The sequence below is a fragment of the Cryobacterium sp. TMT1-2-2 genome (assembly GCF_004403505.1).
GTDB lineage: Bacteria > Actinomycetota > Actinomycetes > Actinomycetales > Microbacteriaceae > Cryobacterium > Cryobacterium flavum.
Window position 1 is genome coordinate 1 of sequence record NZ_SOGS01000012.1, and the last position, 47,850, is coordinate 47,850.

41 protein-coding genes, 1 tRNA gene and 1 riboswitch are annotated in these 47,850 nt (G+C 65.5%); of the genes, 28 read left to right on the forward strand and 14 right to left on the reverse strand.

Going from position 1 to position 47,850, the window contains the following annotated elements; translation table 11 throughout:
* Window positions 1–184 precede the first annotated feature (184 nt).
* The 3 genes from E3T35_RS07955 to E3T35_RS07965 are packed head-to-tail and all read right to left on the reverse strand — an operon-like array spanning window position 185 to window position 2,606.
* Window positions 185–784 carry a TetR/AcrR family transcriptional regulator gene (locus E3T35_RS07955; RefSeq protein ID WP_134345648.1) on the reverse strand — a complete coding sequence of 200 codons (600 nt, stop codon included), beginning with the start codon at window positions 782–784 and terminating at the stop codon, window positions 185–187.
* A gap of 41 nt (window positions 785–825) precedes the next feature.
* Window positions 826–2,145 carry a phenylacetate--CoA ligase PaaK gene (gene paaK, locus E3T35_RS07960; RefSeq protein WP_134378377.1) on the reverse strand — a complete coding sequence of 440 codons (1,320 nt, stop codon included), beginning with the start codon at window positions 2,143–2,145 and terminating at the stop codon, window positions 826–828.
* Between the two features lie 17 nt (window positions 2,146–2,162).
* Entirely contained in the window at window positions 2,163–2,606 is a 444-nt protein-coding gene (locus tag E3T35_RS07965) for a hotdog fold thioesterase (protein WP_134378379.1), read from the reverse strand.
* 199 nt (window positions 2,607–2,805) lie between these two features.
* Between E3T35_RS07965 and paaA the strand changes: the two genes are divergently transcribed.
* The 16 genes from paaA (at window position 2,806) to E3T35_RS08045 (ending at window position 19,418) form a co-directional block, all read left to right on the forward strand.
* The gene (gene paaA / locus E3T35_RS07970; RefSeq protein ID WP_134378381.1) at window positions 2,806–3,795 is read left to right on the forward strand and encodes a 1,2-phenylacetyl-CoA epoxidase subunit PaaA; all 990 of its coding nucleotides are present in this window, start codon (window positions 2,806–2,808) and stop codon (window positions 3,793–3,795) included.
* Entirely contained in the window at window positions 3,792–4,097 is a 306-nt protein-coding gene (paaB, locus tag E3T35_RS07975; protein WP_092106867.1) for a 1,2-phenylacetyl-CoA epoxidase subunit PaaB, read from the forward strand. Before paaA ends, paaB begins: the two co-directional genes overlap by 4 nt.
* A 5-nt stretch (window positions 4,098–4,102) precedes the next feature.
* Complete coding sequence (paaC, locus tag E3T35_RS07980) at window positions 4,103–4,945, forward strand: 1,2-phenylacetyl-CoA epoxidase subunit PaaC (RefSeq protein WP_134378433.1); 843 nt, start codon at window positions 4,103–4,105, stop codon at window positions 4,943–4,945.
* Window positions 4,946–4,962: 17 nt separating this feature from the next.
* Entirely contained in the window at window positions 4,963–5,484 is a 522-nt protein-coding gene (gene paaD / locus E3T35_RS07985; RefSeq protein ID WP_233197191.1) for a 1,2-phenylacetyl-CoA epoxidase subunit PaaD, read from the forward strand.
* On the forward strand, window positions 5,484–6,635 hold the full coding sequence (paaE, locus tag E3T35_RS07990; RefSeq protein WP_134378383.1) for a 1,2-phenylacetyl-CoA epoxidase subunit PaaE: 1,152 nt from the start codon (window positions 5,484–5,486) through the stop codon (window positions 6,633–6,635). The genes paaD and paaE overlap by 1 nt, the downstream gene beginning before the upstream one ends.
* Window positions 6,636–6,662: 27 nt before the next feature.
* Window positions 6,663–7,436, forward strand: a complete 774-nt coding sequence (locus E3T35_RS07995; protein WP_134378435.1) for an enoyl-CoA hydratase/isomerase family protein — start codon at window positions 6,663–6,665, stop codon at window positions 7,434–7,436.
* A gap of 170 nt (window positions 7,437–7,606) precedes the next feature.
* Window positions 7,607–8,233, forward strand: a complete 627-nt coding sequence (locus E3T35_RS08000) for a hypothetical protein (protein WP_134378385.1) — start codon at window positions 7,607–7,609, stop codon at window positions 8,231–8,233.
* A gap of 99 nt (window positions 8,234–8,332) precedes the next feature.
* Complete coding sequence (locus E3T35_RS19740; protein WP_134378387.1) at window positions 8,333–8,974, forward strand: copper resistance CopC family protein; 642 nt, start codon at window positions 8,333–8,335, stop codon at window positions 8,972–8,974.
* 73 nt (window positions 8,975–9,047) lie between these two features.
* Window positions 9,048–11,132, forward strand: coding sequence for a DNA helicase RecQ (gene recQ, locus E3T35_RS08010; protein WP_370449312.1), 2,085 nt, complete (start codon window positions 9,048–9,050; stop codon window positions 11,130–11,132).
* Between the two features lie 277 nt (window positions 11,133–11,409).
* Window positions 11,410–13,518 carry an acyl-CoA dehydrogenase gene (locus E3T35_RS08015; protein ID WP_134378397.1) on the forward strand — a complete coding sequence of 703 codons (2,109 nt, stop codon included), beginning with the start codon at window positions 11,410–11,412 and terminating at the stop codon, window positions 13,516–13,518.
* Window positions 13,519–13,667: 149 nt separating this feature from the next.
* Entirely contained in the window at window positions 13,668–14,606 is a 939-nt protein-coding gene (locus E3T35_RS08020; RefSeq protein WP_134378399.1) for an ABC transporter ATP-binding protein, read from the forward strand.
* Window positions 14,603–15,451, forward strand: a complete 849-nt coding sequence (locus tag E3T35_RS08025; RefSeq protein ID WP_134345638.1) for an ABC transporter permease subunit — start codon at window positions 14,603–14,605, stop codon at window positions 15,449–15,451. Before E3T35_RS08020 ends, E3T35_RS08025 begins: the two co-directional genes overlap by 4 nt.
* A 16-nt stretch (window positions 15,452–15,467) precedes the next feature.
* Entirely contained in the window at window positions 15,468–16,709 is a 1,242-nt protein-coding gene (locus E3T35_RS08030) for a sensor histidine kinase (protein ID WP_134378401.1), read from the forward strand.
* Complete coding sequence (locus E3T35_RS08035; protein ID WP_241988770.1) at window positions 16,706–17,398, forward strand: response regulator transcription factor; 693 nt, start codon at window positions 16,706–16,708, stop codon at window positions 17,396–17,398. Before E3T35_RS08030 ends, E3T35_RS08035 begins: the two co-directional genes overlap by 4 nt.
* Before the next feature lie 31 nt (window positions 17,399–17,429).
* The gene (pip, locus tag E3T35_RS08040) at window positions 17,430–18,386 is read left to right on the forward strand and encodes a prolyl aminopeptidase (protein WP_134345636.1); all 957 of its coding nucleotides are present in this window, start codon (window positions 17,430–17,432) and stop codon (window positions 18,384–18,386) included.
* Between the two features lie 69 nt (window positions 18,387–18,455).
* Window positions 18,456–19,418, forward strand: coding sequence for a glycosyltransferase family 2 protein (locus tag E3T35_RS08045; RefSeq protein ID WP_134345635.1), 963 nt, complete (start codon window positions 18,456–18,458; stop codon window positions 19,416–19,418).
* Here the strand turns inward: E3T35_RS08045 and E3T35_RS08050 are convergent.
* Both E3T35_RS08050 and E3T35_RS08055 read right to left on the reverse strand, forming a co-directional pair.
* Window positions 19,415–20,692: an oligosaccharide flippase family protein gene (locus tag E3T35_RS08050; protein WP_166789881.1), complete on the reverse strand. Its 1,278-nt coding sequence runs from the start codon at window positions 20,690–20,692 to the stop codon at window positions 19,415–19,417. The two genes, E3T35_RS08045 and E3T35_RS08050, sit on opposite strands and share 4 nt — an antisense overlap.
* 94 nt (window positions 20,693–20,786) lie before the next feature.
* Window positions 20,787–21,728: a hypothetical protein gene (locus tag E3T35_RS08055; RefSeq protein WP_134378405.1), complete on the reverse strand. Its 942-nt coding sequence runs from the start codon at window positions 21,726–21,728 to the stop codon at window positions 20,787–20,789.
* A 223-nt stretch (window positions 21,729–21,951) separates the two neighbouring features.
* Here E3T35_RS08055 and E3T35_RS08060 point away from each other — a divergent pair, with 223 nt between their 5' ends.
* The 5 genes from E3T35_RS08060 (at window position 21,952) to E3T35_RS19235 (ending at window position 27,981) form a co-directional block, all read left to right on the forward strand.
* Entirely contained in the window at window positions 21,952–23,283 is a 1,332-nt protein-coding gene (locus E3T35_RS08060; protein ID WP_166789882.1) for an O-antigen ligase family protein, read from the forward strand.
* On the forward strand, window positions 23,280–24,350 hold the full coding sequence (locus E3T35_RS08065) for an acyltransferase family protein (protein ID WP_134378409.1): 1,071 nt from the start codon (window positions 23,280–23,282) through the stop codon (window positions 24,348–24,350). The genes E3T35_RS08060 and E3T35_RS08065 overlap by 4 nt, the downstream gene beginning before the upstream one ends.
* Window positions 24,347–25,414 carry an acyltransferase family protein gene (locus tag E3T35_RS08070; RefSeq protein ID WP_134378411.1) on the forward strand — a complete coding sequence of 356 codons (1,068 nt, stop codon included), beginning with the start codon at window positions 24,347–24,349 and terminating at the stop codon, window positions 25,412–25,414. The genes E3T35_RS08065 and E3T35_RS08070 overlap by 4 nt, the downstream gene beginning before the upstream one ends.
* Window positions 25,415–25,707: 293 nt before the next feature.
* Window positions 25,708–26,568: a hypothetical protein gene (locus E3T35_RS08075; RefSeq protein ID WP_134378413.1), complete on the forward strand. Its 861-nt coding sequence runs from the start codon at window positions 25,708–25,710 to the stop codon at window positions 26,566–26,568.
* A gap of 177 nt (window positions 26,569–26,745) precedes the next feature.
* A complete protein-coding gene (locus tag E3T35_RS19235; protein WP_166789883.1) occupies window positions 26,746–27,981 on the forward strand; it encodes a right-handed parallel beta-helix repeat-containing protein in 1,236 nt (411 codons plus the stop codon).
* 106 nt (window positions 27,982–28,087) lie between these two features.
* Here the strand turns inward: E3T35_RS19235 and E3T35_RS08090 are convergent, their stop codons facing one another.
* Window positions 28,088–28,606, reverse strand: coding sequence for an adenylyltransferase/cytidyltransferase family protein (locus E3T35_RS08090; protein WP_134345626.1), 519 nt, complete (start codon window positions 28,604–28,606; stop codon window positions 28,088–28,090).
* A gap of 255 nt (window positions 28,607–28,861) precedes the next feature.
* On the opposite strand from E3T35_RS08090, the gene E3T35_RS08095 reads away from it, so the two are divergent.
* Window positions 28,862–30,736 (forward strand): hypothetical protein, encoded by a 1,875-nt coding sequence (locus E3T35_RS08095; protein ID WP_134378417.1) that lies wholly within the window; start codon window positions 28,862–28,864, stop codon window positions 30,734–30,736.
* 84 nt (window positions 30,737–30,820) lie between these two features.
* Here the strand turns inward: E3T35_RS08095 and E3T35_RS08100 are convergent, their stop codons facing one another.
* On the reverse strand, window positions 30,821–31,894 hold the full coding sequence (locus tag E3T35_RS08100) for a glycosyltransferase family 4 protein (RefSeq protein ID WP_134345624.1): 1,074 nt from the start codon (window positions 31,892–31,894) through the stop codon (window positions 30,821–30,823).
* A gap of 211 nt (window positions 31,895–32,105) precedes the next feature.
* Between E3T35_RS08100 and E3T35_RS08105 the strand changes: the two genes are divergently transcribed.
* From E3T35_RS08105 to E3T35_RS08120, 4 genes are all read left to right on the forward strand, one after another.
* On the forward strand, window positions 32,106–32,831 hold the full coding sequence (locus E3T35_RS08105; RefSeq protein WP_134378419.1) for a hypothetical protein: 726 nt from the start codon (window positions 32,106–32,108) through the stop codon (window positions 32,829–32,831).
* A gap of 143 nt (window positions 32,832–32,974) precedes the next feature.
* On the forward strand, window positions 32,975–36,553 hold the full coding sequence (locus E3T35_RS08110) for a PKD domain-containing protein (protein WP_134378421.1): 3,579 nt from the start codon (window positions 32,975–32,977) through the stop codon (window positions 36,551–36,553).
* A gap of 78 nt (window positions 36,554–36,631) precedes the next feature.
* Complete coding sequence (locus E3T35_RS08115; RefSeq protein WP_134345621.1) at window positions 36,632–37,603, forward strand: glycosyltransferase family 2 protein; 972 nt, start codon at window positions 36,632–36,634, stop codon at window positions 37,601–37,603.
* Window positions 37,596–38,669 carry a glycosyltransferase family 4 protein gene (locus tag E3T35_RS08120; protein ID WP_241988771.1) on the forward strand — a complete coding sequence of 358 codons (1,074 nt, stop codon included), beginning with the start codon at window positions 37,596–37,598 and terminating at the stop codon, window positions 38,667–38,669. The genes E3T35_RS08115 and E3T35_RS08120 overlap by 8 nt, the downstream gene beginning before the upstream one ends.
* A gap of 41 nt (window positions 38,670–38,710) precedes the next feature.
* Here the strand turns inward: E3T35_RS08120 and E3T35_RS08125 are convergent, their stop codons facing one another.
* The 5 genes from E3T35_RS08125 to E3T35_RS08145 form a co-directional block, all read right to left on the reverse strand.
* A complete protein-coding gene (locus tag E3T35_RS08125; protein ID WP_134378423.1) occupies window positions 38,711–39,715 on the reverse strand; it encodes a glycosyltransferase in 1,005 nt (334 codons plus the stop codon).
* Entirely contained in the window at window positions 39,715–41,181 is a 1,467-nt protein-coding gene (locus E3T35_RS08130; RefSeq protein WP_134345619.1) for a polysaccharide biosynthesis tyrosine autokinase, read from the reverse strand. The genes E3T35_RS08125 and E3T35_RS08130 overlap by 1 nt, the downstream gene beginning before the upstream one ends.
* Before the next feature lie 128 nt (window positions 41,182–41,309).
* Window positions 41,310–42,083 carry a CDP-alcohol phosphatidyltransferase family protein gene (locus E3T35_RS08135; RefSeq protein WP_134378425.1) on the reverse strand — a complete coding sequence of 258 codons (774 nt, stop codon included), beginning with the start codon at window positions 42,081–42,083 and terminating at the stop codon, window positions 41,310–41,312.
* Window positions 42,080–43,333 (reverse strand): DUF1972 domain-containing protein, encoded by a 1,254-nt coding sequence (locus E3T35_RS08140; protein WP_134378427.1) that lies wholly within the window; start codon window positions 43,331–43,333, stop codon window positions 42,080–42,082. The genes E3T35_RS08135 and E3T35_RS08140 overlap by 4 nt, the downstream gene beginning before the upstream one ends.
* 1 nt (window position 43,334) lies before the next feature.
* Complete coding sequence (locus E3T35_RS08145) at window positions 43,335–44,882, reverse strand: sugar transferase (RefSeq protein WP_134378429.1); 1,548 nt, start codon at window positions 44,880–44,882, stop codon at window positions 43,335–43,337.
* Between the two features lie 477 nt (window positions 44,883–45,359).
* Here E3T35_RS08145 and E3T35_RS08150 point away from each other — a divergent pair, with 477 nt between their 5' ends.
* On the forward strand, window positions 45,360–46,409 hold the full coding sequence (locus tag E3T35_RS08150; protein ID WP_134378431.1) for a dipeptidase: 1,050 nt from the start codon (window positions 45,360–45,362) through the stop codon (window positions 46,407–46,409).
* Window positions 46,410–46,607: 198 nt separating this feature from the next.
* Window positions 46,608–46,671, forward strand: a riboswitch (guanidine-III (ykkC-III) riboswitch).
* Window positions 46,672–46,682: 11 nt separating this feature from the next.
* On the forward strand, window positions 46,683–47,006 hold the full coding sequence (locus E3T35_RS08155) for a multidrug efflux SMR transporter (protein WP_092341947.1): 324 nt from the start codon (window positions 46,683–46,685) through the stop codon (window positions 47,004–47,006).
* 4 nt (window positions 47,007–47,010) lie between these two features.
* On the opposite strand, the gene E3T35_RS08160 is transcribed toward E3T35_RS08155, so the two are convergent.
* On the reverse strand, window positions 47,011–47,487 hold the full coding sequence (locus tag E3T35_RS08160; protein ID WP_134345614.1) for an HAD domain-containing protein: 477 nt from the start codon (window positions 47,485–47,487) through the stop codon (window positions 47,011–47,013).
* A gap of 145 nt (window positions 47,488–47,632) precedes the next feature.
* Window positions 47,633–47,706: transfer RNA gene (locus tag E3T35_RS19240), tRNA-Phe, on the reverse strand.
* Window positions 47,707–47,850 lie beyond the last annotated feature (144 nt).

Genomic DNA, 47,850 nt, shown 5'->3' on the forward strand with positions numbered 1-47,850 from the left:
ATGGTACTGCAGGGGGGACCCTGTGGGAGAGTAGGACACCGCCGGACTTAACTTAGAAACACCAGAAAAGCCATCCCTCCGGGGATGGCTTTCCTGCGTTAACAGGCCACCCACGCGGGGCCTTTTTGCGTTTGGCAAGACGAGAGGCCACGCACAGTGTGCGTGGCCTCTCGATATTCAACAGCTAGCGGCGGCGGAGGCCGTCCAGGGCCACGGCGAGCACGTCGTCGGCGAGGTGCGCGGCATCCTCGGGGCCTTCTGCGCGGTACCACTCGGCAATGGAGTTGACCATGCCGAAGAGCAGACGCGTGACGACTCGCGGGTCGATGTCGCTGCGAAGCGAGCCCTCGTCGCGGGCCTCGACGACGAGCGTTGAGACGGCACGGTCAAAAGCGCGGCGGCGGGTCAGCGCATCGCGCTCGACCTCGGTGTTGCCGCGCACCCGCAGGAGCAGCGTCACGTAGGGCAGCCGATCGGCGAGCACGAGCACGGCGCCGCGGAGCACGTAGGCCAGGCGGTCGATGGCGCTGCCGGTCACGGCGCCGGACTCGCGCAGAACGCCCTCGAGACCGTTGAGGGCCTCGTCGAGGGCGAGCTGCAGAACTTCATCTTTGGAGGAGAAGTGGTGGTAGATGGCCGCCTTCGAGAGGGACAAGCGGGTTGCGAGCACCCCCATTGAGGTGGCGTCGTAGCCGAATTCATTGAATGCGGTGACGGCGATCGCCAGGATGGCGCGTTGGTCGTAGCCGGGGCGCCCGCGTTTGGGGGTGTGTACTTCAGACATAGGTCTTGAGTCTCTCACGCAGGCGTGCCGGCTGCGACCGATTAGCGCAGGTCGTAGACGCGCTTGTGCTTTCCGGTGCTGCGCTCCAGGGTGCCCGGTTCGACGATGAGCACGTTGACGCTCGAGCCGATCCTGTCCTTGATGAGGGCGATCAGCAGGGCGCGAGCAACAGCCGAGGCGGCATCGTCGGCGTGCTCGTGCCGCTCGATGCGCACGGTGAGCTCGTCCATGCGCGACGGCCGGGTCAGCTCGAGCACAAAATGCGGGGAGAGGTGCTCGATGCCGAGCACGATCTCTTCGATCTGGGTCGGGAACAGGTTGACCCCGCGCAGAATGATCATGTCGTCGTTGCGGCCGGTGATTTTCTCCATGCGGCGCATGCCGGGCCGAGCGGTGCCGGGAAGCAGGCGGGTCAGGTCGCGGGTGCGGTAGCGGATGACCGGAAAGGCCTCCTTGGTGAGCGACGTAAAGACGAGCTCACCGGTTTCGCCGTCCGGGAGCGCAACGCCGGTGTCGCCGTTGATGATCTCCGGCAGAAAGTGGTCTTCCCAGAGGTGCGGGCCATCCTTCGACTCGATGCATTCGTTGCCGACGCCCGGCCCCATGACCTCGCTGAGGCCATAGATGTCGAGTGCGTCAAAATCGAGACGGTCCTCGAGCTCGAGACGCATCTGGTTGGTCCACGGCTCCGCACCGAGCACCCCGGCCTTGAGGCTCGAGCGTCGGGGGTCGAGGCCGGCTGCGACCATGGCATCGGTGATGGTCAGCAGGTAACTCGGCGTTGACAAAATCACGTCGGGCTCGAAGTCGGTGATCATCTGCACCTGCTTGTTGGTTTGGCCACCCGACATGGGGATGGCACAGGCACCGAGTGCTTCAATGCCGGCGTGGGCGCCGAGCCCGCCGGTGAACAGCCCGTAGCCATAGGCGTTGTGCACCTTCATGCCGGGCCGCACTCCGGATGCGCGCAGGCTGCGGGCCACCAGACCAGACCACATGGCGAGGTCGTTCTTGGTGTAGCCGACCACAGTGGGCAACCCGGTGGTACCCGACGACGTGTGAATGCGCGCAACCTGATCCATCGGCACCGCGAACATGCCGAACGGATACGAGACGCGCAGGTCTTCCTTGGTCGTGAACGGCAGCAACGCCACGTCTTCGAGGGTACGAATGTCGTCGGGGTGCACGCCGGCAGCATCAAATTTGCGCGTGTAGAGAGGTACGTTCGCGTAGGCGTGCCGTACGGTGTGCTGCAGGCGGGTGAGCTGCAGCGCGCGAATCTCGTCGCGGTCCAGGCGCTCGGCCGCGTCGAGTTCTGCGAGAGCCGGTGCGTGCAGACGGGTCTTGGTCAGCGTTGACATGATGCCTTCCGGAAGGGTTATAGGTGGTTGCGGGCAGGGACGGGCAGGTTGGTGGTGCGGCTGCGGCCGCGAAATTCGGCCACGGTGACGTCGTCGCCGATCGCGTCTCCGTTGACAGCCACGCGCACGTCGTAGATGCCGCTCCGACCGCTCTTCACGCGCAGCAGCGCGGTCGCGATGAGATTCTGGCCGCTCGTGGTGGGCTTCAAGAAGGTGATGTCGGCGCCGGCGGCGAGCGTGACGTGGTGCGAATCGTTGCAGGCGATGGCGAAGGCCGTGTCGGCGAGGGCGAACACGAAACCGCCGTGGGTCACATCGAAACCGTTGAGCATGTCGTCGCGTACGACCATCGAGACGACGGAATGACCCGGCTCATTGCGGTGCACGATCATGCCGAGAGAAGCGGATGCCCGGTCGCGCTGCATCATGGCCTCACTACCTACGGGCAGTGCTTCCGTCATTCGGTTCTCCTCGTTGAGTTGCCGTGCAGGTCAGGGGTTGCCCGACCGATAATGTGACTATATACTAACTGAACGATCGGTTGGTAATAGATTGCCGATTCGTGCGCAAAATTCCCGACGTGCATCACCTTATCGTCGCCAGCTTGTGCACGATTACGATCCGACCACGACCACCGCAGTCAACGCAGACCAGGAGCCGATGATGACAAGCACCATCACGCCCGATACGAGCGCACCCGTCGCTATCAGCGTCGAAGAACAGCAGTTCAACGATCTGATCGAAGCCGATTCGCGCATTGAGCCGCGCGACTGGATGCCCGAGGGCTACCGCAAGTCGCTCGTACGCCAGATCTCGCAGCACGCGCACTCCGAGATCATCGGTATGCAGCCCGAGTCGAACTGGATCACGCGCGCCCCGAGCCTCAAGCGCAAGGCCATCCTCATGGCCAAGGTGCAGGACGAAGCCGGTCACGGCCTCTACCTCTATTCCGCCGCGCAAACCCTGGGCGCTACCCGCGACGACATGACGGATGCCCTCATCGCCGGCAAGGCTCGCTACTCGAGCATCTTCAACTACCCGACCCCGAGCTGGGCCGACATGGGCTCGATCGGCTGGCTCGTCGACGGCGCAGCCATCTGCAACCAGGTGCCGCTCTGCCGCGCCTCCTACGGCCCGTACGGCCGCGCGATGGTGCGCATCTGCAAGGAAGAATCCTTTCACCAGCGCCAGGGTTTTGAGATTCTGCTCGAGCTCATGCAGGGCACCGAGGAGCAGCGCCAGATGGCGCAGGACTCGGTCAACCGCTGGTACTGGCCCGCACTCATGATGTTCGGACCGCCCGACGACGACTCTCCCAACTCGGCGCAGTCGATGGCCTGGAAGATCAAGCGCCACTCCAACGACGAGCTGCGTCAGCGTTTCGTGAATATGCTCGTTCCGCAGGCAGCGGTGCTCGGCGTCACCCTGCCCGACCCCGACCTGCACTTCAACGAAGAAACCCAGCAGTGGGACCTCGGCGAGATTGACTGGACCGAGTTCCACGAGGTGCTCGCCGGTCGCGGTCCCAACAATGCCCAGCGCTTGCAGCGTCGCCGTGACGCCCACGACGAGGGTGCCTGGGTGCGCGAAGCAGCCGCTGCGTATGCACGTAAACGGTCCGCACGAACTGAAGAAATGGCAGCCAAATGACGACTCCCGGCGATTCCGCAGCAGAAATCTGGCCCCTCTGGGAGGTCTTCGTGCGTTCCAACCGTGGCCTGAGCCACGTTCACGTCGGTTCCCTGCACGCCCCAGACGAGACCCTCGCCGTGCGCAATGCCCGCGACCTGTACACCCGACGCAGTGAGGGCGTCTCGGTCTGGGTCGTTCCCGCCGCAGCCATCACCACGAGTGACCCCGACGCCAAGGGCGCCTTCTTCGAATCGCCCGCTGGCAAGAACTACCGCCACGCGAGCTACTACTCCAAGAGTGAGGGAGTGAAGCACCTGTGAGCGAAATTAAAGCGGATTCCCCCGCCAACGACCACGAAGATGCGCACGGCCACGTCGCGGTCGACGTCACCACGCTCGACGCCGAGCTTATCGAGGGTCCGTCTCAGGCGACGGCCGACATCGCCGAATATGCGCTCTGGCTCGGGGACGACTCGCTCGTTCTGGCCCAGCAGCTCGGCGCCTGGATCTCCCGTGCCCCAGAGCTCGAAGAAGACGTAGCCCTCGGCAACGTGGCCCTCGACCTGATCGGCCACGCCCGGTCGCTGCTGCACTATGCCGGAACCGCCACGGACCGCAGCGAAGACGACCTCGCCTACTGGCGCACCGAGCCAGATTTTCGCTCGCTGCACATCGTCGAACAGCCCAACGGCGACTTCGCGCACACCATCGCGCGCCAGTTCATCGTGTCCCACTACCTGTTCGAGTTGTACAGCCGGCTGCGGGCATCCGCTGATGCGACCCTCGCCGCGATCGCCGCGAAAGCGGTGAAAGAGGTCGACTACCACCGTGACCACTCGACCCAGTGGGTGCTGCGTCTCGCGCAGGGTACCGACGAGTCGCGTCGCCGTATGATCACCGCGCTAAGTGACCTGTGGCCCTACGTCGAGGAGATTTTTCGCGACGACCCGCTCATCGACCGTCTCGAAGGCATCGCGGTGCGCCCGTCGAGCCTGCGCCCGGCGTTCGACGCGGCCATCGCGCCGGTGCTCGCCGAGGCCGAACTCGAAATTCCGCGCGGTTTCGTTGCGTCCGGCGGCGGCCGCACGGGCAACCACTCCGAACACCTCGCCTTTCTGCTCGCCGAAATGCAGGTGCTCACTCGCGCCCACCCCGGAGCGTCCTGGTGACCACGCAGGTGCACGAGATCGTCGCCCGTCCGCGCCCCGCCGACGCGGCATCCCTCGCGGCCTGGACGATCGCCGCCCAGGTCGTCGACCCCGAGATTCCGGTGCTCACCATCGAAGATCTCGGTGTGCTGCGCTCCGTGAACGTGACCAGCGATGCCGTCGCCGTCACCCTGACGCCGACCTATAGCGGATGCCCCGCCATGGACGCCATGCGCGACGACGTTCTCGGGGTACTCACCGCCGCCGGCTACCAGAACGTGTCGGTGCGGCTCGTGCTGAGCCCGGCGTGGACCACCGACTGGATGAGCGAGATCGGCAAGGCCAAACTGCGCGAATACGGTATCGCCGCCCCCACCGGGCATGCGACCGTGCGCGGTTCAGGGCCGGCCGGCCCGATCAGTCTGAAAATGGCTGTGAAATGCCCGCGCTGCTCCTCGCTCAACACCCGCGAGCTCGCGCACTTCGGTTCCACCTCCTGCAAGTCCCTCTACGAATGCCGAGACTGCCTCGAGCCGTTCGACTACTTCAAGGTGCTCTAATGGCTGCAACACGTCTCGAATCCACCAACCAGGGCGCCACGACCCTGGCGCCGGTCAAGCACCGCGCGCGCTTCCATACCCTGACGGTGGCCGAAGTACGCTCGCTCACCGCCGACAGCGTCGAGGTCACCTTCACCGTTCCGCCCAAACTGCAGGGCGCGTTCGACTACCTGCCCGGCCAGCACCTCGCCCTGCGCGCCACGATCGAAGGCCAGGAACTGCGCCGCAGCTACTCGATCTGCCGGCCCGCGGCGAGCCACGGGGGCCAGATCAGCGTCGCCATCAAGCGCGACCTCGGCGGTGCCTTCTCCACCTGGGCCAACAGCGAACTGCACCCCGGCGACGAGATCGACGTGATGAGCCCGCAGGGCAGCTTCACCTCGACCCTGCACAACCTTGATCACAAGCACGTGGTTGGCGTAGCTGCCGGCTCGGGTATCACCCCGCTCATGGCGCTCGCGCACACCGTGCTCGCCGCGTCCGAGACGTCGACGTTCACCCTCGTCTATACCAACCGCACCGCCCTCGACGTGATGTTCCTCGACGAACTGGCCGAGCTCAAGGACCGCTACCCGGCCCGTCTCGCGCTGTACCACGTGCTCTCGCGCGAGCAGCGCTCATCGTCGCTGCTCTCCGGCCGCATCGACGAGGAAAAGTTTCGGCGCATGCTCGACACCATTCTGCGTCCGGCGACGGTCGACGAGTGGTTCCTGTGCGGTCCGTTCGAACTCGTGCAGCTCTGCCGTGACACCCTCGAGAGCACCGGCGTCGAGCGCTCGCACGTGCGGTTCGAACTGTTCACCACCGGCGAGCCCTCGGCCGCGAGCGGCGACCGCGGCCGGGCCGTCATCATCGGCCAGGGCGACAAGACCTTCCAGATCGAATTCACCCTCGACGGCCAGAGCAACACGGTGACCACTCCGGTCAACGCGAACGAGAGCATCCTGAACGCTGCCCTGCGGGTACGCCCCGATGTTCCGTTCGCTTGCGCCGGCGGCGTCTGCGGAACCTGCCGCGCCAAGCTGGTCAGCGGCGATGTCACGATGACCGAGAACTACGCGCTCGAACCCGAAGAGCTCGCCCGCGGTTACGTGCTGACCTGCCAGTCACACCCGACCACCGACACCGTCGTCGTCGACTACGACGTCTAGCTTCAACCCCTCAGAAAGCGGATGTACGTGATTGAGCTCTCGATAGACAACGATGTCGCCCACGTGGTGCTGAACGCGCCCGACAAACTCAACGCCCTCGATGAGGCCGCGATCGTCGAACTCGACGCGGCCTACCAGGAAGCCGAGCGCGTCGGCGTGCGTGCGCTGGTGCTGAGTGGCGAGGGTCGGGCCTTCTGCGCCGGCCGCGACATTTCGGCCGTCGATCCGCGCACCGATGACGTGCTCGGGTATCTCGGCGACCTCGTCACCCCGCTGCTTCAGCGCATGAGCCGGTTTCCGGCTCCCACCTTCGCGGCGGCGCACGGCGCCTGCCTCGGTGTGGGACTCGGCCTGCTCATCGCCACCGACGTTGTCTACGTCGCCGACACCGCCAAGATCGGCTCGCCGTTCGCGAACCTCGGCGCCACCCTCGACTCCGGCGGACACGCCCTGTTCGTGGAACGTCTCGGTGCGCACCGTACCCTCGATCTGATCTACAGCGGCCGCCTCATGTCGGGGGCCGAGGCTGTCGCCGGGGGGCTGTTCAGCCAGGTTTTTGCGGCCGCGGAACTGACCGAGACGACGGTGCAGGCGGCGACGCGCGCGGCATCCGGTGCCACCCAGGCTTTTCTCGCGAGCAAAGCGCTCGTGCAGTCGTTGCGTGACGAACGCCTCGGGCTGTGGCAGAGCATGAGCGCCGAGACCGCAGCCCAGGCCGCGCTGTGCGCTACCGGCGACTACCGCGAGGGTTTCGCCTCCTTCCAGGAGAAGCGCAAGCCCGTTTTCACCGGTCGCGCCTGACCTGTCCCGGAGTTGATCGCGGTCCCCGAAAGAGTGCGGTCGAATTGGGGCTGGCACCCGAATCTCCTGAATAAGCCACCACTGTGGGACTGTGGAATGCATCGCCGTGCAGTTGATAAAACACACCCAGGTCGACCGGCTACTCTGGAGGAGACCGGAGAGGGGCCTTAATGCACACACGCTGGGCCCGCTTCGCGCGCGGCTGGATCGTCGCCGTGTTCTCGACCTTTGTCGCTGCCCTCTCGCACACGTTGGGTGGTGGCTCGGCGCCCGGCCTTCTGGCCGTCGTCGTGTCGCTCGCCTTTGCCGGCATGGTCTGCGTCGCTCTCTCGGGCCGCACCCTGTCCTTCTGGCGAGGCGCAGCATCCGTTTTGATCAGCCAGGTCATCTTTCACGGGCTATTCTCGCTCGGAGCGCCGGGTGGCGCGCTCGGGGCCGAGGCGGTTGCCGCATCGGGCACCCACCAGCACGCGGCGCTGCCCGGGCTGATCGACCCGATGGTTCTCGGCTCGACCCCGCCCATGGCCCACGATTCCACGGCCATGTGGGGCGCTCACTTCTGTGCCGCGATCGTGACGATTCTGGCCCTGCGGTACGCGGAACGCGCGTTCTGGGGCCTGGCCGAGAACGTGCGTCTGGGCATCCGCACGCTGTTCGTTCCGGCCCACCTGGTGGTGCCGGTCGCGGCCCCGCAGCGCATTCGTCACGATGCGCCGGTATTCGCGCCGCGCGATCTGGTTCTGGTGCTGTCGGCCATGCGGCATCGTGGGCCGCCGGTTTTCGCGCTCGCAGCCTGAACCGCAATCCGACCAGTTCGCCCATCGCACCGAACGAGTAGCAGAGGCTTCGCCCTGCACCATTCGAGTAGCGCCGGGCACCCACGTTTAAGGACAATCATGACGTTCACCACCCCCAAATCTACCGCCGCGGCCGCTCGCACTCTCTTCGCGGCCGCCGTTATTGCTCTGGCTCTCGGCTGGGGCGCGGCCCCGGCGTCGGCCCACAACGACGAGATTGGTTCCTCACCCGAGGCCGGCTCGGTCGTGACCGAGCAGCCCGGTGAACTCTCCGTCACCACGAGCGATCTGCTCCTGGATCTCGGCGGAACCGGAGCGGGAAGCGCCATGGTCGTAACCGGCCCGGCCGACGCGCCGCTTTTCTATGGCGACGGGTGCACCATAGTCTCTGGCGCCACAGTCGAGACCGCCGCGCAGCTCGGCGCTGCCGGGCAATACACGGTGATTTGGCAGACGGTTTCCATCGACGGCCACCCCATCTCCGATGAGTTCACCTTCGACTGGCAGCCCGCCGCCGATCAGGTACTCGCCGACGGGGTCGCCACGGCTCCAACCTGCGGCACGACAGCGGATGCCGCCACACCGGATTCCGCCACCTCGCCTCCCTCAGACCTCGGCGCGACTAGTTCCGGCTCCGAAAGCTCGGTCTCGACGTTCGTCTGGATCGGCGGAACCCTGGCGGCTGTGCTCCTGGCCGCCGCCGCGACCCTGCTGCTCCTGCGCCGCAAGCGCCGCCCCTGACCGCCCCCACCCAACTCGGAGGGGGAGAGGCGCGCGGGGGAACGTGTCAGGGGGCCCGGGTAAAGTTGGGCAGGTGAGTTGGAATGCTGAGCTGCCCTGGAACCCTGACGACGTCGAACCACCTCGCGACTTTGACGCACCCGACGACTTCGACGCACCGAGTGATTTCGACGCCCCCGACGACTTCGATGCGCCGCCGCCCGAAGCTGACCGCCAGTTCGGCGAGCGGCAGCCTGCGTACTCGGGCGGCGCATCCGCTTCGATCCAGGGCGCCCAGCGCAGCGCCAACCAGCCGGCCGCTCGCGCCACCGCACCGATTCACGCCGCAACCCGCAAGTTCGCCACCGCCGCCGAGGCCCTGCACACCGTGTTCGGCTATGACTCGTTCCGTGGTGATCAGGCCGAGATCATCGCTCAGGTCGTCGACGGCAAAGACGCCGTCGTGCTCATGCCCACCGGCGGCGGCAAGAGCCTGTGCTACCAGATTCCAGCGCTGGTTCGGCCAGGCACCGGCATCGTCGTGTCGCCGCTGATTGCCCTCATGCAAGACCAAGTGGATGCGCTCACCGCTGTGGGCGTGCGCGCTGAGTTCCTCAACTCCAGTCAGGACTCGCAGACCCGCGGCCAGGTGGAGCGCGACTACCTGAACGGCGACCTCGACCTGCTCTACGTCGCCCCCGAGCGGCTCTCCAATGAGGGCACCAAGCGGCTGCTCGAGCGTGGAACCATCGCCCTGTTCGCCATCGACGAAGCCCACTGTGTGTCGCAGTGGGGTCATGACTTTCGTCCGGACTACCTGGCCCTGGGCGAGCTGGCCGACCGCTGGCCCGACGTGCCGCGCATCGCGCTCACCGCCACCGCAACGGATGCCACCCACCAGGAGATCACCACCCGCCTGCAGATGGGCGACGCCAAACATTTCGTGGCGAGCTTCGACCGGCCCAATATTCAGTACCGCATCGTCGGCAAAGCTGAGGTGCGCAAGCAGCTGCTCTCTTTCCTGAAAACCGAGCATCCGGGCGACGCCGGGATCGTCTACGCGCTCAGCCGCAAGACCGTCGATGCGACCGCCGAGTTTTTGCGTCAGAACGGGGTCAACGCTCTGCCGTACCACGCCGGCCTCGACGCGGGACTGCGCGCCCGAACCCAGTCCCGGTTCCTGCGCGAGGAGGGCGTTGTCATTGTCGCGACCATCGCCTTCGGCATGGGAATTGACAAGCCCGACGTGCGCTTCGTCGCCCATATCGACCTGCCCAAATCGGTCGAGGGTTACTATCAGGAGACCGGTCGGGCTGGCCGCGACGGTGCCCCGGCCACCGCCTGGCTCGCCTACGGCCTGCAAGACGTGGTGCAGCAGCGCCGCATGATCGACGAGTCGCCGGGCGACCTCGGCCATCGGCGAAAGTTGTCCGCCCACCTCGACGCCATGCTCGCCCTGTGCGAGACGGTGCACTGTCGCCGGGTCAACCTGCTGCGCTATTTCGGCCAGACCAGCGAACCCTGCGGCAACTGTGACACGTGCCTAGAGCCACCCGAGGCCTGGGACGGCACGATCCCGGCCCAAAAGCTGCTCTCCACCATCGTGCGGCTGCACCGCGAACGCAACCAGAAGTTCGGCGCCGGCCACCTTATCGACATCCTCCGCGGCAAGGAAACCCCGCGCGCCACCCAGTACCGGCACACCGAACTGAGCACCTGGGGACTGGGAGCCGACCTCAGCGACCAGGCCTGGCGCGGCGTCGTGCGCCAGATGCTGGCCCAGGGCCTGCTCGCCACGTCCGGCGAATACGGCACCCTCATACTGACGGATGCCGCGGCCCAGGTTCTCGGCGGAGGTCGCACGGTGCAGTTGCGCCGCGAACCAGACCGGCCGGCGCGCTCGAGTGCCGCCCGCCGGCCGAGCGCGGCAAAGGTTGCTGCCGCCGACCTCAGTACCGCGCAGGAGAGCCTGTTCGAGGCTCTGCGGGCCTGGCGCTCGGCGGAGTCGAAGGAGCAGGGCGTTCCCGCCTACATCGTCTTCGGCGACGCGACCCTTATCGCCGTGGCCGCGGCCGGCCCTACGTCCCTCGCCGCGCTCGACGGCATCACCGGCATCGGGGCCAAGAAGCTCGAGGCCTACGGCGAAGCCCTGCTCGAGGTCGTCGCCGCCTCCGCCTGATCCCCGCCTCGCCGACGCGTGAGTTTCGACCCCAAAAAGACGGGCAAACGCCTTAATACTCATGGGTCGGCGGCGACTCCAGCCGTGACGGGGCGTCAGTGGGCCGAGGTCTTGTGGGGGAACGCTGGTTCAAACGGCCCTGAGTTGTAGTGAACCTACAAAACGGATGCCGCGCGCGACATATATCGTTGTCGCCCCCGTACCGCGCATTTCGCGACTGCACCCACGCGGCCCTAGCGTTGCGACCACCACTTCGCGCGAACAGTTAGGACCACCCATGGTTGACACAGCCCAGCGCTCCAGCACCCGATCGACGACGATCGACCCCAGCCGCGATGTCAGCGTCGACACCGGCCCCATCAAGTCCATCGGCGACCCAACAGGGCCCTCGGTCAATGTCGAACAGCTCGGACGCCAGCTGCTCGGCACCTGGGCCGACGTGCGCCTCGCGGCCCGTGAAGTCACCGCGCGCCCCGATATGCAGCGCATAGAAGGACTCTCCATGGCGGACCACCGCCTGCGCGTACTCGAGCAGCTCAAGGTTCTCGCCGCCAATGGTCACGTGCTGCGAGCGTTCCCCAAGCACCTCGGCGGGCAGGACGACCACGGCGGAAACATCGCCGGCTTCGAAGAGCTCGTCATCGCTGACCCGAGCCTGCAGATCAAGGGCGGCGTGCAGTGGGGCCTGTTCGGCGCGGCCGTGCTGCACCTCGGCACCAAGCCGCACCACGACAAGTACCTGCCCGGCATCATGGACCTCTCCGTGCCCGGCGCGTTCGCCATGACCGAGATCGGCCACGGTTCCGACGTCGCGAGCATCGCGACCACCGCAACTTTCGACGAGGCAACCAACGAATTCGTCGTCAACACCCCGTTTCGCGCCGCCTGGAAGGATTACCTCGGCAACGCCGCGAAAGACGGCATCGCCGCCGTGCTGTTCGCGCAGCTCATCACCCAGGGCGTCAACCATGGCGTGCATGCCTTCTACCTGCCCATTCGCGATGAGAACGGCGACTTCCTCCCCGGCGTCGGCGGCGAAGACGACGGCCTCAAGGGTGGCCTCAACGGCATCGACAACGGCCGGCTGCACTTCGATAACGTGCGCATTCCGCGGGGAAACCTGCTCAACCGCTACGGTGATGTCGCCGAGGACGGCACCTACTCGAGCCCGATCAGCAGTCCCGGCCGCCGTTTCTTCACCATGCTCGGCACGCTCGTGCAGGGTCGAGTGTCGCTCGACGGCGCCGCCACCGCGGCATCCGCTCTGGCGCTGACCATCGCGATCACCTACGGGAGTCAGCGCCGCCAGTTCACCGCCGGCAGCGACACCGACGAGGAGGTCATCCTCGACTACCAGCGGCACCAGCGCCGCCTGTTTCCGCGACTCGCCACGACCTACGCGCAGACTTTCGCTCACGATGAATTCCTGGTGAAGTTCGACGACGTGTTCAGCGGCAAGGCCGACACCGACGACGACCGCCAAGACCTGGAAACCCTCGCCGCCGCGCTCAAGCCGCTCTCAACCTGGCACGCGCTCGACACCCTGCAGGAAGCCCGCGAGGCCTGCGGCGGTGCCGGCTTCATGGCCGAGAACCGCCTCGTCGGCCTGCGCGCCGACCTCGACATCTTCGCAACCTTCGAGGGCGACAACAACGTGCTGCTGCAGCTCGTCGCCAAGCGTCTGCTCACCGATTACAGTCGCAAATTCGCCACAGCGGATGCCGGTGCCCTGGCCCGCTACGTCGTGCAGCACGCGGCTGGTCGCGCCTACCACGGCACGGGCCTCCGCACCCTGGGCCAGACTGTGTTCGACCGTGGGTCAACGGCCCGCTCTGTCGGTGCACTGCGTGATGCCGACGTGCAGCGCGAGCTGCTCACCGACCGGGTCGAGAGCATGATCGGCGAGGTCGCGGGCAAACTGCGCGCCGCCACCAAGCTGCCCAAAAAACAGGCCGCCGCCCTGTTCAACGCGCACCAGAACGAGCTCATCGAGGCGGCCCGTGCCCACGGCGAGCTGCTGCAGTGGGAGTCGTTCACCCGCGCGCTCGAGTCAACTACAGACGAAGGCACCAAGCAGGTGCTCACCTGGCTGCGCGACCTGTTCGGTCTCGGCCTGGTGGAGAAGAACCTGGCCTGGTACCTCATCCATGGCCGTCTCTCCGCCCAGCGGGCCCAGGCCGTCACGGCCTACATCGACCGCCTGATCGCACGCATCCGCCCGCACGCGCTCGACCTCGTGGACGCGTTCGGTTACTCGCAAGATCACCTGCGGGCCACGATCGCGAGCGGCATCGAACGTGAACGTCAGGTCGAAGCCCGAGATTACTACGCCAACCAGCGCGCCGACGGAACAGCGCCTACACCCGAGAAGCCGGTCAGGAAGTAGTCGTCCCCCCGTCGTACTCAGGTACGACGGGGGTGGCGCACAACCATCCCCACGGTTGATGCGCCACAGTGGGGATAAACCATACCGTTTGGTATGGGGGCTTCATTGCACGAAAACGGGGCCTCACCCACTAACGGAATGAGGCAGTCGTGATCCAGGCACAGTCCCTGACCAAGCACTACGGAAGCAAGACCGCGGTCGACTCGGTCGACTTCACGGTGCAGCCCGGCAAGGTCACCGGTTTTCTCGGGCCGAACGGCGCGGGCAAGTCCACCACCATGCGCATGATCGTGGGCCTTGACCGACCCAGCCTCGGTTCGGTCATCGTCAACGGCAAGCCGTACCACGAGCACAAGGCGCCGCTTCGTGAAGTTGGCGTGCTGCTCGACGCCAAGGCCGTGCACACCGGTCGCAGCGCCTACAACCACCTGCGCGCCATGGCCGCCACCCACAACATCCCGACCAGCAGGGTGCACGAGGTCATCAACCTCACCGGTCTCGAGTCCGTCGCCCGCAAGCGTGTGGGCGGATTCTCGCTCGGCATGGGCCAGCGCCTCGGCATCGCCGCAGCGCTGCTCGGCGACCCGGCCACGCTCATCCTCGACGAGCCGGTCAACGGCCTCGACCCAGAGGGCGTGCAGTGGGTGCGCAAGCTCACCAAGCAGCTCGCCGCCGAGGGCCGCACCGTGCTGCTCTCCTCCCACCTCATGAGCGAGATGGCCCTCACCGCCGACCACATCATCGTTCTCGGTCGTGGCCGGGTGATAGCGGATGCCTCGGTCGCCGACATCATCGCCTCAGCAGCGGGCGAATCCGTTCGCGTGCGCACTCCGCACACCGCGGCGCTGGCCACCCTGCTGGCTCAGGAGAATGTGACCATCACCAACGTTGAACAGGACGTGCTCGAGATCACGGGACTTTCTGTGAACGAGATCGGCGACCGCGCCGCCGCCGCCCAGATCTCCCTGCACGAACTCTCGGCGGTGAGCGCCTCGCTCGAGGACGCGTACATGAAACTCACCCAGAACGAAGTGGAGTATCGCACAGGCGACTCCTCCTCCCACACTGAAACGGAGGCGGCTCGATGAGCACCGTAACCCCCACCCAGCCATCCACTTCGCGTGCCTCGTTCGTGCCGACCGGCTCCGGGCTCAGCTTCACCGGCCTGCTCCGCTCCGAAACGATCAAGCTGTGGAGCCTGCGCTCCACCTACTGGACCTACTCCCTCGTCATCGTGGCCGCGCTCGGCTTCGGAGTGCTGATGTCGTTTGCGCTGTCAGCCACGGCCGGACTCGACCCGGCCACCGGCGCCCCCATGCCGATGGAGAGCGCTCAAATCTTCGTGATCGCCTCCACCTCCGGCTTGGCGCTCGGCCAACTCATCGTCGCCGTTCTCGGCGTTCTCTCGATCAGCGGTGAGTATTCGAGCGGCATGATCAAGTCCACCCTCACAGCGGTTCCCAACCGCCTGCCGGCCCTCTGGGCCAAGGTCATCGTGTTGTTCGTTTTCACCTTCCTGATCGGCCTGGTCAGCGTTGTGGGGGCCTTCCTGGCGGCCGTTCCCAGACTGAGCGTCGAGAACATCACCGCGAGCCTGTTCGACGTCGACGTGCTGCTGCCGCTGCTCGGTAACGTGCTCTTCCTCGCGCTGATCGCGGTGTTCGCTGTCGGAATCGGCACGATCGTGCGCAGCAGTGCCGGTGGTATCGCCACGGTGCTGGGAATCCTGCTGCTCCTGCCCACGGTGGTGGCGCTGTTCTCCATGCTCGTCGAGTGGGTCAACGACATTGTGCCGTTCCTGTTCACAGTGGCGGGCTCGGAAATGGTCTATCCGAACACGATGGAATCCTGGCAGGCATTCCTGGTTGTCATCGCCTGGGTCGCCGTCAGCCTCGGTACGGCTGCGCTGCTGCTCAAGCGCCGCGACGCCTAACCCGTACCATCGAAGAATGAGTACCACCACGTCTCCCCCCGGGCGCGCCCTCGCGCCGGGGGGAGACGTGCGTCTGCCCACTCCGCCCGGAGTGGTGCGGCGGTTCTGGAGCCGGCATCCGCACCTGGCCGATGCGCTCATCGTCTTGATCTATGTCGTGCCCATGGTGCTCGTTCTGGTGCTCAACCTGTTCGACAACGACCCCGCACCGGTCGGCGATGTCCTCCTCAATGTTGCCATCATGCTCGTTCTGGCAGTCGCACTGTTCTTTCGGCGGCGGATGCCACGGCTCGTCCTGGCCCTCACCTGGATCGGCCTGCTCACTTTCGCTGACTATGGCGAGGTGCACCTCATCGCCCAGCTGCTCGCGCTCTACGCGGTCGCGGTATATTCCGACATTCGCAGCGCGTGGGTCGGGTTCGGCGCAGCCGTGGGGCTGGCGAGTCTGGCCGCGTGGCTCACGGAAGACCTCGACGAGATCGCCTGGATTCCGGTGGCCATCCAGATCGCTATCATGATGCTCGCCGCCACCCTGGTCGGCGTCAATATGGGCAACAGCAAACGCTACGTGACCGCACTGCTCGACCTGGCCGCGCAGCTGACCCGCGAACGCGACCAGCAGGCGCAGCTCTCGCGCATCTCCGAGCGCACCCGTATCGCCGGTGAAATGCACGATGTGGTTGCCCACAGTCTCTCGGTCATGGTCGCGCTTGCCGACGGTGCCCATGCGATCGCGCCCAAGGACCTCGAGCGTTCCCGCGCGGCCATGCTCGACGTCGCTGCCACCGGTCGCCGGTCGATGACGGAGATGCGCCGCCTCCTCGGGGTGCTCGATGTCGGTTCCGACCCGGCGCCCCGGGCTCCGCAGCCGGGGATCGACCAACTCGCCGACCTCGTCGAATCCTTTCGGTCGACGGGGTTGCCGGTCGTATTGGAGCGCAGTGGCCGCGAGCCCGCCAATCCCAGTGTGCAGCTGACCATTTTCAGATTGGTGCAGGAGTCGCTCACCAACGTGCTGCGATACGCCGATACGCCGACGCGGGTCGTCGTGCGGCTGGGCTCTGTGCCTGGCGCCGCCGAGGTCACGGTCAGTGACAACGGTCGGCATCGCAGCCAGCCGAGCCCGCGTGGATTCGGGCGCGGACTGATCGGCATGCAGGAACGCGTCGCCATCTATGACGGAACCTTCGAAGCGGGAGCAGGCCTCCACGACGGCTGGCGTGTGCACGCCTCGATGACGTTTGAGGATGAGACATGACAGCTCCCGAGGCGCAGCCCGCCGACATGATTCGAATCATGCTCGTCGACGACCAGGCGCTGCTCCGTGTGGGCTTTCGCATGGTGCTCGAGGCCGAAGACGACTTCAGCGTCATCGCCGAAGCGACCGACGGCGCCCAGGCGATCGCGCTCGCGGAAACGCTGCGCCCGCAGGTCATCCTGATGGACGTGCGCATGCCCGGGCTCGACGGTATCGAGGCCACCCGGCAGATCATGGTGGCTCAGCCCGACATCCGCATCATCATCCTCACCACCTTCGACCTCGACGAGTACGCCTTTGGTGGGTTGCGCGCTGGCGCGAGCGGCTTCCTGCTCAAGAACGCCGAGCCGGGGGAACTGATCACCGCCATCCGCACGGTCGTCTCGGGGGAGGCATCCGTTTCACCACGCGTGACGCGGAGGCTGCTTGACCTCTTCGGCACCCAGCTGCCACGCGTCGACGCCGAAAACGGATGCGCCGCCCAGGCCCTCGCGGCCCTCACCGAGCGGGAGGCCGAGGTCTTCCTCGCCATCGCCGAGGGGCTCTCCAACCCCGAACTGGGCGAGCGGTTCTTTCTCTCCGAGTCGACCGTGAAGACCCACGTCGGCCGAATCCTGCACAAACTCGGCCTGCGTGACCGGGTGCAGGCCGTCATTCTGGCCTACGAACAGGGCCTGGTCGGCCGCTGAACCCGGCAGGCGCGTGGCATAGGCTCGACGCATGCGTACTTTTTACCCCGAGCTTGAACCCTACGAAACCGGCATGCTCGATGTCGGCGACAACCAGACCATCTACTGGGAAGCCTCTGGCAATCCAGACGGCAAGCCGGCGGTCTACCTGCACGGCGGGCCTGGCGGCGCGTCCGGCCCTGATCAACGTCGCGTGTTCGACCCGGCGAAGTACCGCATCATCCTGTTCGACCAGCGCGGCTGCGGCCTGAGCACGCCGCACGCGAGCGAGCCCGACGTTGACCTCAGCGTCAATACCACCTGGACCCTCGTGGCCGATCTGGAGAGATTGCGCGAGTATCTCGGAATTGACCGTTGGCTGGTCTGCGGCGGATCCTGGGGCAGCACCCTCGCCCTCGCCTACGCCGAGACCTACCCCGAGAAGGTCACCGAACTCGTCGTGCGCGGCATCTTCACCCTGCGCCCGGTCGAACTCGACTGGTTTTATGAGGGCGGCGCCGCGGCCATCTACCCCGACCTGTGGGAATCCTTCCTCGCGCCCGTTCCCGAGAATGAACGCGGTCACCTGATCGAGGCGTACGGCCGGATGCTGCACGACCCCGACCAGTTCGTGCGCGAACGTGCCGGCGTCGCCTGGGCCACCTGGGAATCGTCGACGATCACCCTGCTGCAGGAGCCCGACAAGATCGCGCACTTCTCGGACCCGGCGTTCGCGGTGGCCTTCGCCCGCATCGAGAACCATTTCTTCGCCAACAAGGGCTGGTTCACGCCGAACCAGCTCATTGACAATGCTTCCCGCCTCGCCGATATCCCCGGCGTCATCGTGCAGGGCCGCTATGACATGTGTACTCCAGCCTTCACCGCGTGGGACCTGCACAAGAATTGGCCGGAGGCCGACTTCCGCCTGATTCCCGACGCCGGTCACGCCTTTGACCAGCCCGGAATTCTCGACGCCATCATCGAGGCGACGGACCGCTTCGCAGCGTAAGTGTCTGAGAACAGCGCAGCGTCCTGAGAATTTGTCAGGCAGTCCCCTCGGATCTGCAATACTGACCGCATGACCGACTCGATCTTCGCCTCCCTCGCCGTCGTGGTGGTGAACTTCGGGTCGTGCGCGCTGCTCGAAGAGAACCTGCAACCGCTGTCCCGCTCGGCACCGGGCCTCGCGGTCGTGGTCGTCGACAATTTCACCGACACGGCCGAGCAGGCCAAGGTGGCGGAGCTCGCCGAGCGGGAGGGCTGGCAGTACCTGTTGTCGCCGACCAACCTCGGTTTCGGCGGCGGCATGAACGTCGGCGTTGCACGGGCACAGCAGAACGGGCGCACACATTTTCTCCTGTTGAATCCGGATGCCGCCATCGCCGCCGACCAGGTCGCCCGCCTGCTCGAGGTGGTCTGCAAGCATCCGCTCACCCTGGTCTCGCCGCGCATCCTGCGGCCGGACGGCTCAGTGTGGTTCGACGGCAGCGACCTGTACCTCGACGACGGACGCGTGCGCGCGACCCGCAAGCGCGGGGAATTCCTGGGCGCACGCACCACGCCATGGCTGAGCGGAGCCTGCCTGCTGATCAGCGACGAACTCTGGCGCCGGGTCGGTGGGTTCAGTGACGACTACTTTTTGTACTGGGAAGACGTCGAGCTCTCGCACCGGGTGCTGCAGGCCGGGGGAGCGGTCGCGGTCTGCGCTGAGGCTGAGGCGACCCACGCGCAGGGCGGCACCCAGGGCACCGGCCAGCACAGTGCCGGCCAAGCCAAGTCGTACTCCTACTATTACTACAACGTGCGCAACCGCCTGGTCTATGCGGCCCGCAATCTCGAAGGCGAAGACCGCCGGCGCTGGCGGCGGCACAGCGTCGTTGCCGCCTGGGAAGTCATCTCCCGCGGGGGCCGGCGCCAGTTGCTGACGTCGCTGCGGCCGCTTCTGGCCGCGACCCGCGGGCTGCGCGACGGCTTCGCCTACCGGCTGACCCCCGAAGCTACGACCGTGACGATCCCGGCCGGAACGACTAGAACAGGCTAGCGCTTGCGTCGCCGGGTGAACCGTTTCGCGTACTCGAGCAGGGTCACGAAGTCGGTACGCCGCACGCCGTAGAACTGCAGCGGGTTGATCCCGAATTTGCGGTACATGAACGCGAGGTTCAGGTTGCTCGAGATCAGGTTGCCGGCCAGGGTCGCCAGCGCGGCCCCCATCGCGCCGAGCATCGGTGCCAGCACGATCAGCATCCCAATGTTCACGAGGCAGGCGATCAGCAACGACATGCTACGGAGGCCTGGGCGTCCTCGCGCGCTCAATCCGGAACCGCCGATCGACCCCGGCGTGCCGAGCACCACTGCGGCGAGCAGCACGCCGGCCACGGGAAGCGCGGGCCGAAAACCTTCGCCGAAGAGAAACGGCAGCCACCACAGCATACTCACGCCGAGGAACAGGGCTGCGCCGGCGCACAGCATGGTGGAAATGCGCGCCGAGGAGGCGAGGCGCGCGTCGACCGAATCGGCGGCATCCGTTACGAAGGTGACGTCGCGCACCGCCTGGTTGATGATCAGCGGCAGTTCGCTCACGCTTACCGCGACCACGTAGAGGCCGAGCTGGTAGGTGCCGGCGAATGGCGTCATGAGCACCTGGTCGAGCCTCGAGAGCAGAATGCCCGAGAGCGATCCGACCCAGATGCGCAGGCCGTAGCTGAGCAGGCCGGCCGTGCGCGCTTCCCGCGGCACGTCGAACGCGCGCGGATCGAGGCTGCGCATGCGCCCGATGTAGACGAACAGGCCGGTCACCGGCATTGCAGCCACGGCGATCGTCGCCACGAGTGGGGTGAGGGTGCCGGTGATCCAGAACGGAATCAGCACGGCGAGCCGCAGCGACGACGTGATGATGCGTTCCAGCGCCACCAGCCGCCAACTTTGGGTAGCGGATGCCACCCCCCGGAACACGCCGACCAGCAGGTTGGGCACGATGGCCAGGCAGGCCACCAGAATGAGTTGCTGCACGGTGGGGTCGCCGCCGCTCAGCCAAGTCGCCGACAGAGCGACCGCACCCATGGCGAGCAGCCCGGCGACGACGAGAATGAGCATGCCCCGGTTCGACGCGTTGCGGGCCAGGGTGGGGTTGCGGGCGATCGCCCAGGTCACGGCTTCGGGAACACCGAAGGTGGCGACGGTGACCACGAGAGCCAGCGGTGCGGTCGCGGCGGCCACGGCGCCACGACCGTCGACCCCGAGGGCCTGGGCCAGGATCGGTCCGGAGAACAGCGCGACGAGCGGGGGGAAAGCGTTTCCGATCAGCGCAATCGTCATGTTGCGCGAGACCGAATTCGGGGCTGCGCTGCGCGTTGCCGAGCCGGCTGATGACTGGACCAGTCGCCGGTCCGCTGTCGTGCCGCGGGGTCGCCTAGGCACCATCAGTGGTCACCGCCCGCAGCACCGAGGCGGTGGGCAACGGGCCCGACTCAAGAGGGTCATCGCGCAGCACCCGCTCGCGTTCGAGCGCGCCCACGCACGCCGCGAACTGTGCGTCGTTGCCCCCCTCGGTCACATTTTGTCGATAGAGCGTGCCGCGCTGCGAACCCGGAATAGCCGGGTACTCGGCCTGCCGCTCACCGACCTGACGGGCGCGAATGCCGTGCCGCACGGCGACCGAATAGACCCAGAGGTCGTCGGCTCGCGGGGCGACCCGGAGAAAATCATCACCCTCGGCGCGCAGAGCCGCGAGCAGTCCGAGCGGGTAGTAGATGCCGGAGACGCCGGTGCAGAGTGTTCGAAAACTGGCGGCGGTGCCGCGGGCGGCGACCCACCGGGAATAGGGCGCCACGTCGTCGCCGTCGAAGGTGATCGTGTGGGCGCGCTGCCCGGTGATGTCCAGCGGATGCCGCGCGGCCGCCCCGAGCAGCTCGGCCAGCCACCGGCGCGGGTACAGCACGTCGTCGTCGGCGGCAACCAAGGGGAGGGTTGGCCCGGTCAGGGCATACGGATACTGCTTCTTGTGCGGTCCAAAGTCGGGGCAGGAACGAATCTCCAGGCCCCGCCGCGCCAGGCGACGAAGCGTGGCCGGCGGGTGAGCCACGGTGGCCGTGTCATCAAGCCAGAGGATGAGTCGCGCGGGCCGGTTCCGCCCGGCTGCGATGGTCTCGAGGGCGTAGAACACCAGATGGATCCGGTGACCGAATGAGGTCAGGTTCACGACGACCGCGCCAGACCCCGTGACGGATCGGCGACTCAGTCGGTTGGTCAGGCGCAGGCGGGCGAGGCGCAGCTTGATGGCGGCGCGCTGCGCCAGGGCCGCCGGGTCCCGGCGCAGGTCGGCGACGAGCCGAGCAAATCTCTTGATGACCACAGCCAGCTTCCGGTTGCGCGATGAATATCTCTCACGAAACCGCCACTATACAGGCCCAGCCACCCGACCCCGCGCCCCCCTCTCGGGGGGTGATAATCCCTCAGTTTGCTGGCCGTCACCCTTGTTGCTTCGCCGCGGAGCCGTCTATTGTTGTGCACGATGCGGCTGCGCAACAGGGGACGGTGCCCGAATCGTCCCTGGGTGGCCCGGGTGGTGGTGGCTATTGTCCTTTCAGGTGCGCTCCAATAACACCGCGACGCGTCCCGCTGTGGTGCCGCCCCCGCGCACCCGCGCCGGCCGGTTCGCGTACCAGGCTCCGCCCGTCGTCAATAAACTCATCGCCGTCGTCGTTCTGGTCCTCGTCGCCTTGCGCCTCGATATCGACCAGGGCGTGACGGTGGGGGCGGTGGCCTGCGTGGCCCTGTTCCCCGTGTGGTTCCCCGTGCTGCGCCAGTATTCGGGCGCTCGACTGTTCCTGCTCGGCGGAGTGGTCGCCATCGCCTCCGGCATCTGGCTCACCGCCCTGTCGGCTCCCACGCACGATGCCAGTCTTGGCCAGGCCTTCGGTACGATCGCCGGCCTGGTCGGGTTGCTGGCCGGCGTCGGATTCGTGCTCTGGGCGCGCACCGTTCTGCCTGACGCCCAGATCGCCATCTGGTACGGCGCCGGAATCCTGCTCGGGGTCTCGCCGTCGAGCGAGCTGTACGCGGCGAACCCCTGGCGCTTCGGGTACTCGGTGGCCCTGACCATTCTGCTGCTCGGGATCACGCTGCAACTGCGCCGCCGCTGGCTGGAGCTGGCCGTTGCCCTGCTGCTCACCGTCGTCGCCACCCTGACGGATGCCCGCTCCACGTTCGCGTTCATGCTGCTGACGGTGCTGTTGGTCGCCTGGCAGATGCGCCCTACCCGGTCAACGCGCGGCAAGTCGGCGCTGCGAGCGCTGCTCGGACTCGGCGTGCTCGGCCTGGTCGTCTTCAACGTGATCCAGGCCCTCATTCTTGACGGCGCGCTCGGTGAGGCCACCCAGCAGCGCACCCTCGCCCAGCTCGAGGAGACCGGTTCGCTCATTCTCGGGGGCCGCCCCGAACTTACCGCCACGATCGCGCTCATGCAGCATCAGCCGTGGGGGTTCGGCGTGGGTACCGCGCCCAATCCGCAGGACATTCTGGCGGCCAAGACCGGCATGGCGTCTATCAACTACGACCCGAACAACGGCTACGTCGACAACTACATGTTCGGCGGCCACATCGAACTGCACTCCATCATCGGGGATTTCTGGGCGGCCTTCGGCATCCCCGGGCTGCTGTTCGCCCTCATTATTCTCGTGCTCATCGTGCGCAGCATCGGCGTCCACGTGGCCGCCAAAAGCGCCAGCGCCGTGCTGCTGTACCTCGGAATCAAAGCCGTCTGGTTCATGTTCTTCGGCCCATTCTTCAGCTCGTCGGTGCTGCTCGTTCTCGTTCTCGGGCTGCTCATCACCCGCAAAGTGCCCCCCGAAATGGATGCCGGGCTGCTCATCACCCCGGCCCTGCCAGCGGTTCGGCGCGGCAGATGAGCGCCACGAAACCGGCTGCCGAACGCATCGTCTGGGTCGACACCGGCCGAGGAATCGCCATTCTGCTCGTCGCGCTGTTCCACTCGGCGAATTGGCTGCTCGGCGCCGGTTTCGACATACCGTATTGGCGGGAGATCAACGACGCGCTGTCATCGATGCGCATGCCGTTGTTCTTTGTCCTGTCGGGCCTGTTCGCCCCCAAATGGCTCCTGAAGCCGTGGCGCGACCTGTGGACGGTCAAGGTGCGCCTCTACCTCTGGGTCTTCCTGCTCTGGGAAGTGGTCGGCTCGATCGTGTTCCTGCTCGGCCAGACCATGAAGGGCGAAGGCTTCGGCCTGCGCCAGGCCGTTCTGGGGCTGATCGTGTCCCCGGTGCTGCCGCGGTTCGAACTCTGGTTCATCTGGGCTCTGTCGATCTTCTTCGTTGTGGCCAAACTCAGCCGGAGAGTGGATCCCCGACTGCAGCTCGTCATTGCCGGTGCCGTGTCGCTGGTCGCGTTGAGCGGGTTCGAGACCGCCAACGTGGGCTGGTCCGGATCGCTCAAGTATTACTTCTTCTTTCTGGCCGGTATCTACCTGCGCGGCTGGATCATCCGCATCGGTACCGTCGACAACCGGCTGCTCATCGGCGCGGCCATGGCGCTCTGGGTGGCCGTCACCGCCACAGTGGCGTTGCTCGGCCTGCGCGATGTCTTCGGCCTGTATTTTCTGAACTGTCTGGTCGGTGTCGTCGGTGGCATTGCGTTCAGCCGAACCCTGCGCGGCGCACGCTGGTTTGGAGCGATCGGGCGCATCACCCTGCCCATCTACCTGGCGCACACGCCCATCGTCATCCTGATTTCCTTCGTGCTGTCCCTGCCGATCGTCTTTCCCGCCGTCGCCGCCATCGCGCCGATCCTGCCTCCCATCCTCGCGGTCACGGCGGTCGTGCTCGCTCTTGCCCTGAACCGGTTCGCCTCGCGCAGCGCTCTGCGCTACGCCTACGAGCCGCCTCCATTTGTCACCGAATTCGACCAGCGTCTCTTTCGGTCGATCCGCCCCGCCCGATCGACCGAGGAGCCGACATGACCCAGGTTCCCGTGCCACCGCCAGTGGCGGGCCGGGAGGCCTGGATCGACGTCGCGAAGGGGATCGCGATCACCCTGGTCGTGCTCTACCACGCGATCATGTATCTCGACGAGGTGGGGCTGGCCGGCGCCCTGGCCCCGCTCAACCCGCTGTTCGACACTTTTCGCATGCCGCTGTTCTTCTTCATGTCCGGAATTCTGGCCGCGTCGGCCATCCGCTTGCCCTACTGGCAGTTATTTCGCAAGCGGATGTCGCTGCTCCTTTACCTCTACCTGGCCTGGGTCACCCTGCAGACGCTGTTCCTGCTCGCCCTGCCGCCGATCAGCCCGTCGGGAGCGCCGAACACCACCTGGGCCAGCCTGGTCACCCTGTTTATTCGGCCCAGCTCGAACCTGTGGTTCGTCTACGCCCTGCCGTTGTTTTTCACACTGGCCTGGCTGATGCGACGCTGGTCTCCACTCCTGCAAGTCGCCCTCACCACTGTCATCGCGGTGCTGTTCGGTGCGCAGCTGCTGCACACCGGCTCACCGTGGGACAAGATGGGCAAGTATCTGCTGTTCTTCATCGCCGCGATTTATCTGGGTCCGCTGGTTCGACGCCTCGTTCCCCGCGTGCGGTGGTGGCACGTTGTGCTGCTCTGCCTCGGCTACGCTGCCCTGGTCGTGGTCACCACGAAATTGAACGTCACCAAGGTTCCCTTCGTGATGCTGGTCGTGAGCACGCTCGCCGTTGTCGTCGGCATCAGCGTCGCGGTGCTGCTCGCCAAAATACCCGCCTTCGATTTCGTTCGGTCCCTCGGCTCCCGTACCTTGCCGATCTACCTGGTGCACACTTTTCCAATGACGGCGCTCGCGGCCATCCTGGTGGCCTTCGACGTACAGGCTCCGGTCGCGGTCGCGACGTTGTTGCCACCGCTGCTCTGCACCGGTGCGATCCTGCTCGCCCTGGCCCTGCACCGGCGGTTTCAAGCGGTTCCGGGTGTTTTCTCGGTTCCCGTCGCATCCTGGGTCATCGCTCCGAAGCGAACCGCGATCCCGAGGAGCCGCAAAGTTAATTTGACGTAATTTCATTTTTGGGTAACACTCTAGTAACTATCGGTGACTCCCTGCGGTTGCCTCACCCGCATACCCGAACGTGCACCACCCGAAATGACTTCATGATCGACCATATCTCACGTTCCCACCGCCGACCCCTTACCCTGACCCCGCTGCATTCGCGCGGTGCGCACCAGCACCACCCGGCCGTCCATCGTTTTGATCCACCTCGTCCCGCCCTCACCCGCCCCGATCTGCCGCATGCCGTTCGTCTGGAACGCACGCGGACGCGGCGCAGCTCGAGCACACGAACGCCGACCCGCGTGGCCGCCGCAACCCTCGCCATTCTCCTTCCACTGGCCGGCCTGGCGGCTCCCGCCCAGGCCGCAACCGGTGGCGTTGTTCGGATCGCCACGGCGAGTGCAGGCAGTACCGGAGTTCCGTCCGGAACTACCCTGAAGGTGCACAGCGGGGATCTCAATATCACCAAGGCTGGCACGGTCATCAGCGGCCTGGACATTCGCGGCCTGGTCAAGATCAATGCGATCAACGTCACGATCAAGAACTCGATCATTCGTGGTCGCAGCCTCAGCGCCCCCGCCGCCCTGATCAACAATCTGGGCGGGCGCTCCGGCTTGAAGATCATCGACTCGGAACTGTACCCGTCCAAACCGTCCCCTGACATCAACGGAATCTACCGCTACAACTTCACCGCGACGCGCCTGGATATCCACGGCGTCATCGACGCCGTCCACATCACCGGAAGCAACGTCACCATCGCCGATTCCTGGCTGCACGGCAACCTGCACTACGCCAGTGACCCGAATCAGGGCGGTAAGCCGAGCCACGATGACTCCATCCAGATTCAAAAGGGCAGCAATATCACGGTGTACGGAAGCACCCTGAGCGGCTCCCACAACGCGGGCGTGCAGATCACCCAGGACACCGGCGATGTCTCCAACTTCTCCTTCAAGAACAACTTTGCTGACGGCGGAGCCTGCACCATCAACGTGGCCCAGAAATCCTACGGTCCCATCTACGGCACGGTCATCACGGACAACAAGTTCGGCCGCAATACCAAGGTGGTCAACAGCGCCATCATCTCGCCCAGCACGACCAAGATCAGCACGGCGCGCAACTACTACACGCCCGACAGCACGACAGTCTCGGTGCACGCCGGCTAGCTGCCCGCCAGAGCCCTCACGCCGGGGCAGGGTGCACTGCGCCTGCCTCAAGGTATTCACAACTTCTCGTTTGACCCATCCGCATCGATACGGAATGCTGTACCAACGACCGGCGGCTCCCTTCAGCTGCCCCGCCCAACACGACCCGAAGCGTGTGCAGGACACGAAAACACATTTATGAAACTCAACCCGAAACTGATCCACGGCTTACCCGCCCCCCAGAAAGCACGTTCCCCATTTCGTCGCGCGCGCACGACGGCAGTCGCCGCTGTGGCGCTCGGATTGACCGGCGCCTTTGTGGGAATCGCTCCCGCCCAGGCAGTCGACGAGGTGCAACCGAGCTACACAATCACCCCATGGGGTACCGAGCCCGCAACTCCACCCGTCGACACCACGCCGGCGACAGGACTGACCCCGGCGCAGCTACGTTGGCTGCTGGCTCAGCTGTTTCCACCCGTGACGCCCGCTCCCGAGCCGATTGTGGCCCCCGCGCCTGGGCCGGTACCCGCGCCGGCTCCGGCCCCGGTGCCGGCTCCCGCTCCCGCCCCGGTTCCCGTTCCAGTACCGATACCCGTCCCGGTTCCGGTGCCGGCCCCGGTGCCTGCTCCCATTCCGATTCCGACGCCTCCGTCGCAGGGAGGCACGCCGAACGAAAGCAACACCGGTGTGCCGGCGGGCACCAGGCTGACGGTACATAACGGCGACCTGACGATCACCCAGGCGGGAACCGTCATTGACGGTCTGGATATTCGTGGCATGGTCAAGATCGAAGCTCCCAACGTCACGATCAGAAATTCGATCGTGCGCGGGCGAGACCTGAATGGACCGATGGCCCTCATCGGCAACCTCGGCGGCTACGAAAATCTGCGCATCATCGACACCGAGCTGTTCCCCTCCACGCCGTCACCCGACGTTCAGGGAATCTACGGCTACAACTTTGAAGCCACCCGGCTCAATATTCACGGTGTGATCGACGGTATCCATCTGACCGGCGGAAACGTCGCGATCTCGGACTCCTGGGTTCATGACAACCTGCACTACGACCGGGACCCCAATCAGGGCGGCACGCCGAGCCACGATGATTCCATTCAGATTCAGGAAGGATCAAACATCCGCATAGACGGCAACCGGCTGACCGATGCGTGGAATGCTTCCGTGCAGGTCACCCAGGACCGCGGCGACGTGTCCAATCTCACCATCACGAATAACATTGCTGATGGCGGCGGATGCTCGATCAACCTCGCCGAGAAGGCCCACGGCCCGCTGCACGGTGTGGTCATCACCGACAACACCTTCGGCCGCAATACTCGGGTCGTCGATTGCGCGGTGATCGCCCAGTCGTCCACCAAGGTTCAGATGTCGCACAACTATTACACGCCCGACGACACTCTGGTCGTGGTTCACCCCGGGTAACCTGCGCAACGCGTATTCCGCACGCGTGATCGACAACAGAAGGGCGGGTTTCTCGTGCACTGCACGAGGAACCCGCCCTTCTGTGTTCCGCAAGAGCAAGCTGGCTCTAGGAAGTGCCTTCGATCGCCTGGGACTGCCAGCGAGAGGCGGCATCCGGTCGCGTCAGCGCGTCGAGGGCTCGACGCAGCATCGTGCTTGAAGTGTTGACGGTGTACGGAAAATAAACGACCTCAACGCCGACAGCGGCGAACTCCCGCTCCAGGCGGGTGCCTCGGGGGGTACCACGCCAGTCATCACCCTTGAAGAACACATCGAAACGCAGCTGGCGCCAGGTCTCCAGCTTGTCTTCAACGACTTCGGCGACGGCCTCATCGACGAATGAGATGTGCCGCACGATCTCGAGGCGCTCGAACAGCGGAACCACCGGGGTGACCCCCTTGGTCAGCTCAAGCATTTCATCGGACACGACGCCGGCGATCAGATAGTCGCACTGGCTTTTGGCGTGTTTGAGAATATTGAGGTGTCCAACGTGAAAGAGGTCGAACGCACCCGCGGCATAGCCGATGCGCAGGGGGCCTGCCGAATCGGTGCCTGAAGCAGGTGCTAGGGGATGTTCTGCGGCCATAGAGTGCTCAAATTTCTCTCAGACTGCCCCGCGAGCGCGGCAGGATTCGGGTCGAGAAGGTCAAGGGAAGTAATGAGGAATCCTAACGTCTATCCGCCGGCCTGACTAGGGTGCAGCGTGGGGCATTCGTGTTGGGCATTGCCCGACAGTGGAATAACTCTTTTTCGAGGTAGGAAAAAAACGGAAACTGAGTATAATTCCTGAACTGCGGGGGTCGTTCTGAGGCCTCCGACCACGAGAAAATGAGGCTCCTCTATGTTGTGGCGTTTTCGTTCCCCAGCGACAGTCATTGTCGCTTCCGCAGTGCTCGCCGCTGCGATATTCACCGGGGCGGGAGCGGCCCAGGCCGACACGTCACCCCCCAGCGCCTCCACCCCGAAGACCGTCGCAGCGGATGCCCTTCCCACAGCCCAAATCAACGGCGTCGTGTGGTCGCAAGTGATCGTGGGAAACACCGTCTACGTCGGCGGTGAATTTACCAAAGCGCGCCCCGCGGGAGCGTCCGCCGGTACAAGCGAGGTATCCCGATACAACCTCATGGCCTACAACCTGTCGACCGGAGTGATGACATCGTTCAACCCCAGCGTGAACGGTGTTGTTCGAGCGATTACCGCTTCCCCGGACGGATCACGTATCTATGTCGGTGGTGGCTTCAGTACCGTCGGCGGCGTCTCTCGTACCCGGCTCGCTTCATTCAGTACAGCGACCGGGGCGCTTCTGTCCGACTGGAAGCCGACGGCGAACGGCACCGTCCGTGCCCTCGGTACCTTCGGGAGCACGGTGTACGCCGGGGGCAGCTTCACCTCGACCAGCGGCCAAAGCCGCCAGAGGGCTGCATCCTTTGATGGCTCGACCGGGGCCGTGGGCGGCTGGAAAGGAACCATCCCCGATGGCTCGGTCAACGCGTTGACCATCTCACCCAACGGTGACCGGGTCGTCATCGGCGGCTCGTTCACCTCGTATAACGGGGCCACCACTCCCGGCTACGGAATGGCCGCCACGAACTCGAGCACCGGTGCCGGCGTCACCTGGAACATCGGCAAGCTGATCAAGAATGCCGGCCCCAACGGGGCCATCCTCTCGCTCACCTCCGACGCTGACGGCGTCTACGGTACCGGCTACGATTACGGTTCCGGTGCCATGTTCGAGGGTACCTTCCGGGCCAGTTGGAGCAACGGTAATACCGTTTGGATCGAAGACTGCCACGGGGACACCTACTCGGCTGTTCCGGTCGGCGACGTCGTCTACACCACCGCCCACGCGCACTTCTGCGGCAATATCGGCGGACCCCCCGAAACTAACCCGCGCAGCTATCACCGCACCCTGACCTTCACCAAGGCGGCGACCGGCACCATCGCGCGCAACAGCACGGGGGGCAGCTACTTCAACTTCGAAGGACGCCCAGCCCCGACTCTGCTGGCGTTCTTTCCCGACATCAACACCGGCACCTTCACTGGGCAGGGGCAGGGGCCGTGGAACCTCGCGGCCAACTCCCAGTACGTGCTCTACGGTGGCGAGTTCACCATTGTGAACAACAAACGCCAACAGGGACTCGTGCGCTTCGCAGTGTCGTCGATCGCACCGAACAAGGAGGGGCCGAAGGCCACCGGTACGAACTTCCAGCCGACGCTGAGCGTTCCCAGTGCGAGCTCGGTGAAGGTCACCTGGAAATCCAACTACGACCGGGACAACGCACAGCTCACCTATCAGGTGCTTCGAAACGGTGTCGTGGTGCACACGCAAACCGGGCTCTCAGCGGACTGGTTTAGGCCCACCCTCAGCTGGACGGATATCGGGCGATCGGGTGGGACAAGCTATACCTATCAGGTGAGAGCCACCGACCCCTTCGGTAATGCTGTCACCGGATCGTCGGCCAGTATCAAGGCCACCGGTGCGGCGAACAAGACCGCTCCCGACCAGACGATCGCACCGGAGGCGCCGACGGTTGCGCCCGACGCGACCGTGACACCCGGCGTCGCTCCCGTGCCGGACGTCGCTCCCGCGCCCGAGGTCCAGCCGCTCCCCGCCGCGCCGGAGGTGCAGCCGGACCCTGAGGTGAAACCGATTCCGGGCACCAAGCCGCTCCCGGATGACGCACCAGCGCCGATCCCCGAGGTTCCCGCGGCCTAGGTGCTGTGATCGAAATACTCGATCCTGAGGGGCCGCTCGATAGCCGAGTGGTCCCCTCAGGTGCGCTCGGGGCGCCGTCGTGCGCTAGCTGCGCGCCAGGACGCTGGCGATGAGGGCCCGGCGGCGATCGTGGGAGAACAGCGGGTTGACTCGAGCCGGCTGCGGCAGCGCAACCTCTGCCTGCACGGCCGCCGCCAGGCCGACGAGCGCGGATGTAATGTCGCGGTCGGGGGAATCGGTGCGTGGCACCCCGAGGCCACCCACGACCGGGAGGACTTCCCCAGCGCCGCCGTCCGCGAAGCCGACCGAACGCACGCCGACCCGCCACGCTTCGATGGGCACCAACCCGAACGGCTCCGGTGTCGACGGAAAACAGGCAACGGCATCGATCTCCTCGGCGATGGCCGAAACCGAGGCTGCTTCGCCGCGGTATTCGATGCGCGGATCACGATTCACCAGCGCCAGCACTGCCTGCAAGGCATCATCCTGCCCGGGGTAGGGTGCGCCAAAGAGAAGTAGTCGCCACCGGGCGCCGGACAATTCCCGGGATTGAAATGCCCGGGCCACCTCGAGATGCCCCTTGTGTCCATTGACCCGCCCGACAACTGCCACGGTCAGCGGGTCATGTATGGTGCGGGCCGGCACGTTGTCGATGGCGCCGAACACCGGAGCCGTGACCGATATGCGATCCCGGCCGACGCCGTGGTCGTGCAACCAGGCCGCGGTCGCCTCGCTGCAGGCGCACACCGGAAAGCTGCCTGCTGCCAGCAGCGTTCGCACGAGCAGGCCGCCGACTCGACCCAGGAGCAGCTCGTGCACCGAGACGTAGAATCGGCGGCGTCGGAGCCGCAGCACCGGAATATAGGCGCTCAGGGCCAGAGTCCACAGCACGACGACGTCTGCGCGGGCCACGTCGTGGCGGAGGACCAGCGGATGCAGCAAATCAGTCAATTTGCTGCGACGCAGCACCACCAGCGATGGGTCGACGACGACCGACACGGCAGCGCCGAACGGTGCCAGTTCGCTCGCCAACGGACCGGTGTGCGGAACGACGACCAGAACCTCGTGACCGAGGCTCACTAGGCATTCCACCTCCTGGCAGAGCACCTTGGAGGCGCCGTAGGCATCATTGCTGCCGTGCAAAATGGCAATTCTCATGTCTGTCGCCTCGTCGGTCGTATGTTTTGGGGGAAGTCGGTCGGGTACCGGAATTTCACACTGTACAGCGTGAGGGGATGCCCCCGGATGGGGTTCAGGCACCCCCTAGGAATGAGGGTGCACCCCGTGTATTAATGGCTGCACCCTATCTATCGCCACACCATGAACTCAACCCGACCTTGCAACCAGCCGAGCAACCTGGAGTTTCACCATGTCAGTGCACCATCCCGTCGATAACAACGCCGGCCCCACCGCGGGCGGCGAGTCGACCAAACGGCGACGCGTCTGGTGGATCGTCGCATCCGCAGCACTCGCTGTTCTCGTCGTCGTTCTCGTCGTCGCCGGGGTCGCCGCCTCGAACGGAGCAGGCCCAAACCTCGCCGGAGCCAGCCAGAGTCCCGCGTCGACCCCCCGGCCTAAGGCAATGCCGACCGCCACGCCGACCGCGGTGCCGTCACGCGACCCATCATCCACGGCGATTCCAACAGTCGCCCCCGCGCCGACCGAGGCCGCCGCTGCCGAACCCGCTCCGCCCGCCGCGCAGGCACCGGTGCCACTCACCGAATCAGCCGCAGCTGTCCCCGGCGTGGTCTTTAGCGTCGGTGCGCTCTCGGCCGTCGACGGCGTCGCGCGCGGCCCGGGCGAGGTGGGCGGCCCCTCCCTGCGTTTCACGGTGACCGTGCGCAACGACACGCCCGATACGGTGTCTTTAGGCTCAACCGTGGTCAACCTGTTTTTTGGAGCCGAGCAGAGTCCCGCCACCGAACTGACGGCGTCGGGCGGGGCTCCGTTCCCGGAATCGGTCGCTCCGGGGGCAACCCAGCAGGGGACCTTCGTTTTCGCCGTGCCTAGTGACCGGCGCGACCAGGTGAGCATCGCCGTTGACTACTCCGTCGGCGTGCCGATCGTACTGTTCGAGGGTGCCGCCCCGCGCTGATCGGCGTCCATCGGGCCTCACTGGGCGGCCCTGCGGTTGTGCCCCGGATAGGGGGCAGCAATCCATGAAAGATTCTCACTATACTCCGATGAATGCGGTGGCTACCCGACGCCCCTGCACCTTGTCCCGAGTAAGGAATCTTCGTGCGACTTCTCACTGCGTCTCGCCGTCACGTCAACCCGAGCGCTGCTCCCTCCAAAGACGCGAGCCCATCGCGTACGATCGGTTCGCTGCGTGCCGGCTGGCTCAGCCTGCTGACCATCGCGACCGTGCTCGCGGGCGTCTTGACGGCGCCCCTCATGGCGCAGGCCGACACCAGCCCGGTGGATGCTGGCACGCCGCTCACCGTAGCTGCGGACGCCCTGCCCACGACCCAGATCAACGGCGTCGTCTGGTCGCAGGTGATTGTCGGCAACACCGTCTATGCCGGAGGGGAATTCACCAAGGCACGGCCAGCCGGGTCGGCTGCAGGCGTGAACGAAGTCGTACGCAACAACCTGCTCGCCTACAACCTCACGACCGGCGTGCTGGTCGCGAGCTTCAATCCAGACCTCAACGGCGTCGTCCGCACGCTCGCGGCCTCGGCCGACGGCACGCGGCTCTATGCGGGCGGGTTCTTCACGACAGTCGGCGGGGTGGCCCGCTATCGCCTGGCCGCCTTCGACACTGCCAGTGGTGCCCTCGTCTCCAACTGGGCACCGACGGTCAACGCGTCGGTAAAGACACTGGCCACTTTCGGTGACACCGTTTACGTTGGCGGTGTGTTCACCTCAGCGAGTGGGGTAGCGCGCAATCAGACTGCCGCGTTCGCCACCTCCAACGGTGCCATTCGCGCTTGGACCGGTGAGCCGGTCGGCGGGTCGGTCAACACCATGGCGATCTCGCCGGACGGCACCAAGGTGCTCATCGGCGGCTCCTTCACCTCGTACAACAACGCTGACACCCCCGGGTATGGAATGGCCGCGACGGACTCAGTCACCGGTGCTTCCCTGCCGTGGGCCGTGAACGCTCTCATTCGCAACGGTGGCGTCAACGGTGCCATCACCAGCCTGTCCTCCTCGGCCGACGGCGCCTTCGGCACCGGTTACGACTATGGGTCGGGAGCGAACTTCGAGGGCACCTTCCGCGCTAACTGGTCTGACGGAACCCTGGTCTGGATGGAAGACTGCCACGGCGACACCTACTCAGCTGTACCGTTCGGCAATGTCGTCTACACGACCGGGCATACGCACTACTGCGGCAATATGGGTGGGCCGGTCGAAACTACTCCGCGCTCCTACCACCGCACACTCACCTTCTCCATGGCAGCGACCGGCACTCTCACGCCCAATGCCGTCGGCAGCTATGTCAGCTTCACCGGCAAGCCGAGCCCGAGCATCCTGACCTTCTACCCGGAAATCAACTCCGGTACCTTCACCGGCCAGGGCCAGGGGCCGTGGACCATCACCGGCAACGGGCAGTACCTGCTGTATGGCGGCGAATTCACCAACGTCAACAACAAGGGCCAGCAGGGCCTGGTGCGCTTCGCCAGCACGACGATCGCGCCCAACAAGGAAGGCCCGCGCGTGGCCAACGCTGCCTTCGCCGCTGCCTCTTTCGTGCCCACCGTGGACTCCCTCTCGGCCGGCACCGCCCGCATCGGCTGGAAAGCGGCCTTCGACCGCGACAATGAACGGCTCAGCTACGAGGTGCTGCGCGACGGGGTCTCCGTCGGCACGGTGACCGGCCTCTCGACCGACTGGTCTCGGCCGCCCATGGGCTTCACTGACACCGGGCTGACACCCGGCCAGACCTACGCCTACCGCGTGCGCGTGCAGGATTCCTTCGGCAATGTGAAAACCGGCAACCCGACAAGCGTGACCGTCTCCGGATCCGGCGACTACAGCGCCTACGCAACGACAGTGAAGAGCGACTCGCCCAGCTCATACTGGCCGCTCGGCGAACCGAGCGGCACCACCGCCTTTGACTGGGCCGCCGCCTCGAACGAAACCACCGGCACCGGCGTCATCCGGGACGTGGCGGGCGCGCTCGCCGCAGACTCGGACACGGCTTCACGGTTCAGCGGCACCACGGCCGGAACCGCAGCTTCCTCCGCTTTCGAGACGCCCCGCGGTGCCTTCACCGTGGAAGCGTGGGTGAAGACCACGACCAGAAGGGGCGGCAAGATTATCGGGCTCGGTAACGCGGCAACCGGAGCCTCGACCTCCTACGACCGTCAGGTCTACATGGACAACGCCGGACGACTCTGGTTCGGCGTGAAGCCCGGCATACTGCGCACGGTCAACACGACCGCGGCGTACAACGATGGCCAATGGCACCACATCGTCGCCTCGGTCGGCACCGCCGGCATGTCCCTCTACGTCGACGGCGCCCTCGCCGCCCAGCGCACCGATACCACCACGGCCGCCCCCGGCCAGGGTTACTGGCGCATCGGCGGCGACAACCTCAGCGGCTGGACCAGTCGGCCATTCAGCGACTACATTGCCGCCGACATCGACGAGGTGGCCGTCTACAACACGGTGCTCAGCGCCAGCGCCATCGCCCGCCATAACTCGATCGGCCGATTCGGCCCCCCGGCGAACGTGGCACCGACGGCATCCTTCAGCAGCGCGATCACCTATCGCGATCTGAGCGTTGACGCCACCGGATCGATGGACTCCGACGGCACCATCACGAGCTATGCCTGGAACTTCGGCGACGACACCACGGCGACGGGAGCCACCGCAACGCACTCCTACGCGACGGCCGGCAGTTACCCGGTCACCCTCACCGTCACCGACAACTCCGGAGCGAGCACGGTCACATCCCGAACAATTGATGCCACCGACCCACCGGCCAACGTGCCGCCGACCGCAGCGTTCAGCTACCAGGCCACGCCGCTCACTATCGCAACGGATGCCTCCGCCTCTGCCGACAGCGACGGCACCATTACCGGCTACAGCTGGGACTTCGGTGACGGGAGCATCGGCACCGGCGTGACCGCGTCACACAGCTACGCCGTCTCCGGCAGCTACGACGTGACGCTCACCGTGACAGACAACTCCACCGCCACCGCGCAAACGATGCAAACGGTTGTGGTTCCGGCTGTCGATCCGAACACGCCGCTGGCCACCGATGCGTTCTCCCGCACCCTGGCGACCGGCCTGGGCGCCGCCGACACCGGAGGCGCCTGGACCACCACCGGCACGGCATCCAACTACTCGGTCAGTGGTGGCGCCGGCCGCCTGAAAGCCGCCGCCGGAGCCACCGCCAACGCCTATCTTTCCGGCGTGTCCCTGCTCGATACCGACATGCTCGTCACGACGACCCTCCAGCAGGATGCGACCGGTTCCGGTGCGTACACCTCGCTGATCGGCCGCCGGGTCGGTACGGACGACTACCGGGTGCGCATGAAGAACCTGGCGACCGGCGTGGTACAGCTGCAGCTCATGCACGGCGCCACGACCCTGAAGGCCCAGAACGTCGCCGGCCTCACCTACACGACCGGAAACGCGCTCCAGCTGCGCGTTCAGGTCATCGGCTCCGCCCCGACCACGATTCGTGCCAAGGTCTGGGCCCTCGGCACCCCGGAACCGTCGGCGTGGCAGACCACGGTGACGGATTCGACCGCCGCGATGCAGACCCCCGGTGCCGTCGGTCTGGCCTTCTATCTGGGGTCGACGGCCACCGTAACACCCGTAACCGCAACTTTTGACGATCTGTTCGTCACGCGAGCCAATTGATTCTGGCCTCGTGTACGAGCACGGGTCTCGTTTCTCCAGCCGCTGCACCGTTCGCACCACTACAGAGGGGCGTTGGTCATGTCACCTGTCAACCGATTCACGACTGACCCGCGCGTTGTGATTGCGGTGCTGACCTATCGGCGCCCGGCCGACCTCGAGGAGCTCCTGCCGGAGCTCCTCGACCAGGCGGGCATGGTGCTCGCGCCCGTGGAGATCATCGTCATCGACAACGATCCCGACGCCGGAGCTCGCACCCTGGTGACCGATACCAGCTGGCTGGAGGTGGGGGAGCCGGCGACCCGACCGACACCCATCCGCTACGTCCACGAGCCCACCCCCGGAATCGCCTCGGCGCGCAACCGGGCACTTCAGGAAGGCCAAGGGGCTGACCTGCTCATCTTCATCGACGACGACGAACGACCCAGCAGCCACTGGCTCGTTCAACTGCTCGATACCTATTCAACCTATCGGCCGGCAGCCGTGGTCGGCCCGGTGCTCTCGCAGTACGACATCGAACCCGACCAGTGGATTCGCGCCGGTGGCTTCTTCGAACGCCGTCGGTTCGCTACCGGCACTCCGGTGTCGCTCGCTGCCACGAACAATCTGCTGCTGGACCTGGCCCAGGTACGCCGGCTCGAGCTCAGCTTTGATGAACGGTTCGGGCTGTCCGGCGGGTCGGACTCGCTGTTCACGCGGCAGCTGCACCAGCGTGGTGGGCAGATGATCTGGTGCGATGAGGCGATCGTCATCGATATCGTTCCGGCGGACCGCCTCACTCGAGAATGGGTGCTGCAACGGGCCTTTCGCATGGGCAATACCTGGAGCCGGATCAACCTCGACGACACCGAAAACGGCAAACGGGTGCTGGTACGCATGACCCTGCAGGCGCGCGGCGCCGCTCGGGTCTGCGGCGGGATCGTGCGGTACCTTGCCGGCTCGTTGGTCGGACAGGTGCCGCTGCGCGCCCGCGGCCTGCGCACCGCGGCCCGCGGCGCCGGAATGCTGGCTGGCTCGGTGGGGTCGGTGTACCACGAGTACAAGCGTGGCTAGCCGCCGAATTTCGACCGAGCGGGTCAGGCTGTACCGCACCCTGCGCAGCGCTCACCTGGAACGAGCACACGAGCTGCCGCCGGCCACGATTCTGTTTCGCTTTAAGAGGTATGACTTTCACGAGGAACTTGCTCAGGGCCTCGTGATTGTGCAGGCCCACCCGCTGCGCGCCGCGTGGTTGCTTGGCCGTTCCCCGGTCATGACGCTCGAAATTGGCGAACCGCTCATGCTCTCGAGCGTGTGGGCCAGTACGTTCGCGATCTGTGCCCTCCGACTGCGTGCACTTCTCGGCGGCGGACGGGCAAGCATCGTGTGTTACGCCCTGGAAAACGCCGACCCGTTCGACCGAAAGCTGGGCGCCCGTGCTCGGCTGCGCCGCGGCCTGAACGGTGTCGCAGCCCGCTTCGTCTGGGGTCAGACCGATCGAATCGTCTTCGGAACGGATGCTGCCCGCGTCACCTACCGCACGGCCCTGCCCGAACCCGCCCGTGATGCGGTCTCCGCCGTGATTCCGGCGTTGCCGGCCGCCTGCACCTGCCCGGGTGACCCCGAGGCGAACCGGGTGGTTTTTCTGGGGGCGTTCGTTCAACGCAAAGGGTTACCCAGCCTTCTCGCGGCTTGGCCGCTGGTCACCGCGCAGGTTCCAGAGGCCCGTCTCACCCTCATCGGCAAGGGGACGCTGGAAAACGAGGCGCGGCAGGCCGTGGCCAGCGACCCAACGATCGAACTGGTCATCGACCCGCCGCGCAGCGAGATCCACCGGCAATTGCGTCGCGCCGGCGTGCTGGCCCTGCCCAGCCAACCGACCGCAACCTGGCGCGAGCAGGTCGGTCTGCCGATCGTCGAGGGACTCGCGCACGGCTGCAGCATCGTAACCACGACCGAAACCGGGCTCGCGTCCTGGCTCGAGGAGCACGGCCACGACGTGATCGCGCCGGGCTGCACCCCGCAGCAGTTGGCGGATGCCGTGCTCCACACCCTGCAGACACCCAACCCCTCGGTCGTCGACCTGCCGGTCATCGACGGCCGGCTCGCTGCCGATGCCTGGCTGTTTGCCGGTGCCTGAGTGCGGGCTGTTGGGGTCCTGATCGCAGATTATCTGCGGGGTCAGCGCGTTCGTTGAGCCTGAACGGCCCGCTCATAGGCTGTGACGTGGTCGGCGGCCCCGACGTTCCATCGGCGGTGAGCGAGATTGGGGGTGGGCGTGTCGCGCGGTCGTCGGGCACGCGCGAGTGCGTCGGCCAAAGCCTGGGCGCACAGTGGGCCATTGTAGGTGAGTACCCATTCAGCGCCGACCTCCTCGGCCAGCGCCGCCGTCACCGCATTTTCCGGCACCAACACCGGCCGGTTGAGCGAGAGTGCCAGCAACGCGGCACCGGAATTATGCATCTCGGCGTACGGCAGAACGACCAGTTCGGCGGCACCGATGGCGTCGGCCAGCTCGGCATCGCTCGCGTGACGAAGCACGAACTCGATACGCGGGTCGCCGGCCGCCCCGAGCCGCAGCCGCTGGGCCAGCTCGCTGGATTGCGGAGCACCCACGATACGCAGCGTTGGCTGGGGATCGAGTCCGGAGCCCAGCTGGCGGAAGGAATCGACCAGGGCGTCTACACCCTTATACGGGCGAAGGAGCCCGAAGTAGAGCATCCGGCCAGGCACTGTCGCTCCCGACGGCTGGTCGAAATACCAGTCCCGGTAATCGCCGTGCGGGATGGTCTGTTCGAGCGCGCCAGCGGGTACCGGTGTGAACGGGTTGAGCCGAATCCACAGCGTGGTGCGCTGGTCGAACCGCTCGAGCAAGCGTTGGTCGTGCCGAGGGGAGAGCTCATGGCTGCGCACGTTGTGCAGCGTGCGCACCACCGCGGTGCGACGCAGCCGCAGCCGCGCCAGGAACAGGCGGAACAGCATCCGTCTGGCCAGCGCGCGGCCCGGCGTGCGCCCCTGCAGGAGAATCTCCGGCCAGTGCACGTGGAAAACGTCGTACCGACTCGTGAGTGCGCGGCGCCAGGTGAAGCCGAGCACGTCCACGTTGGGGCTGAGCGACCGGCTCAATTGCAGCAGGTAGGGATTCGTCGTGGCGCGACCCTCCGGAAACGACTGGAGGACCCGCACTACGACGACCGCGTCGATTCTGACGTTCGGGAACTGCGGCGGCCCGTCTCGTCAAACGTGGTGCGCGGTGCCCGGGTGGCGGTGACCCGGTTGGTCGTTCCGGGCGTCAGCGACGCGGAACCTGTTACCGGAGCGAGCGGTCCGTAATACACCTCAGCGCGACGCTCGCGTACCTGGTTGAGCACGATGCCGAGGATGCGGGCGTTGACCGCTTCGAGCGACTCCAGCGTGGTGGCCAGCTGTTGGCGGGTGGTCGACTTGTAGCGAGCGACGACGATGGCACCGTCGGTGAGGTGGGCCAGGCCCAGTGCGTCGGTGGCGGGCAGCAGCGGCGGGGAATCGACGACGATGAAGTCGTAGTCGAGCAGCAGGCGTTGCATCAGGGTTTTCATTGCTGCCGACCCGAGGAGCTGGCCGGGGTTGGGCGGCACGGCACCGGAGGGCAGCACGTCGATGCCGTCCGACCAACGCACGATGGCGTCGTCGGGGCCGACATCACCCAGCAGAACGGTCGTCAGTCCTACATCGCCTTCGAGGTCGCACAGCTCGGCGATCGACGGGCGCCGCAGATCGGCGTCGATCAGCAGCACCCGTGACGACCGCTCCGCCATAGCCAGGGCCAGGTTGATCGCGGTCGTGGATTTACCATCGCGCGTCACCGCCGACGTCACCACGGCGCTGCGCGGAGGGCTGTCCACGTCGATGAATTCCAGGTTAGCCCGCACTCGGCGGTATGCCTCAGCCAGGGCGCTGTGCGGCATCACCCGCATGACCAAACCGGCCGGATCGGTGCGCTTCTTGCGACCGACCTTTCCAAGCAGGGGGTCGGAGGACACCCGATCGAGGTCTTTCTCCGTGCTGACCCTGGTGTCGAATACCTCACGGGCCAAGGCGTAGAGCACTCCGAGAACGAGGCCGAGTAGCAGTCCGGTGATGATGATCAGTTGGGTGTTCGGGGCAAAGGGGCTGCCCGGTAGCTGAGCAGGCGAAACCGTCTTGACCGTGATCGATGGCAGGTTGTCCGGCCCTTTCGGTGCCAGATTCTGCACCGTGGTGGCGAGGGAATCGGAGACGGCATCGGCGAGGTCCACGGCCTGGGTGGCAGACCGGCTGGTCACGGTGATGTTGATGAACACCGTGTTGAGGGGAGTCACCGCGGTAACGCGCGAAGCCAGTGCCTGAGTGGAGATATTCAAGCCGAGCTTGCTGATCACCGGCCCCAGAACGGTTGGTGTCGTGGCGAGTTGCGCGTAGGACTGCACGAGGTTTTGCGTGAAGGTTGACGACTGCAACAGCTCGCTGGTGGTCGCACCCCGATCGCTCGTGACAAAGACGCTGTTGGTGGCCTGGTACTGCGTGGGCAGGGTCGTTGCGTAGCCCCACGCCACGGCGCCGCCGAGAAGGCCCACGATAACGATGAGCAGCCACCGTCTCGTGATGGTCCTCAGATAGTCGATTGGTTCCACAGCATTCTCCGTCCGGTTGCGCCCACACTACAATCAAGCTGATCAAAACTCACCTCTGAATGCGGGAGGGAGCATCCCCAGAAGGGGGCACACGGCAGAGCTGGCGCCTGAGGGCAGCGGATGCCTGACTACGGTCGCGCGACGTCCACTCGACCCAGCGCTGTCATGTCGCGAAACCATTTACCCAGCGCCAGTGCGAGATACAGCGCGTTGGCGACAAAGAGAAGGGTATACAAGCCGAAAAAGGCCAACGGAGCGCCCAGCAGCACGAAGGAGAGGCAAAGCACACCGTAGTCGGTGGGAAGACCAAGAAGCGACCGCACCACGGTGCGGGGGGCAGTGGAGAGGGCGGCCGTTGGCGCGTGCTTGGCTTTGAGCAGATCGTTCAGGATCATGGCGAAGAACGACACGGCGGCCACGACCGCAAACCCGATCGGCACGAGCAGCGAGATCGAGCTCGAAAGAGGAAAGTGCGTGAACATCGTGATGAGCACCGCGAGGTGCAGCGTTGAGATCTTGATGGAGTCAACGACGTGGTCGAGCCATTCGCCCGAGGGGGAGCCCCCACCGCGCAGACGCGCGACCTGGCCGTCGGCCGAGTCGAAGGCGTACCCGATGGCCAGCAACAGCCACACGACGAGTCCAAGCCACCAGCTGGGCCCACCGATCGCGAGCAGCCCGATCGCGCAGAACGTGAAGCCGGCACTGATCGCCGTGACGTTGTTCGGAGTCAGGCCTAAGCGAAACGCGCTCGCCGCGAGGTAGCGACCAACCCGGCGGTTGACATAGACGGAGTAGGGCGGGGCACCGCGGGCCGCCGTCTTCTGGGCGGATGACAAACGGCGCACGGTGTCAAAGTACGTTTCCGTCGAGGCAGTGGCGTGGGCCGAGGAACTGGTCATAAGGGGATCCCCCTGGACGGTGCGGTTGACGGTTGGCGGTTCATGCTGTCGGGAAGGTTCCACGTTGAGACTCCAGCCCGGCCGCTGCTCTGGCGATGGGTGCTGTAGCCGACGGCCACCCGCCGAGCGAGTCTTTCGTAGCTGGCCGTGACGCTGTCCCAGTTGTACAACTGCTCGGCCCGCTGTTGCAGCGCCGCCGCGACCGCGGCGACCTGCTCGGGGTTCAGTTCGGAATCTTCGATCAGGCCGCTGAGAGAATCGGCCCGCGAGAAGTAGGCGCCATCGCTGCCGAGGACCTCACGATTGAACACGACGTCCCACGCGATGACCTTGGTTCCGGCACCCATCGCCCGCAGCAGCGACGGGTTCGTGCCGCCCACCGAGTGACCGTGCACGTAGGTGGCGGCGTGCGTATAGAGCTGGTCCAGCTGATTCTGGTCCCACACACTGCCCAGCATGCGAATGCGGGAATCGGATGCGGCCAAGTCACTGATGCGGTTGGTGTGGCCGACCGCGTAGGGCGCGGAGCCAACGACAACCAGCGGGAGGCGCGCGTCGCTCGCGCGATAGCCCTCGACGATGATGTCGACGTGGTTTTCCGGTTCAAACCGGGCGACGACGAGGTGGTAGCCGCCGGGGCGGAGTCCGAGTTCGGCGAGCCGATCGGTCGGGGTGTCGTGCAGAATTCGGGTGCCGTAGGAGATCAGTTCGGTCGAGATGGAAAACTCGTCCCGGTAGTAGTCGACGATTCCCTGCGCGTCGGCGATGAGGGCATCCGCTTCGCGCACCGAGACTTCCTCGGCCCAGCGGTAGTAGCGGCGACCGGCGCCGCCCCATTTGTCGCGCTTCCATTCGAGTCCGTCGACGTGCACGACGCTCGGGATGCCGCGCAGGCGCAGCAGCGGAACGAACGGAGCGTTGGCGGCATTGAACACGAACGCGACATCGGCCGGACGGTGCAGGGTCGCGTGCAGAACCGACAACCCGGTGTGGCTCAGGGTCTCGAGAATCTTGTGGCGCAGCGCCGGCAGCTCGACCAGTTTCATGCCGAGGTACTCTTTCGGCACCGGCTGGGTCGTGCGGCGACAATAGACGGTCACGTCGTGGCCGCGGTCAACGAGTCGCCGACCAATCTCCTCGACGGCCGTTTCAAAACCGCCGTAGGCTGCGGGAACGCCGCGGGTACCGATCATTGCGATGCTCAGACGCCGGTGGCTGGTGGGCGCAGTGTGTTCGATGCCCGCGGTCATGTCAATATGCCCCTACTGGTTGAATGACGGTCTTAACGGTGCGCCAAATGATCATCAGGTCGCCGGCCAGGGACCAGTTCTCGACGTAGTACAGGTCGAGTCGGACGCTGTCTTCCCAGCTGAGATTGGACCGCCCGTTGACCTGCCACATGCCGGTCAGGCCGGGCTTGATGTACAGGCGGCGGTGCACGTGGGTTTCGTAGACCTGAACTTCTTCAGGCAGCGGCGGGCGTGGCCCGACCAAGCTCATCTCGCCGACGAAGATATTCCACAGCTGAGGCAGCTCATCGAGCGAGTACTTGCGCAGCACGCGGCCGATCTTGGTGATCCGAGGGTCATTGCGAATCTTGAACAGCACCCCGGATGCCTCGTTCTGGTCGAGCAGGCCAGCCAGGTCGTCCTCAGCGGTCTGCACCATCGAGCGGAATTTGATCATGCGGAAGGTCTGTCCGTTGCGGCCGCACCGTTCCTGCCGAAAGAGGACCGGGCCCGGGCTGTCGAGTTTGATGAGTACGGCGATCACGGCGAGCACGGGAAGCAAGAACACGATCGCGGCAGCCGTCGTTACGATGTCCAGAGTGCGCTTGAGGGCATGGCGGCCCCCCTCGAACCGGGGTATTTCGACATGGATCAGCGGGAGGCCGTCGACCGGACGAAAGTGGATGCGGGGACCAGCGACATCCGTCAGTCGGCTCGACAGAACAAGCTCCGCGGAGGTGCCCTCGAGGTCCCAACCCAGGTTGCGAATGTAGGAACTGCCGCCGCTGGGCTGCCCAGCAACGATGACCGTGTCGACGCCCATGGCAGCGGCCGCCGCGGCGACGTGCTCGAAATCGGACACGATCGGCACTATGCGTTCGCCGGCCGAGATCTCGTCGCCAATGCCGTCTTCCAGAGCTGCGCCGACGATGTAGTACGCGGCTCCGGACTTGGTGTCGATCTGGCTGACCACGTATTCCACGTCGTCGCGATTGCCGACGACGATCACGCGGGAGAGGTAGTGGCCGAACCTGCGCTGGTGCAGCAGCCACTTGCGCCACAGCCACCGTTCGAGAACGAGCGCAACAATTCCGATAGGAAGCGCCAGCACGAAATAGAGCCGGGCGATATCGATGTGAACGATCAGAAAAACGATGGCCAGCATGCCGAAGGTCACGGCGCTGGCGTTGATGACCTGTTTGTACTCGCTCGCTCCAACACCCACGACCCGGGAGTCCCTGGTATGGAAGAGCTCGAGGGTCGTGAGCCAGGTCGCCACGATGAGCAGCGACACGAGCCAGTAGTTGGCGCTGAACGATCCAGGAACGGCCGGAATGCCGTCCACGCCGAACCGAAAGACCAGTGCGCTACCGACCGCGAGAATAATGACTACAACATCGGTCAGTCGCAGCTTGGTGCGGTACCGCCGAGCCCAAATCAGCCCTGACGAGGGGGTGTCCACCGCGATGTCGGCCGGTGCGGACGCTGTCTGGTCAACGAGTCGAAGTTTGGCGGTACGCCGAAGGGGCAGGGATTGCGGGAAAGAGGCGGGCGAATCTGATTCACTCATGCGTCATCCCCCTGCGATCTAACGTGGAAGTGGTGCCGGGTGTCGTCGTTGTGGTGCGAGGGCGCGTGTCGCGGGTTCTGGGGGTGGTTTGGCGGGGTGGAATAAATGTCACGTTTTCATTCCCTGCAGTCGGGTTTACAGGAACAGGTGGTCATAGTGACAAGGCGGCGATGCTGGCACTTGTCGTTCGATGGGGCGCGGCGGATGAAGATGATTCTTTCTCAGCAACTTACTGGCAGAGACTACCCCGTTTCAAGTCGGCGGCGCTGTAACCTTAATGGGGGTCAAAATGCCCTGTATGGGGGGACCTATTGGGGCGTGTTCACCCTGAGAGCGGCCGACGCCCCTGTCAGGCCCGGAATTGCGGGTAGAAATCAGGCAGGCACTGCCAGGGGGCAAACCGGCTCGAGCGGATTAAATGCCCGATGGTGAGGGTCCTAGGCTGGTATTTCGCACCGATTGCCGGGAAGAGTTCACATGACCGTAAGAAAACCGAAATTTGACGTTATTGACGGGCATAACGACCTCGCCTGGGCATGCCGCGAGCATAGAGACTATTCCGTTGCCGGGCTGGACTCCGAGCAGGATTCTGCCCGCAATCATTTGCAAACGGATGTCCCCAAATTACGGCGCGGAGGTGTGCAGGGGCAGTTCTGGTCGGTGTGGGTGCACACCGACCTTGAGGGCACCGATTCGGTGCAGGCGACGCTGGAGCAGATCGACTTTATTCACCGCCTGATTGCCGCCTACCCCGACGATTTCGAGCGGGCCGTCACCGCCGACGACGTTGAGCGAGCACGGCACGGCGGAAAAATTGCATCGCTCCTCGGGGTTGAGGGCGGCAACCAGATGAACAACTCTCTCGCGGTACTGCGCGAGTACGCCCGGTTGGGTGTGCGTTATATGACGCTCACCTGGAACTCGTCAACGGAGTGGGCCGACGCGGCTGCCGGCGAGGTGACCCACGACGGCATCAACGAGCGTGGCCGGATCGTCATCGCCGAGATGAACCGCATCGGAATGATGGTCGACCTGTCCCATGTTTCGGCTGCCACCATGCAGGACGCCCTCGATGCCTCAACGCTCCCCGTTCTCTTCAGCCACTCTTCGTGCTATGCCCTGAACCCGCACCCTCGCAACGTGCCCGATGCGATTCTCAGTCAGCTCGCCGCCAACGGCGGCGTTCAGATGATCACCTTCGTGCCGGCCTTCATCTCGGCCGACTATCGACGCTGGGAAGACAACGGTTCGGTGGCGGAGAAGCCGCAGATCACCGTGGCGCACGTTGCTGACCATGTGGAGCACGCCCGAAGCGTGGCCGGAGTCGATCACATCGGTCTCGGTGGCGACTTCGACGGCTGCCCGGACATGCCAGTCGGGCTCGCCACCGTGGCGGACTACCCCAACCTGTTCACCGAGCTCGAGCGGCGCGGCTGGACCGACGCCGAACTCGCCAAGCTCGGCTCCGAGAACGTGCTGCGCGTGCTGCGCGCAAACGATGCGGCCTACCGGGCATTCGTGGCCTAGCCGCCGTAGCCGCGGCTGCGCGGTGCAATGCTGCAACAGCTGTCGCTTATTGCTTGCGCTGCTGGCCGGCCACTCGCGCGAGCAGAAAGCGACAGCCTGCGCAGCAGACGGGCGCGCGAAACGGATGCCGCGGCATCCGTTTCGAGGCGGGACGCGGTTCTGCACATCGTTTGCCCAGTGGTTGTGCCTAAGGTCGAAGCAGGTTGCGATGCGCGGCCCCGGACGACGGATCAGTACCCGGCATAAGACAAGACTGGCCGAGGAGTATTAGTCATGTCGTGGATTCTGCTTATTGTGTCCGGAGTTCTGGAAGCGGTCTGGGCGACGGCGCTTGGTAAATCCGAGGGGTTCACGAAGTTGTGGCCGACCGTCATCTTCGGCGGGGCACTCGCGCTCAGCATGACCGGCCTGGCCTGGGCGATGCGGGAGATTCCGATCGGAACGGCTTATGCCGTCTGGGTCGGCATCGGAGCGGCACTCACGGTCACCTGGGCGATGGTCACGGGGGATGCGAGCGTGTCCTGGCTGAAGATCGCCCTGCTGCTCGGCCTGATCGGCTGCATCGTCGGGCTCAAGCTCGTCGACGGCGCGCACTGAACACTCAGGACGAAGCGAGGCCCTCGATGAAGTGCCGCACATCGTCGACGTGCGCGGCCGTGAGCCCGATGTCCATCTCGGGCTGCACCAGGAGTGTGGGCCGCGCCTGCGCGTCGGCCCAGCCGACGGCATCCTGGCGCAGGATATCGTCGATCCAGATCACCGCGTCGGGCTGCGGATCCTGCCTGGCCAGCCAGCGGGCGACCCAGTGCAGCTTCGCGGTGGGTGCGGGCGCTGACGGGTCGAAGTGCAGATTGCGCGGAAAAGCGATGCCCTCGGTGTCCGACGATAAGCCAAGATCCCGGGTCAGGTGAAACGTGTGTGTCGGCGACCAGGTGGTAGCCCACACGATGGATCCGAGTTTGGCCAGCCGCCACACCAGTTCTGCGCGGGGTGGATCGAGCACAAGCCTCTGGTTGACGACCCGCGGGTTGAGCACCCCGTCGACGTCGAGCAGGATCACAACGGTGCGCGTGGTCATCATTCGAGCCTAGCTGGCCGCTCACTGGACAACTTTGACCGGTTGCGACCCCGCCACACCCCCCGAAGTTGTCGAGTGAGAGTGGCGAGCATAAAAAAAGGCCACTCCCGAGTTACTCACAAGTGAGTTTCCTAGGGAGTGGCGGTGGTGGCCCCGACCGGCGTCGATCCGGTGACCTTTCGATTTTCAGTCAAATCAGATCGCTACAGCCTGCTGCCCAACTCGTAGAATTCCCTATAATTTCGGCTCTCCTGACGTAGCCGTGGGTCCGTTGGGAGCGCCTTAACAGCCGCACGCCGCTCTCCGCCTAGGTTTCTAACTGTCAAAGGTAAGAAACTCGGGAACGGAAAAAGCGGCGTGCGA

What these genes read in the sequence shown, in the direction of transcription:
- E3T35_RS08050 (WP_166789881.1), bottom strand. Translation starts at nt 20,692, where the DNA reads ATGACGATTGCGCTGATCGGAAACGCTTTCCCCCCGCTCGTCGCGCTG.
- E3T35_RS08095 (WP_134378417.1), top strand. Translation starts at nt 28,862, where the DNA reads ATGTTGTGGCGTTTTCGTTCCCCAGCGACAGTCATTGTCGCTTCCGCA.
- E3T35_RS08090 (WP_134345626.1), bottom strand. Translation starts at nt 28,606, where the DNA reads ATGGCCGCAGAACATCCCCTAGCACCTGCTTCAGGCACCGATTCGGCA.
- E3T35_RS08115 (WP_134345621.1), top strand. Translation starts at nt 36,632, where the DNA reads ATGTCACCTGTCAACCGATTCACGACTGACCCGCGCGTTGTGATTGCG.
- E3T35_RS08140 (WP_134378427.1), bottom strand. Translation starts at nt 43,333, where the DNA reads ATGACCGCGGGCATCGAACACACTGCGCCCACCAGCCACCGGCGTCTG.
- E3T35_RS08030 (WP_134378401.1), top strand. Translation starts at nt 15,468, where the DNA reads ATGAGTACCACCACGTCTCCCCCCGGGCGCGCCCTCGCGCCGGGGGGA.
- E3T35_RS08100 (WP_134345624.1), bottom strand. Translation starts at nt 31,894, where the DNA reads ATGAGAATTGCCATTTTGCACGGCAGCAATGATGCCTACGGCGCCTCC.
- E3T35_RS08105 (WP_134378419.1), top strand. Translation starts at nt 32,106, where the DNA reads ATGTCAGTGCACCATCCCGTCGATAACAACGCCGGCCCCACCGCGGGC.
- paaK (WP_134378377.1), bottom strand. Translation starts at nt 2,145, where the DNA reads ATGTCAACGCTGACCAAGACCCGTCTGCACGCACCGGCTCTCGCAGAA.
- E3T35_RS08070 (WP_134378411.1), top strand. Translation starts at nt 24,347, where the DNA reads ATGACCCAGGTTCCCGTGCCACCGCCAGTGGCGGGCCGGGAGGCCTGG.
- E3T35_RS08160 (WP_134345614.1), bottom strand. Translation starts at nt 47,487, where the DNA reads ATGACCACGCGCACCGTTGTGATCCTGCTCGACGTCGACGGGGTGCTC.
- paaE (WP_134378383.1), top strand. Translation starts at nt 5,484, where the DNA reads ATGGCTGCAACACGTCTCGAATCCACCAACCAGGGCGCCACGACCCTG.
- E3T35_RS19740 (WP_134378387.1), top strand. Translation starts at nt 8,333, where the DNA reads ATGACGTTCACCACCCCCAAATCTACCGCCGCGGCCGCTCGCACTCTC.
- paaB (WP_092106867.1), top strand. Translation starts at nt 3,792, where the DNA reads ATGACGACTCCCGGCGATTCCGCAGCAGAAATCTGGCCCCTCTGGGAG.
- E3T35_RS07965 (WP_134378379.1), bottom strand. Translation starts at nt 2,606, where the DNA reads ATGACGGAAGCACTGCCCGTAGGTAGTGAGGCCATGATGCAGCGCGAC.
- pip (WP_134345636.1), top strand. Translation starts at nt 17,430, where the DNA reads ATGCGTACTTTTTACCCCGAGCTTGAACCCTACGAAACCGGCATGCTC.
- E3T35_RS08150 (WP_134378431.1), top strand. Translation starts at nt 45,360, where the DNA reads ATGACCGTAAGAAAACCGAAATTTGACGTTATTGACGGGCATAACGAC.
- E3T35_RS08000 (WP_134378385.1), top strand. Translation starts at nt 7,607, where the DNA reads ATGCACACACGCTGGGCCCGCTTCGCGCGCGGCTGGATCGTCGCCGTG.
- E3T35_RS08135 (WP_134378425.1), bottom strand. Translation starts at nt 42,083, where the DNA reads ATGACCAGTTCCTCGGCCCACGCCACTGCCTCGACGGAAACGTACTTT.
- E3T35_RS08035 (WP_241988770.1), top strand. Translation starts at nt 16,706, where the DNA reads ATGACAGCTCCCGAGGCGCAGCCCGCCGACATGATTCGAATCATGCTC.
- E3T35_RS08065 (WP_134378409.1), top strand. Translation starts at nt 23,280, where the DNA reads ATGAGCGCCACGAAACCGGCTGCCGAACGCATCGTCTGGGTCGACACC.
- E3T35_RS08155 (WP_092341947.1), top strand. Translation starts at nt 46,683, where the DNA reads ATGTCGTGGATTCTGCTTATTGTGTCCGGAGTTCTGGAAGCGGTCTGG.
- E3T35_RS08045 (WP_134345635.1), top strand. Translation starts at nt 18,456, where the DNA reads ATGACCGACTCGATCTTCGCCTCCCTCGCCGTCGTGGTGGTGAACTTC.
- E3T35_RS08025 (WP_134345638.1), top strand. Translation starts at nt 14,603, where the DNA reads ATGAGCACCGTAACCCCCACCCAGCCATCCACTTCGCGTGCCTCGTTC.
- E3T35_RS19235 (WP_166789883.1), top strand. Translation starts at nt 26,746, where the DNA reads ATGAAACTCAACCCGAAACTGATCCACGGCTTACCCGCCCCCCAGAAA.
- E3T35_RS08015 (WP_134378397.1), top strand. Translation starts at nt 11,410, where the DNA reads ATGGTTGACACAGCCCAGCGCTCCAGCACCCGATCGACGACGATCGAC.
- paaA (WP_134378381.1), top strand. Translation starts at nt 2,806, where the DNA reads ATGATGACAAGCACCATCACGCCCGATACGAGCGCACCCGTCGCTATC.
- E3T35_RS07955 (WP_134345648.1), bottom strand. Translation starts at nt 784, where the DNA reads ATGTCTGAAGTACACACCCCCAAACGCGGGCGCCCCGGCTACGACCAA.
- E3T35_RS08145 (WP_134378429.1), bottom strand. Translation starts at nt 44,882, where the DNA reads ATGAGTGAATCAGATTCGCCCGCCTCTTTCCCGCAATCCCTGCCCCTT.